Genomic DNA, 57,671 nt, shown 5'->3' on the forward strand with positions numbered 1-57,671 from the left:
CGACAAACTCATTGGCAACGGTCTTAAGGCCAATCAGGCGTCCGGCCACCATGCATTCTTCCGCAGGGATTCCTAACAACCACGCGATTGGCCAACCCAGATAGCCGAGGATGACCCCGAGGCTGATTGCCGCTTCACCGGACGACGATACCCATCCGATCCAATCACAGAACGTCGCCAGTAACGTATCCACCAAAGCGATCAATGCTAGGAACGCGATTAACATGGCGGCGACGTTGATAGCGAGCTTCATCCCTTCGCTCGCACCTTCGACTGCGGCGCCGATCAGGTTGACGTTGTCACGCTCGAGTTCAATGGTGAGTGAATCGGCCGTGGTGGATTTGGGGCTCGCTAGCGATGACTCTTTTACCTCATCCATGTCCGAGTCGTTTGATTCGTTGGCTGTATTTGTGATGTCATCGCGGTCAGTATTGGCGAGCGTTGTATCGCTTTCGGGAACCATGACTTTGGCGATTAAGAGTGCCGCTGGTGCACTGATAACCGAGGCGGTCAGCAGATGGCTGATCTCGATCCCCATGCCTGCGTATGCACCTAGCAGGCCTCCCGTGACGGTCGCGAATCCTCCTGTCATCATCGCACACAGTTCACTGCGGCTCATTTGATTGAGGTAGGGACGGACGACCAGCGGCGCCTCGGTGTGGCCTACGAAAACGTTCGCCGCCGCTGCGAGTGTTTCGGGGCCGCTCGTGCCGAGCGTGAACTTCATCACCCATGCCATGGCACCGACGAGTTTTTGCATGACTCCGAGATAGTACAAAACGCTCATCAAGGAGGAGAAAAAGATCACGGTAGGCAGGACGCCAAACGCGAATGTCCTGATGAGTAGTCCGTCAAAGGGGGCGTCGTGACCTCCGGCGGTGAATAAGAATCCGCTGCCGACGTCAACATTTCTCATCACGGATTCAAAGCCCAACCCGATCTTGCGAAACAACCATTCGCCCGGCGTGGTTTGCAGAATCAAATACGCGAGTACGAGTTGCAGCAACAGCCCGCCGCCGACGATTCGGATAGGAAATCGTTTTCGGTCCGTACTCACCGCCCAGGCGATCGCGATAAAGGCAACGATCCCGAACAAACAGGTGACGCGTGATTGGATGTCGCTCAAGTGTCTTGCCCTGTTGCAGTGATTGGGAAACCGCCCGGAGTTTATTCTTGCGGTTCGTTGTCTTTCAGTTCGGCGATGAATTCATTCACCACCGCTCGTTCAGTCAAACGCGGGTTGATATGCGGTCGTTTGCTCAACAGCAACGCCTGGGCATCGGCGGCACTCATTTGACGGTATTGAATCAACCAACAAATCGCGACCGTGGCACTGCGTGCTCGTCCCGCTTTGCAATGAATGTAGACAATCTTACCTTGGCTGACATGCTCCTGCACAAATTCCACCCCCTGGCGAACGTTCTCTATCGTAGGGTGCGTGAAATCGACCGTTGGGATATGCAACTGTACAATTCCGTGGCGTCCGTATTCTTCGACCGGCCCGCCGTATTCTTCACACGTGTTGACGACCGCGCGGACGCCGATCGCCGCCAACGCGTTGACGTCGCGAGCGAATGGACGGGCGCCCACGATCACGTGATCATCGATAAAGTCCCACCAGTTGCGAATTTTGAGGACGCGGCCGAGCATCATGTTCCAGGCCAACGTCGGGTAAAAGACCGTACCGGCGTAAACGCGATCGTAGAACGAACGTTTCTTCATAAAATTCGATTATCAATCAAACGGGTGGTGCCGACGTGAGCGGCTACTAATGCGACGGCTCGGCAATCGACAACCTCAATCGGTTCGAGCGTATCGGCGTCGACTACGACGGCGTAATCTAATTTCGTGCACGCCGTCAGTTCGCTGCGCATCGCCTGTTCGAGCATGGCGACACGGGTTTCGCCCGAATCGCACATTTCGGCGGCCGTTGCGAGAGATCGTGATAACGACAATGCGATCTTCCGCTCATCGTCGCTGAGATACCGGTTGCGACTGCTCATCGCCAGCCCGTCGTGTTCCCGAACGATGTCGCATGGCACGATTTCGGTTGCGATATTGAGATCGCGAACCATGTGTTCAACGACCCGCAATTGCTGATAGTCCTTTTGACCGAAGAACGCGGAATCCGCGGGAATGATCTGAAAAAATTTGTTGACGACGGTCGTCACGCCGCGAAAGTGTTCCGGTCTCGATGCACCTTCGAGGGACATGCCTACGGGCGGCACAGTCACGTAGGTCCCAAAGCCTTCGGGATACATGATTTCGTCGGTGGGTAAGAACACCGCGTCGATGCCTTCGCCGCGTAACATCTCGAGGTCGCGATCGAGCGGCCGAGGATAGCGACTCAGGTCTTCCCCAGGTGCGAACTGTGTCGGGTTCACGAAAATGGTCGCGACGCACAAATCGCATATTGATTTGCCGCGTCGTACCAACGACAGGTGGCCTTCGTGGAGAGCCCCCATCGTGGGAACGATTCCGACTGTTTGTCCCTCACTTTGCCGTGCGCGACACCAGTCCCGCATTGGTGATATTTCGGTAAACGTTTTCAAGGCAATTCTTAACCAACAGCGAGCGATTGGAGTGTTTGATCGGAAGCAAACGGTAGTGGGCACGCGTGCGAATGACGCCGAATCGCGATCGATCGGTAATCACGAACCTGTTCACAACGCCAAGGCCCGTCCTTGATGGTGACAAGCCCTCGGTGGTGACGAAACCTCGGTCGTGACAAGCCCTCGGTGAAAACAAAACACCGACAGCGGCGCCGTGTGTTGAGGTTGCTAGCGATGGGCATGATTCTGAAAGAACCACAACTCGCGTCGGAAGGAACGATTCCGCTTGATTCGACAGCAGTGGAATCTACCCCAAAACACACGAATTGTTGAGCGGGCGTGAATCGATCCGAAATGCCCGACCGCGTTGAGACGCCAGGGCCGATCCGATTACCGTTCGGCATCTCGCGTCAATTCTCAGGTCGAACTTCCGAGGTCAAATCGATTCGCCGCCATCAATCGATGTGCCCGTGGCATCCGAAAGAACTTCTTCGGAAACGAAGATCGGCAGCGGTGGATCGTACGTGACCGCGACCGCAATCGCGTCACTCGGGCGAGCGTCCACTTCGATCACTTCGCCAACCGCGGTGCGCAGATGCAACTGCGCAAAATACGTGTGCTCAGAAAGGTCGCTAATCACGACTCGTTCGACAACGGCATCGAGGGCCTCGGCGACCGAGACGATCAGGTCGTGTGTCAACGGACGTGGGGGGACGTAATCTTGTTTGACACGGCGGTCGATGTTGGTTGCTTCGAAAATTCCGATCATGATCGGAAACTGACGCTCGCCTTCGACTTCCTTCAGATAAATAACTTGATTATCGGTTAGCTCGGAGATGATGATCCGAGCAAGTTGCATTTCGACGCTCATTAAATAGTCCGTCAAAGGATAGCGGTCGGAAATAAAATTCTGCTCACTGACAGTATACTGCGTCAATCGCGAGAGGAGAGAGTTTGAGTGCCAACCTTTTAAGAGATTTGCTCACTCGTTCGGTTCACTAAGCAATTTCTGAACCAGCGGAATGACGTCGTGTTCATAATTGAAACTGCCGCCGGAAACGCCGTCGGTAAATCGAGCGGCCAGGTTACCCTGGGAATCGTAAACCAGTACCGCGGGTAGCGACGCAATCTCGACAGATTTAAACACGTCTTCACTCTGCGTTTGTGACAGGTAGTTTGGAAACGTCGCCCCGACCGCCGACAGAAATGATTCAGCCCGGTCTTCGTACGACTCAGCCGGATAGCTTTTTCGCCCGTCAAAATCCAGGTTCACGCCGATCGCACGTACGCGTTCGGGATACTGCTTCTGCAGCGAGACGAGCTGAGGGTATTCCCGCAAGCAAGGGATGCAGGCGAGTGACCAAAAATCGACAACCGTCACGGTACCCGTTTTCGCAATCTCGGCATGGATCTTTTCCCAGTCGCCATAACGAATGTCGGTCGATGGGGGTTCCGCTTCGGTGTTGACCAGTTGCACGGCATGAATTTGGCGAGGGGCCGACATCGCCGACGGTTGCAAATCATCGGGAAGCTGCATGCCTTTACCTCCATCGATGCCTCCCGCCGCGTCGTCTGATTGCTCCGGTTCCATCGACAATGGGACGTCGTCGGGCAGCATCATGCCCTCGGTTAGCGGTTTGGTGTTGCCCTCAGTGGCGGGGGCGGATGGCGCCGCGGCGGCCGGTGCGGTGGGAGCACTTTCTCGCTCCCCGCCGCCGCATCCGACCGACGCAATAAGAACGACTGCGGCGACCAACGTTTTCAGTGGAAACTGTTCTTCAGAACCAGGGTGCATTTTTTGCAATTTTCGATCCATCGCTTGACTCGGTTTTGAAAAGAGAGATGAGTAGGGGCATGGAACAGCGAATATAAACGATCCGCTGTCAATTTGCCTAATGGATCATGCCATTGATGGCCCTCCGACCGCACTACCGCTTTCTCAGAATGAAGACCGCGTCCGTCAGGTCTTCGTCGATTTCTCGCTGAATTTCGACGTCGCAATCGAAGTCGTGGATGCCCGCAATTTCGAAAACGTCGTCGACGCTCGCCAACAATGCCTTGGCTTGCGAGGGAGTATAGAGTCGGAGTGAAAATTCGCTTTGCATCCGTTCGATCTTTCCGCTCGGTTTTGTTGCTTTGATCGAAACACGCAGCCTCTCGAGCCGTTTGCGCCGTTGGAAGTCAACGACTCGCAACGTCACGCTGACGTTGGTGCCCGCGTGAGAGGCTTTCCATCGTTCGGTGCAGTCCGGATCGGCGTCTAACGGAATGCAGTGGAAACCCAAAATGTAAACGCCTCCTTTGCGGAGCGACGCGGCGACAGCCCGCAGATGTTGTTCAGCCGTTTCCGCGTCCGTCAAATGCCGAAACGTGTTGAAGGTGCACATCGCGGCATCGACGCGAGGCTTGCACACGTGAGTCGTCATGTCACCCAAAATCAAATCACTGGCGAGACCTCGCCTCGCCAAACGTTTGCGAAGGTATGCCAACATCGCCGAATTGTTATCGAGCGCGACGAGGTCATATCCCTTCGCCGCCATCGCCGCGACCAGTCGACCGCTGCCGCAACCGGGTTCATACAACCGTTTGGTTTTGCCGCCACAGTACTTCTCGAACACGTCGTCAAAGAACGCGACTTCGTTGGCGGTCTCATCGCGAAACACCATGTCGAAGTATTGCGGATGGTCGTACCAAGAGTTCGATTCGCTAGGTTTGGATTCGTTGACGAGCGCAGATTCCCTCTCCGCTTTCTTCGTCATTTTCTTCGTCGGTTTCTTAGCCGCAGCCTTTGCCGAACGTTTGGTGTCTTTTGCCTTCGCGGTCGTGGGACGTTCGCTACTCATGAGGAGGCCGCCGCACGCGCTTCGAGTTCTTCCCAACGCGTGAACGCCGTTTCAAGCTCTGATTCAGTTTGCCGTAACACTTTCGATGTCGCCGCGATCGTTTCGCCACCGGATTGGTAAAAGTCCGGTGCCGCCATCTCGGCATGCAATTGCTCGATCTTTTTCTCGAGCGATTCAATCTTCGTCGGCAACTGCTTGAGTTCGCGTTGTTCGTTGTAGCTCAGTCGCGCGGGTTTGGACTCGGTCGGCGTCTCTTGTGACGACGTCGGTGACTGAATCTTTGCTTTCGAGATTCGGTTGGGCGTTTCGTTCTTGGCACTGGTATCCACGCGGTTTGCACGTGCGGCCTCCCATTCGTCGTATCCGCCGCTGTATTCGTTGACCGTTCCGGGCGCCTCGTCGTGTTCGAAGACGATCGTGCTCGTAACAACGTTGTTAAGAAACGTCCGGTCGTGACTGACCATCAATAACGTGCCGTCGAAGTTGACCAGTTGTTCTTCGAGCATCTCCAACGTTTCGGCATCGAGATCGTTCGTCGGTTCGTCGAGCACGATCACGTTGGCCGGCTGGGTCATCAGTTTTGCGAGCAACGCACGGTTGCGCTCGCCGCCGGATAAGTACTTCACCGGCGTGCGTGCCCGTTCGGGCGTAAACAGATAATCCTGCAGGTAGCCGACGATGTGTTTCGTCTTATCTCCAACGATTACCTTGTCACTGCCGCCACCGACGTTCTCGGTCACGGTCAGTTCAGGGTCGAGCGTGTCACGGAGTTGATCGAAATAGGCGACCTTCAGGTTGGTCCCGAGTTTGATCGTACCTTCGGTCGGTTTGAGGCCACCGAGGATGAGTTTGAGCAGTGTCGTCTTTCCCGCACCGTTGGGGCCGATGATCCCAATCTTGTCACCACGCATGACCAACGTGCTGAAATCGTTCACGATGGTTCGATCGCCATAAGAGAACGACACGTTCTCGAGTTTTGCGACCAACGCACCACCCCGCGATGCTGTTTGCAGATTCAGCTTCGCGGTCGCTTCGGTCGTTCGTCGTTCGCTTCGCTGAACACGCAAGGCCTTCAACGCACGCACGCGACCTTCGTTACGGGTACGACGTGCCTTGATGCCTTGGCGGATCCACGCTTCTTCTTCGGCGAGCCTTTTGTCAAACAACGCGTTCTGTTTTTCTTCGGCTTCGAGTGCCGCGGCTTTGCGTTTGAGGAACGTCGGATAGTCGCACGTCCAATCGAATAACCGGCCACGGTCGACTTCCCAAATGCGATCAGCGAGCGTTTGCAGAAAGGAACGGTCGTGCGTGATGAACATCAACGTACCTGGCCAACTCTTCAAGAATTTTTCCAGCCACAAGATCGAATGAATGTCGAGGTGGTTGGTCGGTTCGTCGAGCAGCAGCAAGTCCGGTTTGGCTGCGATCGTTCGCGCCAACAGCACGCGGCGTTTCATTCCGCTCGAAAGCGAATCGAAGGCGGCGTCGCCGGGTAGATCCATCCGCGACAAGGTTTCTTCGACGAGTTGTTCGATCTCCCAGTCTTCTCGCGTCGCATGGTCCGCCGGGCCGATCGATCCGGCGAGTCCGGGGATCGCATCGCCTTTGGCCATCATGAGGTCGTGGACGTTGCAATGAATGTCAGCGGGAACATCCTGGGTCAATCGCGCCACACGCAGGTTCGCACCCGCGTCGGCGACAACGTTCCCATGGTCGGGCGTGATATCGCCGGCAAGAATCTTCAGCAACGTCGTCTTGCCCGCTCCGTTACGGCCGAGCAAACCGATGCGGTCGCCTCGCGAGATTCGGACGGTGACGTCGTCTAGTAGTTGCGGACCGCGAAATCCGATCGAGATGTTTTCGAGTGTGATCATAGAGAGGGGGAGGAGGTGGATTGGGATGCTTCGCTCTGCATGGACTCGCGGAACAATTCCGCAATCACGTCCTCGAGCGGTGGGTCTTCAACAACGATGTCCTCGATCGCATGATCACGAAGAGTTTCGGCGAGCAGTCGTGGCACGTCGCCACGTGGGACTCGGTATTGAATTTTGGGCCAATTTTCATTCACGATCGACCCGAGCGTCTTGGGCAACGTCAGGGACTCCGAAGCTGCAAATTGCAACGTGACCAATTTGTCACCGCTGAATTTATCGACGATGCCCGATAGCGAACCGTCGTACTGAACGGACCCTCGCGCGACCACGACGACGCGGCGGCAGAGTGCAGCGACGTCCTTCATGTAATGACTCGTTAACAGAATCGTGATTTGGCGTTTTTCTTGGTAGTACCGTAAAAACTTTTGAATGTTGTGTTGGGCGATGACATCGAGTCCGATCGTGGGTTCATCCAAAAACAACACCTCGGGACTGTGCAGCAACGCGGCGATCAACTCCATCTTCATTCGCTCGCCCAACGACAATTCGCGAACCGGCTGATCGAGCAACCGTGTCACGTCGAGCAGATCGCTTAACTCATCCAATCGCGAAACAAATTCTTTTGGGTCGACGCCGTAGATGTGTTGATGCAATCGATAGGATTCGCGTGCCGGCAAATCCCACCAAAGCTGATTCTTCTGTCCCATGACGAGTGCGAATCGACGGCGGTATTCGTTCTGCCGCAGCCAGGGGACGTAACCCATCACGGTCGCCGTGCCGCTGGTGGGTTGGATCACGCCGGACAACAATTTCAACGTCGTCGTTTTGCCGGCCCCGTTGGGGCCTAGAAAAGCAACGAATTCGCCCTGCTCGACGCTGAGGTTGATCCCTTCGACCGCTTTGACGTCACGATATTCGCGGTTGAACAGACCTCGGATGCTGCCACCGAGTCCTTCACGTTTTTGATAGACACGGTAATGCTTGGTCAGATCTTTGACTTCGATAATCGGCATCGCTTCCGGCCCGTCGGGAGAAAACGGAGCATTGTAGCGCCGCGGACCGTTTGTTCGCAGTGGGGGTGCCGCATTCGTGAACCAACCGACATGATTCTGTCTCCATCCGGCATGATTTCGCGGCCGAATACCGGTTCTGTTGATCGTGGACGTCGCGCGGCTAGATGCGTATGGCGGCGCTAGAGTGGCACAGACAGGGAGACGTTCGGGCCGGGAATCCGCTGAGCAGATTCTTGTCGCACGAGTGTCTGAGCTGAGCGCCGCCGGATTGACTACTGCGGGGCCGCCTGCGGCTTTGCTTTCAGCAGACCGGCTTTCACCGCTTTCTGGATCTCCGCTTCCATGTCGACATACACGGGGTCTGGCAATTCCGGACCACGGCGAATGATCTCCGCACTCAGGATTGCGTCGGGGGGCAACTGAATCTGGTTTTTCTCTTTCTTTTCCGTCGGATCGACGCGTCGAAGTCTCGATGCGACGTCCATGCCATCGATCACGCGACCGAACACCGTTTGGTTTTTCGCCATCGACACGATCGGCAGATACAAGATCGCGAACTGCGAGCTGCCCGAGTTTTCAACGAATTCGCCGTTACCCAGTGGTATCTTTGCCATCGCCAGCGAACCACGCAGGCCCGGTCGTGCTTGTTCACGGGTGTGTTCGTCGACCAGGAACTCGCCCGAGTTGCCTCGGCCGTCGCCGGAGACGTCGCCCGACAACGCGAGCACGTTTGGAGAGACGACCGAAAAATCCAATCCCTCATAAAAGCCATTTTCGACCAATTTGAGGAAATGACCGACCGCGGACGGTGCCGCATCGGGGAACAATTCGACGACGAAGTTTCCTTTGGTCGTTTCGAATCGGACCTGTGGCAGCGTTTCTGAATCGGTCTTCGCAATTGCTTCCTGTTCCCGTTTGTATTGCTGCTCGAGTTCCTCGAGTTGATATTTCAGGTTCTTGTCCGCTTTCTCGAGGTCTTCCTCGCTCAACGACTCATAAACACGTTTGGCAACGTCAAAATCGCCAACGGTGACCGCTGATCGACCGAGTGCGAGATACAGGAAGCGAAAGTTCTGGCCGATGTCCAGTAATCGAGCGGCCGCTTCGAAGGTTCTCGCGTCGTAGATATCGTTCTCGACGTGGTGCTGCACCATCGTGACGACGTAACTGACGGCCTCGACGCTGGGCAGATAACGCATCAATTCCAACGCCGCCTCGAACTGCTCCTCCATCAGGTCCCATGTCTTATTCCGTTGTTCACGAAAGCCAATGATCGCCGCAGGAGTTTGGTCGTAGCCGTTTCGATAATGAATCTGCAATCGTCGCAATTCCAGCATCTCGTCGGCGAGTTGCCGATCGAGTTCGTTGAATCGATCCCAGGCAACCTGAGCTTCTGGTTGAATCTCTTCAGGCAAGGTTTTCAGGACTTCTTTTAATTCTTCGGGATCGTCTTTCGCCGGGGCATTCTGCGGAGGTTCATCGCCGTGATCGTGCGCGTGGTCGTGATCATGGCCGGCGTGTGGGTCTGCGGCGGGCACTTTTGACGTCGTCGGAGCGGAGCCCGAGAACGTCATTTCCGCGGCGCCACCCTGCTCGTTGGCGTTGTTTTCAGTTTCTGAGGAAGGCTGGTACAGCGTCGGGCCGGCGGGTTCGTCGATCGTCTCGGACACGCCCGTCGGTCCCGCATCACCCGTGGTTTCGTCCTGAGCCGAGACCTGGGTCGCGATCATCACGCCTCCGATGACGAGCACTGCTGTTGCCAATCGGGGCATGAAAACACGGCAAACCCGTCGGGCCGGCATGCGTGAGAAGGGAAAAGCGTGGGCGGGCATCTCAACGGTCCATCAGCACGAATAAAAAAGAAAGATCGGCCCGCTGTTACGCACCGTCATGGAAAATGGTTTGGTCGATTTAGCTGAGCCGACGCAGCCCGTCTTCCGTCATCGGGTTCGGGATTTCGATCTCAACTTCATCAATTCTTGCCAGGGTTTCAGCGTCGAGGATTAAATCATCGGCGGCCAAGCATTCTCGCAGTTGCTCCACTGTCGTTGCCCCGATGATGGTCGACGCGACAAAATCATGCTGCTTGCTCCACGCGACCGACAGGGCCGTCACCGACACCCCGATCGATTCGGCGATCTTCATCAAACGGCGTGTCGTTTCAATGGTTCGGTCGTTGACGAACCGCTGAGCCATTCGCTTTTGACGCTCGCCACCGGAGACGAGGTAATCGGTAAAACGTGCCCCCGCCGGTGGGCCGTCGTTGTATTTGCCAGTCAAGACGCCGCCCCCGAGTGGTGAGTAGGGCAGCAGGCTGACATTCTCACGCCGGCAAACTTGCGCCAATTCGTTCTCGCAACGACGATTGATCAAGCTGAAATTGTTCTGCACGGTTTGGTATCGCTCCACGTCATGCAATTCAGCCGCCCACAGGCTCTTCATCAAACCCCAGCAGGTTTCGTTGCTGCAACCGATCACGCGAACCTTTCCGGATCGTTTCAGGTGAGTTAAACCCTCGAGCACCTCCTCGTAGGGCATGCCGTGATCGGGCCAGTGGATTTGATAGAGATCGATGTAGTCGGTCTGTAATCGCCGCAGCGATTCTTCGCACGATCGAATTAATTGATGACGGTCCAAGGTGGTGCGTCCGTGCCGGACCGGAGGCGTGAACCAGCCGTGGCCGGGACCGGTAATTTTGGTTGCCACGGTGATCGCGTCGCGTGCCTGATTGGACAACCACGACCCAAAGATTTCCTCGGTCACGCCGACGGTCTCTTTTTGCGGCGGCACCGGATAAATTTCCGCCGCGTCAAAGAAATTGATCCCGGATTCCAACGCGACGTCGCAAATTTCGTGCGACAGCGATTCGTCACACGAGCTGCCGAACGTCATCGTTCCCATGCAAATATCCGATACTGTCAGTCCGCTGCCGCCTAATCGTCGTTGTTGCATCGTCGTGTGTTCCCTGGGAACGAGTTGAATTGCGGTTACAATGGTGAGTTGCAGGTTTGTAGCGTCCTGACGCTCGGTATCAATCCCCACCCTGATTGGGCTGAACGAAACTCCACTGCCACGGTTAGGGATCGAGAGTGCTTCCGTCGTTGCGGGCGCCATTGATCGAACGACCTGGATCGAGCTCGCTCGCGACGTGAATCAACGCAGTCATGCAAACACCGTGGCATCGTTCCTCGCCTCCCTCCCGCCTTTCCCGCCTCATCCCACCTTTCCGCGATCCTTCACCCGCATGCCCAGCTTTCTAACAATTCGCCTTTTTACATTGTGGCACGATTCGCTGCGGCCCGATTTGCTGCGGTTTGATTCGCATCGTTCCCGCTCATTGCGGCCATCTCGATTCCGGTCAGTTTTCTCTCTGGTTCGTTGCTCTTGGGAAAACTCGACGTTGGCAGCATGTTTGTCGCTGCTCTATCACCGAATTGTTAACAACATGACGATGACGCTATTCGGTCAAGATCCCACCGAGCCCACGAGCGACTCGCTGTGAGTGATATTGATGTCCCCTTCGTCGTGTCGTTCACACACCGACTCCGACACACCGCCGATATCAGCGACGCGGATTTCTCGGTCCTGATCGATCTCTTGGCGACCGAGCCGCAACAACCCGCGAAGGTTTTGTTGTGGGCCGATTCGAACCTCAGCGTTGCCACGGGCAGCCAAAAAGATTTCGCGTCGAGATTGAGCGAGCGACTCTCGCAGAGCGACCGCGTCGAATTAGCGGCACCACCGCACATCATCCCTGGTGGCGAAGCGTGCAAGAATTCTGACGCCGTTTTGCAACAACTGTTGAAACTGATTCACGATCACAACATGGATCGGCGTAGCTACATCATCGTCGCCGGAGGTGGAGCGGTGCTCGATGTCGCCGGATACGCGGCTGCGATCGCTCACCGTGGCATTCGATTGATCCGGTTGCCTTCCACGACGCTCGCTCAATCGGACTCAGGCGTCGGCGTTAAAAACGCAATTAATTCATTCGGCAAAAAGAATTGGATCGGCACGTTCGCGGTTCCCTGGGCGGTGATCAACGACGCCGCCATTCTGCAGAGTCTTCCCGATCGCGACTTCTGCTCGGGGCTGACCGAGGCGATCAAGGTGGCGTTGTTGAAAGACCCATCCTTCTTCGAGTTCATCCAATCCAACGCGTCGGAAATTCGTCGACGTGATCCCGCGATCAGCACGGCGGTGATCGCGAGATCGTGCCGTTTACATTTGGATCATATCACTCTCGGCGGCGACCCCTTCGAATCGCTCGAAGCCCGACCGCTCGATTTCGGTCACTGGTCCGCCCACCGTCTCGAACCAATGACGGATTATCAGTTGCGACACGGCGAAGCCGTCGGGATCGGCGTCGCCCTCGACACGCTTTATTCAGCACGCATGTTTGGATTGAGCCACGAGACCGCGATCGATGTTTGTCAAACCATCGCCGCGATCGGATCTCCGATTTGGTGTGATGCGATCAACGACAGTGATGCGGTGTTGCGAGGACTCGAAGAGTTTCGCCAGCACCTCGGCGGACGTCTTACCGTCACGATGTTACGAGACATCGGTGACAGTATCAACGTTCACGAGATCGATCTCGATGTGATGAAATCGTGCATTGAGGAACTCAGCGAACTCAGCGTCGTGACGCATTAACCCAGTCGGGTTCAAAAACAGCGTCTCTGCGGCACGCGATGCTTCTTTAGCATCGTGCGGCGAGATGTTTAGAGCCTGTGTGTTCCCATTATCCCGAGAATCCGATGCGTATCGTCTCACTCCTACCTAGTGCCACGGAAGTCATTTGTGGGATCGGGTTGCGCGATCAGTTGGTCGGCGTCACTCACGAATGTGATTACCCGACCGACGTTGCGGATCTTCCCAAGGTCACCAAAACGCTGATCCCCACAGATGCGTCAAGTCGTGAGATTGATGATCTCGTCCGCGAACGGTTGAAGACAAAGGCGGCGTTGTACTCGCTCGATATTGAGGTGCTCGAACGATTGCAGCCCGATCTCATCGTCACCCAAGCGTTATGTGACGTTTGTGCGGTCGCGGAAGACGAGGTGCGTGACGCGGCGTGTTCGTTGCCAAGCTCTCCTCGCGTGATCAATTTGGAACCAACCTGTCTCGACGATGTGATGCAGTGCATCCGCCTCGTCGGCGAAGCGTCCGGATGCGAGGCGGAGGGAGCCGCATATGTCGATTCATTGCAACAACGAATTGCAGCGGTCGCGCGGCGTAGTGAATCAATACAATCGCGGCCCTCGGTGATGATGCTCGAATGGATTGACCCGCCCTTCAACGCAGGGCACTGGAGTCCGGAACTGGTCGCGATCGCGGGAGGTCGCGAAGCGATCGGCGTCGCCGGTCAACGGTCGGTCACAACGCCATGGCAAACAATTGTCGACGCCGACCCGGAGGTGATCGTCATCGCATGTTGCGGATTCAGTGTTGCTCGCACGTTGGAAGACATTCCGATCTTGCGTTCGTATCCCGGATGGGATTCGCTTGCATGCGTTCAGGCCGATCGCGTTTCGATCGTTGATGGTTCCGCCTACTTCAGTCGTCCAGGGCCTCGTTTGGTAGATAGCCTCGAGATTTTGGCTCACACCCTGCACCCGCACGTGCATCCTCTTCCCGACGGTTTATCCGCCGCAACGCGTGTGAAATCAACGTTGTGAAACGTTCTCGATCGCATGCCCATTCATCCGTAGCCGCCGTCACCAGACGGAGGGCAACGTCCATAGCGGCATGAAGGCTGCGAATGCGCACGTAGCGTTTCGGGGGCTATAGAGCTTCGGCGTGTTAGTAATTCCGCGAAAGTTAATCGCCTGATCGGTTGTGGGATCAATCACGTGCTTCGCAAAAGGGGCCAGGAATAGAGATCTTGGATGCGAAGCGTGGTTTTCTCTGGGATGCTGAGACCATCGTTATTGTTGTCGAGAGTACTTTTCTTGTTACGTGCGAGCACCTATCCTGACGATGCACACGCGTGTCAATCCTTGATGCGATCGGCGACGCGCCCCTCCTGCTTTCCCACCTCACGATGCATCTCGTCCGGTCGACTTCCAGTGTATAGAGAAGTTCGCTGAAGCGGTTGATGCCTCTCACCCGTTGTCTTCTATCTTTGACAGTTCCGCGGACACCTTTTCCGCACAAACCCTTTCGAAGAGTTTTATGCAGATGAATACCAATGCCTTCGGCATACGCACGTTGCAGATCTCGTGCATGATGTTGTTTTGCTCGCTCGGCGGTAATGCCGGCGCACAAGAGCTGTCAAAAGATGCATTGCTCGATTTCGTCAACACGCGGTATCAAGCCTACTTCCATTACAACATGTGCACGTTCAAAAACGTGAACGAGGAAAAACACTCTGGACGTGCGAGTGGCAGAGAGCCCGTTGAGTGGTGGAACCCCAGCGGTTTGGATTGCGAACAATGGGCACAGGTTTGCATCGACAGCAAAATGTCGGGCGGATGGCTCACCTCAAAACACCACGGCGGCTTCTGTCTCTGGGACAGCAAAGTGACCGATTACGACGTCGCGTCGTCACCCGTGAAGACCGACGTTGTCGGAGAGTTTGTGAAGCAGTTTCGCAAGCGAGGGTTGAAGGTCGGGATCTACTACTCGATTCTCGATTACCATCACGGTATCGACAACGGCACGGTGTCGAAGGAGAAGCTTGACTTCATCAAAGCCCAGCTCACCGAGCTGCTGACGAATTATGGACCGATCGACTACATGAACTTTGACGGTTGGTCGACATGGCCGACGCTTCCTGACTTCGACGACATTCACTACCGCGATCTGTACGAGACCGTCAAAGCGATTCAGCCGGATTGTCTGATTGTCAGCCACACGTATGAATCAAACCTTGCTCACGCGGACGTACCGTTTGCCGATGCGGCCGGTCGATCGTATCCGTATCACCCCGAATACCTACGCCCCACCGCGGCTTCGGATACGTCGCAAGGCGATTGGTGGTGGGATGACATCGAACGATATCGGAAACCCAAGACGAAGGAATATTTGCTGAAGCAACTCGAGAGCTACAACTCGCACAACTCCGTCTACGTTCTCAATATGTCGCCGGGGCCCAACGGACGCGTCGACGACAATGTTGCCACGCGGCTTAAGGAAGTCGCGGAGGCCTGGGACAAGGCCGACGATCGCATTGCTCCGGGCGACGATTGGGGATTCCAGTACGACGTGTCCGAGAACCTCGCGTTCATGAAACCAGCGATCCAGTCGAGCACGCAGGGCCCCGTGATCGATTTCCGTGCTCGCCCACGAGCCGAAATCGCAGTCGACGGAGTGACCGAGAGCCGAGGGGCGATGGAACAAGCGGCGATGACTCTCAAAGAGTTGAACCCGTGGTGGGAGGTCGACCTCGAAGCGGATCATCGGATCCATAAGATTGAAATCTACCTGCAAACCGATCAAGAGGAATATCTCGTGAAGGATCGCAGAGCGTTGTCGGTTTCCGTCCGCAACGCAGCCGGAGACGTGGTTTGGATCAAACGATTCAACGCCTCATCGGATTTCTATCAAAGCCCATCAACGATCACAGTGCCTGTGGATGATCATGGCAAACCCGTCGTTGGCAGAACGATGCGGCTGAAGTCGATCGGCGAGACTTCGTTAGGTGTCGGTGAAGTCATTGTTCGCGGCGGCGATCGATCGTAAGGTATTGGAAACACGCTCGAACGAGCGAAACCACCTAACGATAGCCGTGCGACGATAAGTGATCGACACCACCCAGATTCGAAACGCCTTTCTAAAACGCCTCGCCAATCCGTTGGCGAGCGAGGTGCTTTTCGATCAACTCGAGAATCTCACGTATTTTGTCAAAGACGACCGAGGACGCTACATCTCCGTCAATCAGACGCTGGTGGAACGGTGTGGCGAAACGGAAAAAGCCGCGTTGATCGGCCGTACTTCCGCGGAGGTTTTCCCGGATCCTCTCGGTGAGTACTTCATCCGCCAGGATCTCGAAGTCGTACGAACCAATCGGCCGCTGATCAACGAATTGGAACAGCACCCGTATCCGACCCACAAGACGGGGTGGTGTCTGACGACGAAGATGCCGCTGTGTGACGTTGGAGGGGAACCGATCGGATTGGTCGGCATGTCGCGTGACGTGCAATCGCCTGACCAGGACCCCGCCGACTTCGCATCGGTGGCCGACGTTGTCCAACAGATCAAACGCAATCTCAATCAACCGTTGAAGACAACCGACCTCGCCAAATCAGCGAAATTGTCGGCATGGCAGCTCGATCAACGAATGCGAGAGCTGTTCGGTGTGACAACGGCCCAGCTTGTATTGCAGTCGCGAATGGATATTGCGGCCAAACGATTGCGGGGCTCGCAGGAGTCAATCGTCTCGATCGCGCTGGCCATCGGTTATAGCGACCAGAGTGCTTTCTCGCGGCAGTTTCGCAAAACGTTTGGGATGCCACCGGGTGACTATCGGCGACATTCGTAGGTCGCGTGCTCGCTGGAGAATTCTCCACCGTCGGATGATTGCGTCGGACGATGGTGTGTCCGATCGATGAAGATGGGCTAGCCGCAGTCGAATTGTTTCGACGCGATTCTCAATTACGGTGCGGCGACCATTTTGGCATCGAACGTCCACATCGGCGGTGATTCGATCGTGATGTTTTGCTCGAGCACGATCGCCTGCAAAAGTGAAATCGGTAGACTGCCTTGTTGCATCACTTGGTCGTGGAATGACTTCGCCGTGCCGCCATTTTTGACGTAGCGATCACGCAGTTCCGATAGTTGCATCGCGCCGATCATGTAAGCGGCTTGATACAGTGGTGGATAGTCCGGCCCGACGCTTCGCCGTACTTCGGCTTCGGCATTGATGCGATCGAATCCGACGTTATCGACGAGAAAATCGACGCATTGATCAGGCGTCAATTGGCCGAGGTGAAACCGCAACGAAAACAGAATTCTCGCGTAACGGTGGGCTCGCCAAACCAAGAACCCCAACCGTTCCTCGGGCGTCCGTGCGAACCCGTCGTCATAGAGTAGGAACTCCCAGTAAACGGCCCAACCTTCCAACCAGAATGGCGTACCGAACTCGGCACGATGGGATTGATAGCGTGACGTTTGGAATGCCTGGAGATGATGCCCCGGAATCAACTCGTGGTGCACCGTCGCGCGTGCAAACGGTTTGTTGTTACCACGCAAGCTTTGGCGTTGTTGGTCCGCAGTCATTTGACGGGTGGGAAACGAAACGCTAATCACTTCGCCGCCGGTGAAAAATGGGTTCACCAACTGGCGTTGCGGAGTCATCATGATCATTCGCCAACTCTTTTCCGCAAAACGATCGACCGTCAGCATGTCGGCGTCTCGCAGCCATGCGATCGAGTCGTTTGCGGTTTGGCGGATCAGGTTGGGTTGTTGGCCGACCGGCACATGCATCGTTTTGATCTTCTCAACGGCCGTCTGCCAGTCATCGCCGAACCCCATTTCGCGGGCCGCGTTGACCATCTCTTTTCGGCATTCGACGTAGCCTTGTTCGGCCAACGCGATCAGCTCTTCGGGGGTGTGGTCGATGAATTCACGACGCAGCTCCAACATCAGTCGGTCGCGTCCGACAACGGTGCCTTCGATGCCGGAGCCGTCAGCCGATTTGGAAATTACCGCTGGCGTTTTTCGTTTCACGCTGGTTGCCAACCGATACTCGATGTCCTGATGCAATCGGTGATAGTCGACCTGGTCGCCTCGTGACCACTGCTCGAACGGTTTTGCGGCGAACGGAAGTGATTCCAACTCCATGAGCCATTCGTGTAGCCAGTTCGCACGATCGGATTTCGGCGTGTCCCTCATCTCGGATCGATAGCGACGCATCACGCCCGGCATGATCGATCCTTGTGACGAGAGATACGGATCGAGGTCAGGGTACGTGGTATCAAACATCGACGGCATCTCGCCATTCGCATGAGATGCCTTCGACGCCACCTCATGTTTGATCACCGGACGCCATTTTTCGAGCTTCTTTTCGATCGTCTTGGCAAGATCACCGGACCACCAATCGAATTGCGGATCGTAGTCGGAGTAAAAACGACGCCATGACGCAAACGCCGATTTGATCTCCTTGGCGATTTGTCGATCACTCGATTCGGGACTACTCGCGGAAGGTGTGATCGATTCAGACGGCTCTGCCAGCAGTTCATCGAGTTGTTGGTCGATCTGTTCGAGCGTCGACGCGACATCCGCGTAGGCGACGGGCGTGCCACGACGATCCGGTTCACACAGGTCGATGATCGTTTTGGCAAACGGCACGCTCGCGAACCATGTTTGTGACGATTGGACGTTTTTGGCTAAGCCCGCTCGATCGTCAGCGATCTTTTGCCGAAGTTCAGACGCGTCGTCGGCGTTGAGATCAGCGATCGCTTTTTGCCATGCTGATAGAAAGTTCTCCATCTGCGTCAGATGCGTTGGATCGATTCGTATTGGCAACTGACGTTTCAGTAGATCTCGATCAAACTCATAGAGCTTCGTTGCGTCCGAGGCGACCGACGAGGGCTCGATGTCACTGAGATCGACCGCGGTGATTCGCGTTGGCTCCGTGCTGGTCGGAATTTCTGGTTTGAGTTTCTCGACAAAGAAATCGCGAGTTCGTTGCTTTCCGTACCGCCCGCCATCGCTGTGCCCCATACCGGGGATCATCAAGAAATCAAATCGTTTGTCTTCTTTGATCAACGCATCGACCAAACGCAAGGTCGACTCCGGTGGGACGTTCGAATCCAATTCGCCAACGAGTAGCAGCAGATCGCCTTTTAGGTTGCCGGCGTTATCAATATTGCTTGATTGGGCATAGTGCGGGCCGACCGGATATCCCATCCATTGTTCGTTCCATGACGCTTTGTCCATCCGGTTGTCATGACATCCGCACGATGCGACCGCCGCGTTATAAAAATCGCCATGGAACAAGAGAGCGCCGCATGCGTTTTGACCGCCTGCTGACGTTCCATAGATGCCGACGCGTGTCAGGTCCATCGCCGGAAACTGTTTTGCGGCCGCCTTCATCCACGCGATCCGATCGGGAAAACCGGCGTCTTTGAGATTGTGCCAACACACGTCATGAAACGCTTTGGAACGGTTCGCGGTCCCCATGCCGTCGATGCGAACTACGATGAAACCCAGCGATGTCATGTCACTATACCACTGTGCCGATCGATAGCGTTTGGGGACGTGCGAGTCATGCGGGCCGGCGTAAATGGCTTCGACGACCGGATACTGAGTTTTCGAGTTCGGATCGTAGTTTTCAGGAAAACAAATGATGCCCCAAATGTCGGTCTCCCCGTCGCGTCCCTTAGCCGAAAAGCGTGTCGGCAGAAGAGTCGTCGCGGCATCGCCGATCCGTTCGGCGGTTGCCAGAGTCGCGACGAGAGAACCGTCATCGGTGCGCCGTAGTTCGTGCACGGGCGGCGCGTCGACGCGGCTGTAGTTCACAATCACGTAACGGCGATCCGGTGAGAACTGGTATTCGTGGTCACCGTCTCCGTCGGTCAGCGCGGTGACCTGTCCGTCATCCATGCCAACGCGAATCAAATGTTGGTGGTAGGGATCCTGATCGTCGTGGTATTCACCCACGACCAGATCGATCAGACGAGTTTTCTCGTCAACGTGGATCAATTCGCGGACCAGGTAGTCGCCTTTGGTGATCGGTTGCATTTCGTTCTGACCGGTGAGGTCGACGAGGTACAGATGGCGATAGCCGCTCATCTCGCTCGCGTATATCACTTCATCGCCGTCTTCGAGGTAAGTCACCAAAGGCACCTTGCCTGCGTGAGCGGACCAAATGAACGTGTCCGTCGTTTCGTCGATCCGTGTGTCGACGCGGTTCGCGATCGGGTCAACGTGGAACAAGCGAAAACGTTGGTGGCCACGATCGACTTTTTGAAACAGCATCTGATGATCGTGAGTCCATCGGATCCGTGGGCGTCCAAAATCGATGGTCGGAATCTCAAGTTCGATGACCGATTGCTCGTCAACGTTCCACGCGACTAAATCGTACCGATCCATTTCGTCGCCGGGTAACGCGTAAGCCCGTTCGTTGAGTTTTGCGCGACCACCTTCGGCGGGTGACGATTCGATCGTGTACACGGTTGGCTTCGCCGCAGGTGTCAATCTCCACGCGGCCAAGACCTTGCCATCGGGCGACATTCGTGGTGAAACCAATTCGTACGCACCGGAGGCCGCCTTGTCGGTTTCCTCGTCATCGGTTTCGTCTTCGCCCTGGTGTTCGATTTCACGCAGTGCGGTCGACAGCTTTGCGAATTCAGTCGCGACGCGGTCATCGATCGGTTCGCGTTGACGGTTCCTTCGAGACGGTCTGCGTTGTCGTCTCGTGAAGGTCTTTTCGATTTCGGCGCGAGTCTTCGATTTCTCCGCAACAATACTACCGAAGTAGGTCCCGTCATCGCCAACAACTTCCCACGCATGACTAATGTAGGTGTGCTGACGCTTGGTTTCGCCGGGAGCCAATTTTGCGAACGGGACGCGATCCCCTTTTCCGTCGACCCAGAACGTCTGCACCGTTTTGTCGGACTTGTTCACAAACTCGATCTCGGCGTCATCGTCGGATGATCCAGAACGCGGAACGATGCCTCCCCGAAAGCCGCTACCGGTCGATCGACGGGATCGAGGCCCGTTCGGTGAATCTTCCGCCTCCTCAGGCGATTGGACGGTTAGTTCGCCCCTCGCGGCGTCGACGGTTACGACTTCCGTTTCGCCCGAGCGAGTTTCGCGTTCGAACCAGAAATGATCGTCGTCGATCCAGTGTGGCGTTAAACGCAGGTTGGTGGTTCTCGATGCTGTGCCGGGGTTCGCCGCATCGGCTTGTGATGGTGATGTTGCCGTGATGACGGCACCGATCAAAACGAGCGCGAGACGAGCGTTTTGGGAAGACATCGCGAGGTGCATGGGCGATCCGAGTGAAGTGGAAAGAGACGGCTGCTCGATTATGAATGCCATCACCCCCAAATTGCAAAACCTGATGCGAGAATTTGTCCGAAACAAAGTGATCCACCGTGATTTCGGTCAAAGAATCACTCGCTGGAGATGCCCACGCCACGCGTTTCGAAAAATCGCCGCGAAACGCAACGAGGAAATGAGACCGCATCTCGTGCCCGTCATTCGCGTTCGTCGTGACCGCAGCCTTGGATCTCGGTCGTAACGGGCGACCGTGAGAAGCCGATCGTCCGCACGATCGCGAATGAGAATGGTTAAACGCGATCCTCGGCCGAGGCGGGATGTTTGGCGTCATATCGATCTAACGCATCGCGACAATCCGATCGATGTCCAAAGATGAGGAGCATCGTTATTAAGGCGGCGACGATTCCGAGCAGCACGAGTACGGGCATTTTGTCATCGATTTCCGTTTGCCAAAGAAAGCGATCATGAAAAATCACTGACGCATCCCCGTCGAGTGCGCCAAACAGGATGAGGTAACCGATCCAAATCACATATGGCGAAACCGACATAATCGGAACCACAACAATCGCTCTCAGTACACATTGAAATATTGTCGGTGGTTCGGGTGGTCGCGGTGGTTCCACCTCAGGAGGAATTTCGTAGGCGTTCGTCATTGATCGTGCCTCCAACGCATCCATCCTAGCACATCGAGCGTGCTACACTACGCGGTCGGGGCAGTTATCTCCGTGCAAAAGTTTGTATGCAGACGACCTCTGTGCGCATCCTGTGTTCACAGCCAGGCGTATCGATTGCGAGTAATTCGCCGCCGGTCGTCGCCTTGGTGGCGGAGCGGGATCTCGCGTCGATGCACTGCTCGTTGCGAACGCTACCAAATCGATCCGCCTTGCGACATTTTTTTTCGACCTTTCATTTATCCGAGTGATCATTCCATGTCTGACAACGGCTACTCTCTAGAAGCATTCTTGGAAAAGACCGTCGACCGTGACCGCAATCAAGGGCTCTTTGAGTTGGAGTCCGACCGCATGCTCGACATCAATCTGAACGGTGAGGTTTGGACCAAACTCGGATCAATGGTCGCGTACACGGGCAATATCAGATTTGAACGCGAGGGCATCCTTTCACGCGGGATCGGTAACCTGCTCAAAAAAGCCGTTTCGGGAGAAGGTTCTTCGCTTACCAAAGCGAGCGGTCAGGGATCGGTGTTCTGCGCCGACTCGGGTAAGAAGATTACGATTTTGAAATTGAACGACGAAGCAATCTGCGTTAACGGCAACGATCTTCTCGCCTTCGAAACCAGCCTTACCTATAACATCAAGATGATGAAACGGATGACCGCGATGCTGGCCGGCGGCCTCTTCAACGTCCGTCTCGAGGGCACCGGCATGGCCGCGATCACCAGCCACTACGACCCGGTGACGTTGCCCGTCACTCCTGACCATCCCGTTGTCACGGACCCGAACGCGACGGTGTTGTGGTCAGGAAACCTCGAGCCCGAACTCAAAACGGATCTGCAGTTCAAAACGTTCCTGGGTCGCGGTTCGGGCGAATCGGTGCAGCTCCTCTTCCGAGGACACGGTTTCGTCGTCATCCAGCCGTACGAAGAAGTCTACTTTCAGCACCCCCAGTGATTCCTGATGTGCTGGGACGCATGATGCACGGTGATGCACGAGTTACCCGATGCTCGATGCAGGCTGTTGCAGGTTTACGATAGAGGTGATTGGCTCGCCAGTCCTGTCGAATTTGCCGCCGCTTCGTTGGTGACCGCTTCTCGCGATTCGCTCCATGCCAATCACGCGGCCCGGAAAAGGACGCGGTTTTGAGGAGGTTTTTTCAAAATGGGAGCGCCGTGTCGAATCATCGTGGCGTCCGCGACTTCGTACCCGTGGCGAAACAGCAGGCTGAATTCCGCGTGGCTCAGACGCCGCAACGTCGTCTCCATTTGCGAGACTTTCTTGACTTCGCTCTCGGTTAAAACAGGTTTGCCGCCGATCTCACTACGAGCGTAGACGCCTTTGGTTTTCAACCCCAGTCTCAGATACGCACCGCTGCCTGGATTCTGTTTGAAGTAGTCGATCAGCATTCTCGCTCGCAGACTGCGGACTTGGTCAGTTGCCACGTCAACCAAACGCATCGACGCTTCGAGATACCCAGGTTTCCAACTCGACTTTCCGTTTCCGGCAGCCAACGGGCGGGAGGCGTCACAAACGATTAAGAAGTCCGTACCCTCGCGCAAACCGTCGCCCGGTTTGAAGAGCGATTCAACACCGAGGTTATCATAGACACCGCCATCCCAAAGATTCAGGCGTTTGTAGCGAGGCGTGATTGACTTCCATTCGTTATCATCAAATTCGCTCCACTGGTGATCGCCGGTTTTGACGATCAACGGCCCGATCAATCCGGGGACGGCCGCCGACGCTGCGAGAGCATGCGACAATCGGAATTGCGGGGCGGTCACGTACTTGGTCTGGTAATCGCCCATCACATCGCGCTGAAAACGCCAGTTCTTTCCTGTCTGGTAACACGTTGCATTGATGATCAACCGAGGCGACACGGGCAGGTCCGACAAGTTGCCACCGATTTGCCACTGTTGTGTGAGGGCATCGCCCAAGACCGCCGCTCGCCCGCGTACCAATCGCCATGGAAACATCAGCGACTTCAGGACGTACGACCGCTGTAGGTTTCGAGTCGTCAGCAACCAGTGAATGTGCGGAACCACATCGTGCAGATATTCCTCGCTCGTCGGCCAACGAAATCCAGATCGCGCCACCACCAGTCCAGTTGCGAGGCTACCGCCCGAAACGCTCGATACGATTTTCACGTCGCCGAGCAAGTCTTGGCGAGCCAACCGTGCTAAGACTCCAAGGTGAAAAACCGTGGCTCGCACACCACCACCGGAAAAGGCCAACGCGATCTTCATAAGTTCCGAGGTAGTCTGAACGAAACGGATGGGAAACAAAAATGGGCAGGAAATTGACAGCGAAGCCGATCGCGACGGGATACCAGAACGCGTGAAAACGAGTCCTACATCGCCGCGTCATTCAAGGCGGCGCGACTCGTCGAGAGTTGGGGCTGATCTCGTTTATCGACGAACGTTATCACGGCACTCAGTACGGCCCGAAACTTGGTTTCCAGCCGTGAGGAAACACTAGCCATTTTCGACCCTTCGAATCCACGCCAAATTTCACCACAAAAAACTGTGATTCCTGTGCAAATCGCGGTCAAACGGGCGTTGTAGCCGCCACCTCGGAAAAACAGGAAAAAACACGAAACAAACAATCGCCGATTCCGCTGGGAAAGATCTCCAACGCGTGCGATTGCCAATCGTCCGATCGCACCGGAATTCTCATCCCCCTTGCCCACTCGAATTGCGGAAACCCAATGTGCATCGCTTGCCAAATCAGCGTTAACGACCTTGATAACGCCACCGAGGACTTCGCCGGTGAACTGATAGAAACACTGAATCGATCCACTCTCGCCCTCGGGATCTCGCTCGGGCATCGCACCGGGCTGTTCGACACGATGAGTCATATGAATCGTTGGGCGACGTCCGCCGAAATTGCCGAGACTGCTCAGTGTCATGAACGCTATGTCCGTGAATGGCTCGGCATCATGGTGACCGGCGGGATCGTGGCGCTCGATTCAACCGCGCAAACGTTCTTCCTTCCCGTGCATCATGCGGCGCTGCTGACGCGGAGTTCGGTTGCTAACAATTTTGCGAAAACGTTTCAGTTTCTCGCCGTCCTCGCGGAAGTCGAAACGCCAATCGTGGAGTGTTTTCAAAACGGCGGAGGTGTTCCGTATGAAATGTTCACTCGCTTTCACGACGTGATGGCCGAGGATTCCGACGGAAACGTTGTCGCCGCGTTGTTCGACACCGTCCTGCCGCTCGCTCCGGGAATCGTCGAAAAATTGGAACGTGGCATCGATGTGCTCGATATCGGTTGTGGGCGTGGCCGCGCTTTGACCGCGATGGCAGAACGGTTTCCTAACAGCCGTTTTGTCGGACGAGACCTGTGCCGCGAACCGATCGAGTCGGCACAAGCGGAGATCGAACGTCGTGGGCTGAGGAACATCCGGTTCGAAGTTGCCGATGTGTCGAACGAGTGCATCTCGAACTCGTTTGATTTCGTGACCGCGTTTGACGTCATCCACGATCAACGAGACCCGGCCGCCGTTCTCGCTCGCGTCCGAGAAATGCTGCGTCCCGGTGGAACGTTTTTGATGCAAGACCTACAGGCGTCTTCGGAAATGCACGAGAACGTCGGACATCCGCTCGGACCGTTTCTTTACACGGTTTCAACTATGCACTGCATGACGGTGTCGCTCGCGCAAGGTGGCATGGGACTCGGCACGGTGTGGGGAGAGCAGTTGGCGGTTCAGATGCTCGGCGAAGCCGGTTTCGAAAACGTTGCCGTTCAACGACTCGATCGCGACATCCAAAACAATTGGTACGTCTCACAAATCGCCGGCTGAGAGACTCGTCGGGGCGTAGGAAACCTCGTTGCAGTGAGTTCGTTCCGAATGATAGCGTGCCCGTTCACTGTAGATGGATGTTGCCATGACTCCGGCTCTCGAGTTCTGGCGACATCTTTTGCGATACGCATCGTAACGATCAATCGGCACGAAACTGTTCGGTCAGCAATTTTGGCCGCAAAAGTACCGTTGCCATCGGGGTTAGGTATCTTGGGATCGTGTGGTCCCTCTTGAAGTCTCGCCCTCCGATGTCACGTAAACCTCATGCAACCATTGAAACTTGGTTCTCTGCTCCCTGTTGTCGCGTCGATTGGTTGGTTCGCAACCTGCATCGCATATGGACCTGTTGCGTATGCTGATCAGTCAGAGGGCACGCGTCCCAACATCATCGTGATCATGGCGGACGATTTGGGATACGGAGACGTGGGGTGTTACGGCGGGACGGGAGTTGCCACGCCAGCGATCGATGGTTTAGCGAGTCGCGGTTTACGTTTTACGCAGGCTTATTGCTCGGCGGGAACGTGCACCCCCTCTCGCTACTCGTTGCTCACGGGCGTGTATGCCTTCCGCGTTCCAGGATCGGGCATCGCGCCGCCGGATTCACCGGCATTGATCCCTGCGGGGACGCCTTCGATCGCATCGGTCCTCAAAGATGCCGGATATCACACCGGTATCATCGGGAAATGGCATCTCGGTCTAGGTGTCAAACCCGACGGGCCGGATTGGAACGGAACTTTGGCACCTGGTCCCCTGGAAATCGGATTCGACGATGCGTTGATTCTTCCGACGACAAATGATCGCGTGCCACCTGTTCTCGTGCGTAATCATCGCGTCGAAAATCTCGATCCGAGCGATCCTCTTTGGGTTGGAATCAAACCTCCGTCAACGCCGCACCGTGACGCCCGTTCGCACCCGGGAGCGTTGCGAATGACGACCACTGGTGGTCATCTCGGCACCATCCACAATGGCATCGGGCGGATCGGATATTTCACCGGCGGGGAAGCAGCACTCTTTCGCGATGAAGAGCTCGCCGGACGTTGGGTGTCGGAATCGAGGCAATGGTTGAACGATAACGCGAGCGATCCGTTCTTCCTGCTCGTGACCCCTCACTCGCTGCATGCACCGCGAATTGTTGACGAACGCTTTCAAGGTGTGACAAAAATGGGGCCGCGTGGCGACGCGATCGCCGAACTGGATTGGACCGTCGGAGAAATCGTGAAGACGCTCGAGGACCTCGACCTCATCGAACGTACCCTAATCGTTTTTTGCAGCGACAACGGACCGGTTCTGATTGACGACTATCGCGATCGCGCCGATCAACTGCTCGGCGATCATGACCCCAATGGAGCCTTTCGCGGCGGAAAATACAACGTCTACGAAGGCGCGACTCGAACGCCGTTTATTGTGTCGATGCCCAGGACCGTTCCCGCCGGTGAAAGCGACCAGATGGTCTGCACGATCGATCTGTCCGCGAGTTTCGCCGCATGGGTTGGCGCCCCCGTTCCTGCCGGTGCCCTCCGAGACAGCGTCAATGTGATGCCCGCATTGTTGGGAAAGGCGGATGCGCAAGGACGGTCGGAGTTGGTTCAACAAGACAACGGATGGGGCAGTTTCGGATTTCGCAAAGGCGAGTGGAAATTGGTGCGATGTGATGCTGCCGCGATGTTCAATAGCAATCTTGAAATGAAGAGAACGCCTGCGCCCAAGTTTGCGTTGTATCACCTCAAGAGCGATCCGGGAGAAACGAAGAACGTTCTGCGTGAGAACCAAGAACGCGCGAATCAGATGAAAGAGGAGCTCCAGCGGATCATCGATTCCGACCAGCAGTAGAGTTGGGCTCACTCACGAGAAGGCGGCTTAACAGCGGCGATAACGTTTTCGAAAATTTATCGGCGTGAGACCCGTTTGTCGTCGAAACGCGGTGATCAAATGAGGTGCTTTGCTGTAAGCAGTCATCGAGGCAATGCGGTCGAGCCCGTAGTCCGTTTGCAGCAGCAGTGTTTTCACGTGCTCCAAACGAATACGTTCAATCTCCTCCCGAGGAGTTCGGTCCAATGCGACACGGAATCGCCGTTCCAACGTCGCACGAGAAATCGCGACGTGTTTGGCAATATCGGCCACGCCAATGCCGCGACACGCATGCAGACGGATGAACTTAATCGCCGAAGATAAGTCGGGGTCGTCCACGGCGAGAACGTCCGTTGAAAAACGTGTCACGACACGTCGGGGAGGAATCGTGAGTCGTTGACACGCCGCATCCTTCTGTTGGTCCACTTTGTCGCTGGCGGAGGTTTTACTGTCTCGATCCGTACTGCCATGCTCGACGCCTTCGCTTGCGAGCAGTTCCGCGAGCAACGCGGCACCTTCGAAACCGATTCGGTAGGAGTCCGGTTCGATGCTCGACAGTGGTGGGTTCGTCAGGTCGCAAATCACTTCGTCATTGTCGACGCCAAGCACCGCGATCTGTTCGGGGACACGCAATCCCGCCTTCACAGCCGCCCGTACGACTTGGCGTCCACAGACATCGTTGCACGCAAACACAGCCGTGGGCAACGGTTGTTGCTGCAGCCAATCGACGAGTTCGGTCTCCAAGACTTCAGCGTGTGCTTCGTGACGGAGCACACCTTCGATCGGAATCGCGGTGTTTTCCGTCTCGCCCAGCGTCATTTCAAAACGGTCGGTATCGAGTTTCTCCTCTTCGCAGTACCTCGTGAACTCATCGCCCCGTGCTTCCGAGAAATCCACCCCGCGATAGCCGCAAAATACGATCCGCCGAAAACCACGTTCGACGAAATGGTCAATCGCCAATCGTGCACAAGCTGCGGCATCCGTGTCGATTAGGGCCCCACGCTTCGGCGGAAAACTCCCGCGTAAATCAACGACCCAGCGTGCGATTTGTTGAATCCCGTTGGCGATGGATTCGTTTTCCGAGCGTGCGATGACGCCGTCGAATTTTCGGCCGATCAGGTCGCTCGGCACTGCTTCGCTCAACCCGCGTTCGAGGTGGATCACGTCCCATGATTCGTGTGCGCGAAGGTACCCCGCCACGCCCTGCAAGCACCCACGACCGTAGGCACGGGACGACTCGATGAATAAAAGTACCTGCGGTTTTTTCGAAACTGGCTGCATCTGTCGCTTGCACGAACAACGGGGGTATACGGTATAGATTAGATGCTAGCCGGTATTCTAGACCATGAAACGCGAGGTTGTTCCTCTATCGAGTTGTTTTTTTACGACAGCGTTTCCTCTCTCATGTATGACGCAAAATGAAAATAAAGTGACGCAAGCCCGGATTGTGTTTGTGGCGTGTTCGACGAAAGTAGAGGCGGGCGATGATGGACCGATCGTTCTGAGAGCTTTCATTGGAAGCGGCGGTTCGCCCCTCGGGACGAATCGGACGCGGTCCTTCTCTGGCTACTTCAACTGTGACCTCGGTAAGGTGAGTTTTTTCATGCGAGTCTCGATTTCCAATCCGATGGCAAGTCTGGTTCGCGGGTTCCGGTTCGGGACACTGTTTCTATTCCTTTGTTGCCTCGTTCCACCACCCGCATGTGACGCTCAGTCACCGACACGCGACGTGATTGACTTGTCGGGGACATGGCGCGTGCGTCTCACCGACTCGCCCCAACTGCACGATGTGCGAATGCCTGGTGCGCTGCGTGATTCGGGTGTGGGGATGGAACCAGGGCCGACGACGAAGTGGATCGCGTCGAGTCGCGACGACATTTGGGATCGACCCGAATATCAACCCTATCGTACGGCCGATAACTTTAAGTTTCCGTTCTGGCTACAACCCAACCTGCATTACGTGGGGAAGGCAACTTACGTACGCGAGATCCGCGTTCCTGACGATTGGGCGGGGCGTCGTGTTGTACTCACGTTGGAGCGTCCGCACTGGTTGACCAAGGTGATCGTGGACGGCGAGCAGGTCGGCCAAGGTGAATCGCTCGGTGTGGCCCATCGCTTCGACTTAACAGAACACCTACATCCCGGTACCCATCAGCTCGCGATCGAAGTTGACAACTCGATCGACGTGATTGATGTCGGTATCAATTCGCACAGCGTTTCCGAACACACACAATCGGCATGGCACGGCATCGTGGGAGCGATCGAACTGACATCGCATCCGTTGGTGTGCGTTGAGCGTGTTGACGTCCGTCCAGATATCAAAGAGTCGATCGTTCGCGCCGAGATCGTGCTCTTCAATAGCCTACCCAACGCAGAGACGCGAAAGATCGTTGTGCGTGTTTCGCAAGACGGCCGCATGCTCGCGACGCATCAGACCACCGTTGAAGTTGCTCCTGGTCAATCGACGGTTCGGGCGGACGTACATGTCGGCTCGGGCGTTTCGTTGTGGGATGAGTTTGATCCGAACCTCTGTGAACTATCGGTAACGCTGCAGCAGGCAACGCGTTCGACGGCAACGCGGTCGTCACAATTCGAATCATCTACTTCGGATACGTCTAGCGAATGGGAAGGGCGTTTCGGTTTCCGCGAAATTGTGTCACGGGACGGCCGGTTGTTGCTGAACGATCATCCGATCTTTTTGCGAGGCACATTGGAGTGCTGCATCTTTCCGCTCACGGGATACCCGCCGACGGATGAGCCCGCGTGGCGTCGGATCATTGGCATTTGCAAGGAACATGGGCTCAACCACATGCGGTTTCACTCGTGGTGTCCGCCGGAGGCTGCGTTCGTCGCCGCAGACGAGTTGGGGTTCTATTTCCAGGTCGAATGCTCGACATGGCCCAACCAAAGCGTCGCCTTGGGGCGTGGATATCCGATCGACAAATGGATCTACCGTGAGGCTGATCGTATGTTGGCTCAATACGGAAACCATCCCTCCTTCATCTTGCTCTGTGCCGGCAATGAGCCAGCCGGGGAAGCCAACGGCGGGAAGTTCTTAAGTCCATGGGTGGAACGCTACAAGGAACTCGAGGATCGTGTCTTGGTAACGTCGGGTGGCGGTTGGCCGATGATTGCCGCCAACGAATATCACGTCACGCCACGACCGCGAATCCAACAATGGGGACAACAATTATCCAGCCGTATCAACGCACATGCTCCGGAAACCGTCACCGATTACGACGACTTTGTTCAGCAGCAGAACGTTCCTTTCGTCGCTCATGAAATTGGTCAGTGGTGTGCTTACCCAAACTTCGACGAGATCGCGAAGTACACGGGGGCTTTGAAGCCGAAGAACTTCGACGTCTTCCGCGACTTTCTTGAGAACGCGGGAATGCTCGGCCAAGCTCGCGATTTTCTGATGGCATCGGGCCGATGGCAAGTGTTGACGTACAAAGAGGAAGTTGAATCGGCGCTTCGCACACGTCATTTTGGTGGTTTTCAACTTCTCGATATGCGTGACTTCCCCGGGCAGGGTACCGCATTGGTGGGCGTATTGGATCCGTTTTGGGATCCGAAGCCTTACCTGAATCCTGGCGAGTTCCGGAAGTTCTGCGGGCCGGTGATTCCGCTCGCCCGGATGCCTAAGAGGGTTTGGAAACCGAGTGAAACGTTTACCGCCGATGTGGACGTTTCGCATTTCGGAAACGCACCGCTAAATGGCAACGTCGCATGGCGAATTCGAGACGTCTCGGCGAGTGGTGACGATGTCATCGCGAGCGGTCAATGGACGCTCGCTGGACAGACGCCCGGTGATCTCTATTCGATCGGAAAGATATCACTGCCCCTGAAGAAAATTGCCTCGGCGTGTAAATGGGTGTTGGAGATCACTGTTCCCGATGGCGATCAATTGGTGACGAACGATTGGGATCTTTGGGTTTATCCGTCCGACGCGGAAACGGTGCGAAATCACGAGACTGCCGGCAACGACTCACGAGTGACGATTACCGAAAACGTGCCCGATGCGGTCGCGGCCGCAGAGCGAGGAGAGCGAGTTCTTCTCACAGTCGCACCTGACATGATTGATACCGATGCACAAATCGGGATGTCGCCTATCTTTTGGAACTGGGCTTGGACGAGCGGGCAGGCACCGCACACGATGGGCATTCTGTGTGACCCTGATCACGGGTGCTTGGAAGGTTTTCCGACTGAGTTTCATTCCAACTGGCAGTGGTGGGATGTGATTTCGAAATCAGCAGCCATGCCGCTCGACAACTTCCCGGCTGGCTTTCAGCCGCTGATCCAGGTCGTTCCCAATTGGTTCATTCCTCAAAAACTCGCCCTCGCGTGGGAAGCGAAAATGGGCGAAGGTCGAATCCTGGTTACCTCGATCGATTTCTCGAGTGACATCGATGAACGTCCCGCCGCGCAGCAACTGTTCGCTTCGCTGCAACGCTATCTCTCTAGCGACGAATTTGATCCGGTCCACCGTGTTACCGAGGAGCAGATCGAGTTACTGATGCGTGAGTTGTCCGAAACACAACTCGCCGTCGAAAGCATCCAAGCGAGCAGCATGCAGAGCGGATATGAAGCATCCTTGGTCGTTGATGGCGACCTGGGAACGATGTGGCACACGCAGTGGGACCCCCGTGTAAAACCTCCGCACTGGTTGGAGTTGACGCTGCACGAACCTTGTCTGATCGAAGGCGTCATCGTTACGCCTCGTCAGGATCGTCAGCCAACGAGAATCCGCGGATATGAGGTACTCGTTTGCGACGAATCGGGCATGTGGCAATCGGTTGTCTCAGGAGAGTTCGATCGGAGCGAGAAACCGAAAGAGGTCAGGTTTTCAAATCCGGTTAACGCGAAACGGATTCGGTTGCGGGCGATTCTTCCCACGAGTAACGGCCAAGACGATCGTGATCAGCAATCACCTTATCTCGTGAGCGTCGCAGAGTTGGAATTGATGTTTCCGGCGCAGGTGACCGCACAATCTCAGTAGAACCTGTTCACCACTTAGTGCTCGATGAATGCAAAGGAACAACGCATGTGTGTCCCCAAAAACAGCATCAGTGCATTGATTGATTATCAAGCAAACGGCCTGAAAGTGAGACGAAACATCGAAGTCGATTGCCGCAATAGTGAAGCAAAATATTGATTTTCGAAGATATGATTCAAGCTCTGTGAAAAATGCCGTGTGTTACGGCAATCGGACTTCAATCGAGTTCGACGTCAGATCGTTATTTTCTCTTTCGTTAAGGTGAACTTACTATGAAATCAGGTGAAAAACCAAGCCGTGGCGGCTTCACTCTTGTCGAGTTGCTGGTGGTGATTGCAATCATTGGGGTGCTCGTGGGTCTCTTGCTTCCCGCCGTGCAGGCGGCACGCGAAGCCGCACGTCGAATGAGTTGCAGTAACAATTTCAAACAACTTGGATTAGCACTTCATAACTACCATTCGGCCTACAACCGTCTCCCAATGCAGGGTGTTGGAACGAAGTCAGGGACTGTTGATGGTCCTCTCGCGGGCGGCGCAAATGTCTTTGGTTCGTTTTTCGATCACAACGTGATGCAGCTCAGTGCTCTCGTTGGACTCACGCCTTTCATGGAACAGCAAGCCCTTTGGGAACAGATCTCGAATCCCTTGTTTGTCGATCACAATCAGAACGGAACCGTCGACACGGGTGAATTGTACCCCGCAATGGGGCCAACGCCTCAAGAGATCGACGGCGAGTTGTACACACCGTATCTCACGGAAATGCAAACACTCCGTTGCCCGAGCGATCCCGGAAGAGGTTTGCCCGCACAGGGGCGTACTAATTACGCGTTATGCCAAGGCGATTCGCCGTTGTTGAGTCTTTATGGCAACCGAGGGACGACGCTGGCTGTGGACGTTGCAGGTGCCGGATGGTTCACCTGGGGTGGCGCTCGGGCCTCACAGGCAGGTCAACGTGGTGTCTTCAAGACTCACGAATTTACAGGGTTTCGCGATGTCCTCGATGGCTTGTCGAACACGATCGCTATGGGGGAAATCGCTACCTATCTCGGTGACCGCGATGTCCGCACGAGTGCTCGGACGGGACAAGGTGCCGAGGGGTATATCACGCGATGTGACGGTTTCACCGATCCGCAACGTCCGCGATTTTGGCTTTCAACCGCCACGGTTGATGTTGCAGACAACCCGGCCTTCGCTGGAAAAGCGCGAGGATATCGCTGGGCATCGCATATCCCTTGTCAGTCGAGTTGCTTCACGATCAAACCGCCGAATAGCCTGATTTGTGCAAACAACTCGGACGACGCAGGCGTCTTCGGCATGAGCAGCAATCACCAAGGTGGCGCCCATGTTTTGATGACGGATGGTGCGGTCAAATTCATCACGGATTCGATCGAGGCAGGAAACCAGGATTCGCCGACCCCGACACGTGCTGGCCCCGACACCAACATCGGCGGCAAAAGCCTCTATGGACTCTGGGGGGCGCTGGGGACTCGCGCGTCACGAGAGACCATCGACGCCGAATTCTAGTGTGCGATTTTCTAGGTTGCGATTGTTCTCAGCCGCACATCACGGCTTGCCTCAATCGTGACGCTTCATCCGTTTCATCGGGCTCGACAAGGCTATCTCGTTGGGCCCTACGCTAACACCCAAAAATACTATGAAACTGAATCTCCTAGCTGCAATGGCTGTGTGTTTGCTCTTCGCGGCGTGTGTGGGAATGACAGGTTGTTCAGGCGACGGCAATACGCAAATCGAGCCGAATCCTGACGCGAAGGTTCTGACCCAAGAAGAACGAGATGAATACAACGAGAAGCAAACTGAAATGATGAAACCGCAGGGCTGAAACGCAGGTGTATCGCTTGGATGGCGGTTCGCTCAAACGTGATCGGCGGGGATTTGCTTCGTCGTTCGGATTGCCTTGGGCCCGTCGACCTCGTCGGTGCCGATCGCGTTAGCTCTGCAGTCGAACGTTGATGCTCCCATGCAAACCTCGCTGCGGGTTACTAATTCATAGGGCAGCGTTTTTTGTCGTTAATTCGATGACGTTTGGCTTCAATGTCGTCTGCTCGCAGTCGATTTCGGACATGCCTAGAGAATAAAGAATACCATGATTCAAAAATTACTATTCTGTCTTGCTGCTCTCGCGGCAGTGTCCGCATCGTCGGCCGATCTGCCATCTCAGGCTCCGCCGAAACGGCCTAGTGTGCTGTTCATCTTGGTCGATGATCTTGGGAAGCACGATATCTCGATCGAAGGAAGTACGTTCTACCAGACGCCCAGTATTGATGCGTTGGCAGAGGGCGGTGTTCGGTTTACCAACGGGTACGCGAATTGCCAGGTTTGCAGTCCATCGCGGGCCAGTATCCAGACGGGGCAGTTCACTGCTCGGCACGGGGTCACGGACTGGATCGGTGCCGCGGCGGGTGACGGCGTCTCGTTAGGGCAACGATTGTTCTCGCCACAGTATGCGAGAGCCCTTCCGGGCGAAGACATCACGATCGCGGAGGCGATGAAGGCGTCCGGATACCGCACTTTCTTCGCCGGGAAATGGCATCTAGGCGGTGAAGGTTCGCTGCCGACGAACCACGGTTACGAGATCAACGTCGGTGGAATCGATCGCGGCACTCCTCCAGGTGGCTATTTTTCGCCATACAACAATCCACTGCTTGATGACGGTCCCGCGGGTGAATCACTGCCTTTGCGTTTGGCGAATGAAACCTCTGCGTTCATCCGCAGCCATCAGGACCAACCGTTCTTCGCCATGCTGTCGTTCTATTCCGTTCACGGGCCGATTCAGTCGACGAAAGCACTTTGGGAGAAGTATCGCGAGAAGGCGTCATCGAATCCGCCGGTTGAGTGCCGGTTCAAGGTGGATCGAACGATGCCCGTGCGGCAGGTTCAGGATCACCCCGTCTATGCGGGAATGATGGAAACACTCGACACCGCCGTCGCCAATGTCCTTGCGACGTTGGACGAATGCGGATTGAGTCGCTCGACCATCGTGGTCTTCACCGGTGACAACGGTGGTGTCTCGTCAGGCGATGGTTTTTCCACCAGCAACCTGCCGCTCCGTGGCGGTAAAGGACGACAATGGGAGGGCGGTATCCGAGAACCCTTTTACATTCGATACCCAGCGCGAGTGATCGCCGGCGGTGTCAGTGACGTTCCCGTGACGGGCGCCGACTTGTACCCAACGATTCTCGATCTATGCGGATTGAGTATGTTGCCCGATCAACACGTCGATGGTGTCAGTCTTGTTCCCGCAATGGAAGGAAAGGCTATGAAACAACGGCCTTTGATTTGGCATTATCCTCACTACGGAAACCAAGGCGGTGAACCGGTTTCGATCATCCGCAAAGGTCAGTGGAAGCTGATCCACTATTACGAAGACGATCACAACGAGCTCTATGATCTTTCAAGCGACCTGGGTGAAACGAGTGATTTGGCATTTCAAATGCCCGTGCTGAGTCAGCAATTAGCTGGCGAATTACGGGCATGGTTGGAGAACGTTGGGGCCGGCTTTCCGACGCACGATCCGAGTTTCGACCCGGCCGCCGCGGAAGCGAGAGCCGTTCGATACCAGACCACGTTCAAAAATGCCCTGGAACGCTCGCACGCCGCCATGTTGGACCCCGGTTGGAAACCCAACGCTGATTGGTGGGGGAGTTTGCGTTCGAAAGACTGAAACACGATCGATCGGATCTCGATAGCGGACGGTCAAAGCAGAGGGACGGCGATTCTCCGGCGATGAGGCGATTCGTTTTACTTGCATCGACTGAAGGGCGTACCAGCGAACGTTTTCAACGTGAACTCTCCAGTTTTTTGATTAGGCCTGTCATATCCTTCTTCGATGGTTGTTTTGCATCAGATTTTGTTGAACTGAAACGGCGCACTCATCGCGTAGTGAATTGCGTTTGCTCGCTCGTACGCGTGATTCGAAAAGTTGGAAGAGACGTCATTGTCTCAAGGCCATCGGCGTAAGAACGCTAGGCCGAAAGCTTCTCTGAAAGTTGAAAGTAATGAATACGAACTATAACGCCCGGGTATGGCAAGAACCCGTTACGATCCCCACCTACGGCGTCGGTTCACCCGATCCGAATCCAATGTTCCTCGACAAACGTGTCTATCAAGGCAGCAGTGGAGCGGTCTACCCGTTTCCAGTTGTCGATCGGATCGAAGACGAGAAACACGACAAAGAATGGCAAGCCGTTTTCCTTGAGAACGAGTATCTCAAAGTGATGGTGCTGCCGGAATTGGGCGGGCGGATTCAAATGGCGCTAGACAAGACCAACGACTACCACTTCGTCTACTACAACCGTGTGATCAAACCTGCATTGGTCGGGCTCGCCGGCCCGTGGATCAGTGGCGGCATTGAATTTAACTGGCCTCAACACCACCGTCCTAACACGTATGGGCCGGTCGACTTCCATTTGGAAACCGGCGATGACGGATCCGCGACCGTTTGGTGCCATGAAATCGATCGAATGCATCGCACGGAATGTCGGTACGGAATCAGGCTTTACCCTGACCGTGCCTATATCGAAATCAATGCACACGTTGCCAACCGAACCTCGCTGCCACAGACTTTCCTTTGGTGGGCGAACCCCGCGGTCGCTGTCGACGAAAATCACCAATCGGTCTTTCCACCGGACGTCAGCGCTGTACTCGATCACGGCAAACGCGATGTGTCGACGTTCCCGATCGCGACAGGGACGTATTACAAAGTTGATTATTCGACCGGTGAGGATCAAATCGGCGATCAACGGGGGACCGATATCTCGCGTTACCGCAACATTCCCGTCCCGACGTCCTACATGGCGCACAAGAGCGATTATGACTTTGTCGGCACGTACGACCATGGTCGGCAAGCCGGTTTGTTGCATGTCTGCGATCATCACGTGAGCCCCGGCAAGAAACAGTGGACGTGGGGCAATGGTGAGTTCGGCCAAGCCTGGGATCGACATCTGACGGACAAAGACGGGCCGTATATCGAATTGATGTGTGGCGTGTATACGGACAACCAACCCGACTTCACGTGGTTGATGCCAGGTGAGCAAAAGTCCTTTACCCAGTATTTCATGCCCTATAAGGGTGTCGGGTTAATCGGCAACGCGACCACGGATGCGGCCGTCGGTATGGACGTTGTCGACTCTCGTGCGGATGTTCGCATCTACACGACGAGCCGAAACGAGAACGTCCGAGTCTCGTTGACGTCCGGCGGAACACTTATTGGTGAAGTGAAGTTTAATGCCGACCCACATCAACACTTTGAAACCTCCTTTGATCTATCTCGGCCGTTCGCGGCGAGTGAACTGACCGTTACGGTCGAAGATTGCGAGGGTCGAAAATTGGTCTCGTGGACACCGCCTGATGGTGCAGTGCACGAAGTACCCGATGCGGCAACCGCGATCGACTCGCCTGACGAACTCGATTCCGTCGAATCGTTATTCCTAGCAGGACAACACATCGAACAGTATCGGCACGCCACACGTCGCGCGATGCAGTACTACGACGAAGGTCTACGTCGAGACAGCGGCGACATTCGACTCAACAACGCCAAAGGAAAGTTGCTTTTCCGCCAGGGACAGTTCGCTAAGTCGATTCGCTATTTCGAGCGAGCGATTGAGCGGATGACCCGGCACAATCTCAATCCGTACGACGGCGAACCGCTCTACAATCTTGGCTTGGCCAAGACGATGTTGTCCGAACATGACGCGGCCTATGACGCGTTCTACAAAGCGACATGGAACGCCGCGTGGGCGTCACCGGCCTACTTCGAGTTGGCTCGTTTGGCGACGAGGCAAGGCAAACGCGACGAGGCGGAGCAGTTCTGTAAGCGGTGTCTCGCCAGCAACGTCAACCACAGTCAAGCGTCCCATTTGCTCGTCTATCTGTCGCGTGGGACGCAAAACCAATCCGAGTTGGTCGATCGCGAAGTGACGCGAAACCCTTTCAACTTTGGTGTTCTCTTTGAACAGGCAATCGTTCGCAACGACTACACCGAGTACGAAGCGGTCTTGCGAGACGATCCTAACACGGTCATCGAGATCGCGATCGATTACGCGGCGTTCGGTGATTTTGATACCGCATCCAAGGTGTTGGCTCATCTAATCGCAAACGTCGATCGCGTGCCCGCGATGATTCATTATTACCTCGCCTATTACCAGCAAATGCTGGGGCTAGATGATGAAGCCGGGATGCAGCGAAAGTCGGCGCGTCTCGCTGGTGAGAAGGACGTCTATTTTGCGAACAAGCTCGAGGACATTGCGGTCCTGCGATCGGCGATGGCGTGCTCCGAAGGAGATTTCGTCGCAGCCTATCAGCTCGGCAATTTGTGGTACGACCGTCGGCAATACGACGAGGCAATCGAGTGCTGGGAAGAATCCATCAAATTGAATCCCAATTTTCCGACGGTATGGCGTAACCTGTCCTTGGCGTACTTCAACCAAAGGTCCGACGGCAATCGTGCTTGGTCTGCGATGGAAAAGGCCTTCGAGCTGAATCGTAAGGACCCGAGGGTACTGTTCGAACTCGATCAGCTCGCTCTCTCATTGGTGCATCATCCGAATCGTCGTCTGCAACGTCTGCAGGAAAATCGCGATCTCGTCGACGCCCGCGATGATCTCTACTTGCAGTTATGCACGTTGCACAATCTGTTGGGCGAACACGCCATCGCTCTCGATCTTCTGCTGGCGAGAGAATTTCGGCCTTGGGAAGGCGGCGAAGGTAAAGTGCCCGCGCAGTACGTCGTTGCACGTGTGCAACTCGCACAGCAGGCATTGGAAAAAGGTGATCCCGCCGAAGCGATCGAGCATCTCGAACTAGCTTTGCAGTGGCCTCGCAATTTGGGCGAAGGCAAATTGGTCGGCGCTCAAGAGAACGAGATTCACTACCACCTCGGGTGCGTTTATGAATCGCTCGGTGATACCGCGAACGCGACACGCTATTTCGAAGCCGCTAGCGAGGGACTCGGCGAACCGACGTCGGCGATGTACTACAATGACCAACCTCCCGAAACGATCTATTACCAAGGATTGGCGCAGGCCAAACTGAACAATCACGCGCAGGCGGTCGATCGTTTTCAACGGCTCGTCGACTATGGGAAACAGCACTTCGATGACGACGTGACGATTGACTATTTCGCGGTGTCATTGCCGCTGTTTCTCGTCTTTGAAGCTGACCTCATTCAGAACAACCAGATACACTGTCGCTACATGATGGCGTTGGGGGCTCTGGGGCTGGGCCGGATCGAAGAAGCGATCGAGCAGTTCGTTGCAATCCTCGAACGAGATCCCGCACACATGGGCGTCGCATTGCATCGACATCGCGAAAGCGATCGATCGAACAAAGTTCAGTCTTCGGTCGTGAGTCATAACTGAGCGGCGAAGCCGTGCAAGAAAATACGCGGTCCCCCACACCTGTATACAAGGCGATTCATTGGGAAACGATAATTCCTTTAACCTCGGTTACCTCTTTCGGATCTCGTTAGTCGCTGCGCTCGGAGGTTTGCTCTTCGGTTACGACTGGGTCGTCATCGGTGGTGCGAAGCCGTTCTACGAACCGTACTTCGATCTCGTAGGCCCCGATAAGGCTTGGCTGTCGGGCTGGGCGATGAGTTCCGCGCTGGCCGGTTGCCTCGCCGGGGCCTTGTTGTCGGGCGCTCTCACCGATTCGTTGGGGCGGAAAAAGATGTTGATCTTCGCCGCGGTGCTGTTCACCGCCTCGGCCGCTTGGACGGCGCTCGCGCAATCATTCAATGCCTTCATCGCCGCACGCATTCTCGGAGGAATCGGTATCGGTTTGGCATCGAATGTGTCTCCGATCTACATCGCCGAAGTCTCTCCGACATCAATGCGAGGCAAATTTGTCTCGTTGAACCAACTGACAATCGTGATCGGAGTGTTGGCTGCCCAAGTCGTCAACCTGCTCATTTACAACTACTCCCCCATCGATCGCGAGGCGACCGCCGCGGTGATCCTGGATTCGTGGAGCGGTCAGTATGGATGGCGTTGGATGTTTGCCGCCGAGACAATTCCTGCCGGTTTGTTTTTCCTGCTGGCTTTGGTCATACCCGAATCTCCTCGTTGGCTGTTGCAGCGAGATCGAGTCGAACAGGCGGAGCAGATTCTGACAAAAATCGGCGGTTCGGAATACGCAGCGTTAGAAGCCTCCGGCATCAGGCAAACGCTCAAGATCGGAACCGAGACGGCAAACTACCGCGAACTCCTCAACCCGAAACTGCTGAAAATTGTCGGGCTAGGCGTCTTCATCGCAATATTTCAACAGTGGTGCGGTATCAACGTGATCTTCAACTACGCACAAGAGATCTTTTCCGCTGTCGGGTATGACGTCAGTGGCATGATGTTCAACATCGTGATCACGGGCATTGTGAACTTGGTCTTTACCCTCGTAGCCATCAATACGGTCGATCGATGGGGGCGGCGCCCGCTGATGCTGCTCGGATCGGGCGGTTTAATGGTGACATATGCGATCTTGGGTGCTTGTTACTACTACGAAGTCAAAGGGGGCGTCGTGCTGGTCGTGGTTCTTACCGCGATCGCTTGTTACGCAATGACGCTCGCCCCGATCACCTGGGTTTTGCTGTCGGAGATTTTCCCTAACCGAGTTCGAGGTGCCGCGATGAGCCTTTGCGTTTCCGCACTTTGGATAGCCTGCTTTGCACTCACCGCAACCTTCAAACCGATCAACGTCGCCTTGGGAGCCTCGGGCACCTTTTGGCTCTACGGCTTGATCTGTTTGATCGGCTTCGTTGTCCTTTATTTCAACGTGCCCGAGACAAAGAACAAGTCACTCGAAGAGATTGAACGAGATTGGAAATAGAGCATTTTGAATGATGCCGTAGCCACCGTCGCCAGACGGTGGACCACGTTCTGCCGAACGGAACTGCTTTTGAAAACCCATGTCATTCGCAGAAACGCTCCACAAGTATTCGCACTGTAAAACGCGTTGATCTTCGCGTGCCTCGCCGCAACGCCATCCGCCGCCATCGACCTCTCCGGAAAATGGCACGTTCGTCTCGACCCAAACGACGTCGGCGAAAGGGAGCAGTGGTTCAGTCGTGTCGAGGGTACTGAGATCGGGCTGCCCGGTTCGACAATGGAAGCCCAACTCGGCACGCCACTGAATCTCGAACCGGCGTTGACCAAAGAGGTCTTTCGCCATCTGCATCCGCGTTTTCGCTACGTCGGTGCTGTTTGGTACACACGCACCGTCACGTTAGAGGAAGGATGGAAAGACTCCAACGCGACTCTCTTTCTTGAGCGACTCATTTGGGAGTCGATGGTTTGGGGTAATGGGGAAATAGTCGGTTCGAGGGATTCACTGTCGACGCCTCATCGATACTCGGTTGGCCAACACCTGCAGACGGGCAAAAACACTCTTTGCGTTCGCGTCGACAATCGGCCCAAAGTCGACATCGGCGTGTTGGGTCACGCTTACACCGACGAAAAACAAACGATCTGGAACGGAATCGTCGGCAGGATCGAACTCACTCGAGTCGCTGAACCAACACTCTCCATTCGCACACATACGCTGCGAGTTGATGTTCCTGGTTCCGGACGACTCGTTGTTAGCGTTGAGCCGTTGACGTCGGATCTACCCGAGGTGAAAACATGGTCCACGGAAACGGCCCATTCAGGCGAAGTCAATGTGGATATTGATTGCGAAAAGCTAACACGCTGGTCCGAATTCGAGTCTGCTTTGTACCGGGTATCAGACTCGAACTGGTACGCAAAACCAACGTTCCAAGATCGACCAATTGCCTGAGGGAATTCGGCCGATCACTTCCCTTTTGCAAGACGCTGGTTACTGCACCGCACTCGGCTGTGGCTATTCAGGCAAGACCGACATGATGTTTCCGGCGACCAACTTGTTCGACGGCAATGATTGGAGTCAACGAGCTGCAGGGCAGCCGTTCTTCGCACAAGTCACCCTCTACCATTCCCACCGGCAACCCGATGGAGTCTGGGAGAAAATTCGAAGCGAGTCCAAGCATCCCGTTGACCCTAGCAAAGTTGAACTGCCTCCATATTTTCCCGACGATCCGGTCTGCCGCATGGATTGGGCGTTGTACTTGGATTCAATCGAACGCGACGATTTGCAGCTCGGGCAGATTATGGACCGCGTTCGCGCCGAAGGCATCGAACATAACACGATTGTTATCTTCATTGGTGATAACGGACGCTGCCATCTGCGAGGTAAGTGTTGGTTGTACGATCCCGGACTTCTGGTACCGCTGATCATTCGCGACCCTCGTCTAGATAGCGAAAAGCCTGGCAAAGCCGGCACTGTCATCAATGACCTTGTCAGCACCTTGGATATCTCGGCGACTGTTCTCGATCTCGCTGAGGTGGAACTTCCCGGTTATCTCGACGGGAAGACGCTGTGGTCGACAAAGCCGCAAAAGCGGAGTCATGTTTTCGCCGCTCGTGATCTGATCGACGAGGTCTTGGATCCGATCCGCTGCGTGCGAACGCATCGGTACAAGTACATCCGAAACTACCATCCAGAAAACGGATGTCGGGAAGGTGAATACGTCCAGGCTCATCGTCCGATGTTGCCGGTGATTGAGCGTCTCGGCGGACTTGGCCGTCTGACGCACACGCAACAACTGATCCTAAAGACTCGAAAGCCTATGGAAGAATTGTACGATGTTGAGACGGACCCACATGAAATCCCAAACCTTGCCGAGTCGCCTGCACATCAAGAAACGCTGATCGAATTACGTGCGTTACTCAATGATTGGATTGAAACGACTCAGGACAATGGCCTAACGCCGCTGCAGCGATCGCAGCGGATTGATTGATGACTGGATGTCGATCGAACGAACGCCGTTAAAGAAACAGACGACCGATTAACTCGGCGACAATCTCGTTGCCTGCTTTGTTGGGGTGATTGGGTTGTGAAAGAAAGTCATCGAGTTTCTCACCGCGACGTACGCGATCACCGAACGCGGCGTACGAATCAACCAATGGCACGCCGTATTCCTTCGCCAACTCGCGAACCTGATTGGCATGCTGGGCGAGTACGGTCGTGTCGTCGAGGATGTCCTCATGCGAGTCAGGCGTTGGGGTGAGCAAGATGACTGGCACATTCACCGCTTGGCACTGCTCGATCATGGATCGCCAAGCAGTGGAGGATTTTTCCAGCCCAAACGAACGATCGTTGAGCGAGTAGTCAATAAACACAACGTCCGGATTCAACGCGAGGACATCATCTGCAAACCGTGCCTCGCCACGAATCGCATTCTCGCCCCCGATGGCGGTGATCGCCAGATCGATGGTTGCATAATTGTATCTTTCGCAGAGGCTACGGTGAAACTGCATGGGGTACGAATCGTATCGGTGCACCTCTCCAGCACGCCCATATCCTGCCGGCACGGAATGCCCGTGAAAGACAAACCTGATCAATCGATTCTTCGGCCAGTGAATTTGCATCTCTCGTTTGAGCGACGCGAACGTGTCTTCTACCGTAGCATCTTGAGCAAGACTTTCGCTTGCGATAAACGACAGCGTGACCAGAAGCAGTGTAAACGTTTTCATGTTCGGCAATGGATCGATCGAGGGGGCTGTGGACATGGATTGGCGTCGGCAGACATTTTAGAGAACGCAAATTACGCTTCCCCGTCAAAGCCAAACCGTTTTGCGTCACGGCGTGCCGCAACCGTCGCCAGGAATGATCAGACGCCACTCGAAGCCCAGTCGCAAATGGAAGCGAAACCAAGAACACAAAAACAATCCCCACCAATCCACACCATCCTCCAGCACCCGTGTAGCTGACCGAGGCCCTCGGTCAGTCCCCAAGCAACACGGACTGAGGTCATCAGTCCTCTACAACCCAACCGATTACCAGCTCCCACACCACCCAAAAACAACCCCGCCAATCCACACCATCCTCCAGCACCCGTGTAGCTGACCGAGGCCCTCGGTCAGTTCCCCAGCAACGCGGACTGAGGTCCTCAGTCCGCTACAACCCAACCGATCACCAACTCCCACACCACCCAAAAACAACCCCGCTAGCCCACACCATCCACCAGCACCCCCGTAGCTGACCGAGGCCCTCTGAGGTGGCCCCCAAAACCCAGGCCACCTCATCCTGCGTTCGCTCTTGGTAAGCACCACTACGCAATGACATTACGCACGTCACACATTCATTCATCACTCTTGTGGCTCGAGACTAGCGAGAGTCGATTCAATCTCACTGGCGACCTGCTCGGCCAGATAGGCATAGCCTGGTTTTGTGAAATGGACGTCGCCTTTCTCAATCTGGATTACCGGCAGTCTCTGCAGCGCATAAGTAGGCAGGTCATTGATGGCGATGTCGTTCTTCTTCATGATCGATTCAGCGGTCCGATTGTATTTGATTTCATCCCCCACATTCCGACCAACCTCGAACTCTGGATCCGGCGTCGTTGCGCACCAAATCAGCTTTGCATCGGTTTCCCTCAATCGCGCGCCGATCTTCTCAAGGTTTTGTTGGGACTCGCCGTCGGCGTTCCGTTGAAGGCTCACGCCCGTACCATTTCACCTGAAGTGCTTACCCCAAACGAATCCATGCAAAACGAATTCTGGCTGCGATTCGCATTGAGAGAATTTCGCACCAAGCGAATGATGGCAATGGAATTTCATTTCGCTCGAAAACAGGAATTGAACCGAAAACGGACGAGACTTTTCTGATTCTTGCGCCCCGAACCTCAGTCGATGCGGCCCATGAAGGTTGCCGGACACCCGATCACCAGCCTTCAGATCGTCGGTGTAGCCTAGACTCGTCGACTTTCGATACTCCGGCTCTTGATTCTGTGGCGACGATTCTGGAGTGGTGACATTTCCAGCTCCGTCGATTGACACAACAATGCCACTGCTAGGACTGCAGTATTCCCTCCCGGTTGCCCCCTTTCTCTCAACGGAACGATTCTATCATGAGCGTCGCGTACGAAATTCAACGATTAACTGAACTCCGAAACCGCGGCGAGTTGTCAGAAGCCGAATTCCAAGCGGCCAAGGCACGTGTGCTGGCAGGCGAACCACACCAATTTCAAATTCCGTCCGCATCGGCGAACCAAATGGCCATGTTGCTGCATCTATCTCAGTACGCGGGTTTCGTCATCCCGTTGCTCGGGTTCATTGCCCCGATTCTGTTGTGGCAGTTAAAGAAAGACGAAATCCCCGAAATCGATATCCACGGTCGGATTGTCGCGAACTGGATCCTTTCGTCGTTTATCTATTCGATGATCTGCGGAGTACTGATGATTGTCTTTGTAGGAATCTTCGGATTCATCATTCTCGGTTTGCTCTCGCTGATTTATCCGATCATTGGTGGTATCAAAGCGAATGACGGCGTGCCGTGGGACTACCCGGGCAGCATTCGTTTTTTCTGAACACCAACGGCAGGCGGCCGTACGCGAAACGGACAACTCGCCGATAACCGTATTTTGTCGTTCCGCGATTGTTTGCACGGCATCTCGTTGCACGGCGTAACGTTGTTCTGTGCCGGATCGGTTCTGTGCCGGATCGAAAAGTTTCCGATTCTCGGCTAGGATTCCGTTTTCCCGCCCCGCTTCCCTTTGAAATCAAACCAACATGATTCGCGTTGCTCTGATCGGCTCGACCGGATACACGGCCCTCGAGGTCGCACGTTTGCTCTTGGCGCACGAGGAGGCGGAACTGACCGTCGCGACGAGCCGCGCGGACGAGGGCAAACCGTTATCCGAAATTCATCCGTCGTTGGCGGGGCGTTGCGACATTGCGCTGCAGCCGTTCGATCCCGCGGCGATTGCCGAACAAGCAGACGTGGCGATGTGTTGCCTGCCTCATGGTGCGTCGGCTGAGAGCGTTCGCGATCTCGCGACCGCCGGTGTTCGCGTAATCGATTTCAGCGCTGACTTTCGACTCTCGTCCGTCCCACTTTACGAACAATGGTACGGCGTCACGCACCCGTGGCCGGAACGAGTCGGCAACGTCGTCTATGGGATGCCAGAATTCTTTGGCGACGAAATCGCGAAGGCCGACGTCGTCGCAAACCCAGGTTGCTACCCCACGTCGGCGATCATGCCATTGGCACCACTCGTTCGCGCGGGAATGATCCAAACCGACGACATTATCATCGATTCCAAAAGTGGAGTCAGCGGTGCGGGGCGTTCGCCGAAACTCGGAACGCTGTACTGCGAAACCAATGAATCGATCTCGGCCTACGCGATCGCGTCACACCGTCACGGTCCGGAAATGCAAGATCTGATTCACCGAATCGCGGGCAAGCCGGTTGACGTTCTGTTCACACCCCACCTGACGCCGATGGACCGAGGCATCCTCTCGACCATGTACGCGCGGCCCGTCTTGCAAGACAACGACACCGTGCAGAGCGTCACGTCGCGATTGATGGACGAACTGCGAAAGACGTATCGCGATCAACCGTTCATCCATGTTGTCGATCATTTGCCCGCAACCAAGCACGTGGTAATGACCAACCATGTTCAAATGACGGTTCGTGTTTCTGGACCGAACGATCAACCGGGACGAGTGATCATCGTTTGCGCGATCGACAACCTGTCCAAGGGCGCCAGCGGCGCTGCGATTCAGAACATGAACGTGATGTTCGGTATCGACCAAATGATGGGTCTGTGAGCGGATGAACCCGTGAGCGATCATCACTCCTACGCGCTACCGAGATGCCGCGACGGCTGGCCGATTTGGCCACCGCGAGATCCCGCGATCATCGAATCGATTGAGCGAGTGTGGGCCGATGGCGATTGGGGCCGCTATCACTCGGCGATTCACGAAAAGTGCGCCGCCCAGGTTGCTGATCTGGCTACGTGTTCCATCACCTCGGAATCACAACTCGGGTCGCCCTGGTCTGAGTATCACGAGCGTCTCTCAATCAGCCCCGACGTGCGATTGTGTTCGAGCGGTTCGGCAGCAATCGAATTGGCTCTGCGTGCCTCCGGCGTTACCGCGGGTGACGAAGTCATCGTCGCCGCGTACGACTATCCTGGAAACTTCCGTACGATTGAGTTGCTCGGCGCCACTCCCGTGCTCGCGGACGTGCGATCCGGAGGCGTTACGATGGATCCCGCCTCGTTGCAATGGATCACCGGCGAAGCCATCCGGGCGGTCGTCGTGTCGCACCTTTACGGTGAACTCGCCGATATCGCGGAGATTCGCAAAATCTGCGACGAACGAAACTGGATCCTGATCGAGGACGCATGCCAAACGCCGGGCGCCGGTTGGCGTCCCCGTCAAACCACGGCGGCTTCCGACGACAACGACTCGCTGATTCCTATCGGTGCCCTCGCCGATGTCGCGACGTTAAGTTTTGGAGGCAGCAAGTTATTGTCTGCGGGCAACGGTGGTGCGATCATCACTCGAAACGATCGAGTGGCGGCTCGACTGCGAACGTACGCGGATCGGCCGAGCGACGTGTTCGCGTTCTCGCCTTTGCAATGTGCGGCGTTGATACCGCAACTCGGCACACTCAACACGTACAACCGCACGCGCCGAGAATCCGTGAATCGGTTGGGGAATTGGGATTGGCATCAATGGAACGCCACACCTCTGAGCGAAACCACCAACCATCAAACGCAAGCGTTCTATAAGTTCGCGATCCGAGTGGACGCCGACACGGAACGCGCATCAGTATTTGATCGTTTGAGCCGCATCGGATTGCCGGCCGGCGAAGGATTCCGGAGCATGCACGCAACGAGCGACCGCCGAAGCCGCAAACCCGTGTCGCTCGATCATTCCCGCGCACTTGGCGAGCGTTGCGTGGTGATCGATCACCGCGTGCTCTTGGCCGACGACTTGATCGAGCGATTAGACTCGATCGCGGAGTGACTCGTCGGCTCGTGGTGCCGACTCAACCCTGGCGACTAGCCCGACGGAGTCGATCCATGATCGCGACGCCCAAACCAGACTCGGTGCAAGGAACGATTTCGATCAGATCGAATTGCCCCGCGTCTGCCTTCCGAAGGGTCGCATAAAGTTCTGACGCGGCGGTCTCGAGGCGTCCATCCGGTGAAAATGACCACACGTCACCAACGCCGTCTGGTATCGCGTTTTCGACCGGTCCGAATACGATTCGCAACACGCGAGAGAGGCGTCGAGGCGCGGGCGACTCGGCGCAGGGGAATTCTCGCTCTTCCGAATCCGGTTTCGCTAAAAGAATCACCGGCGTCCGCGGCGAGTAATGCTTGGCGAACTGCCCCGGTGAGGCGACGACAGACGGATCGTGTTGTGAATGCTCGGAGACGGGTTTTGGGTCGGGTCCCAACACAGGTTCACCGAGCGTTTCGGATAATTGCTCGACCGAGATGCCACCACTGCGAAGGACTCGGGCGGGCGTCGTTTCGGTCCCCAAAAACAAAATGGTCGATTCCAAGCCGACCCGGCATGGGCCCCCGTCGAGAATCATTGCGACGTGAGCCCCGAGACCTTCGGCGACATGAGACGCGGTCGTTGGACTGACGTAGTTTGACGGATTCGCACTGGGAGCGGCGACCGGAATCGGTTTTCCCGCGACGGTTGCGAGTTGACGCAGCAGCGCGAGAGCGACGGGGTGATCGGGCACACGAACGGCCACGGTATCGCCGCCGGCGGTGACGTGGTCAAGGATCGAATGATGACGTGGCCCGATCAGGGTCAACGGGCCCGGCCAATACGGATCGAGCCGTTTGATGCGGTCACGCACGACGGGCGAAAGATCGTCGGCGAACAAGGATATCGCGTCGGCCGTGCATGCCACATGCAAGATCAACGGGTTGGTCCGAGGGCGGTTCTTTGCCGCGAAAATCTTGTCCACCGCGGATTCCACGTCGCCAGTTGCGGCCAGCCCGTAAACGGTCTCGGTAGGCAAGCCGACGAGTTCACCAGCGAGGAGATATTCGGCAGCGCGGGCGATCGATTCGCTCGACGGGTTCACGGTGACTGGTCTTAGGAGTGGATTTGAGGGCATCATTGCCGCTCAGCTTACCAAGGACTCCGTCGAAATGTGAGGGATCCCAGGCGTGATCGGATCGATACCGCCTTCGCCCTGCAACAGCACCGACGGCAATTCGACAATGAAGGTCGAGCCTTCGCCAGGAACGCTGTCGACACGAACGCTTCCGCCCATCGCGATCGAGAGATTCTTGACGATCGCCAGACCGAGCCCCGTGCTCGACGTCGCCATCTCAGCACTGCGAGATCCGCGATAGAACCGCTCGAAGATTTTGGTCTGATCCTTTTCCGCGATTCCGACGCCCGTGTCCGCAACGACGAGTCGCCATCGATCGGAATCTTGCTCTAACCGAACGTCAATGCGGCCGCCGCGGGGAGTGTATCGGATCGCATTGCCGATCAGGTTATTGGCGATCGTCAGCGCGGCCTCCGTGTCAGCGAGCACTTTGGCCGAGTTGCCGTCATCGTGGAACGTCAATTCTAAACCGCTGGCTTGAGCGACCGGACCGTACGTCCGAACCGACTCGACCACCGAATCACGCAGCGAGATGCTGGCGATGTTCATTTGAGCCCGACCGGACTGAGCGCGAGCGAGCTGCATCATGTCAGCGACGAGCCGTTCGAGTCGCAAGCACTGCGCCGTGATCGAATTCATGAAGTGAATCGCCATGTCGGGATCATCGGCCGCCGCCAACTGAACCGTCTCCGCGTATCCCTTGATCGCAGCCAGCGGCGTTTTCAATTCGTGAGAAACATTGGCGATGAATTCACGCCGCATGCCCTCGAGCTTTCTCGCTTCGGTTTCATCTCGCAACGACAACTGCACTTTGACCGATTCGCCGTCATCGATCACGTCGGCTCGAATACGAAGTGGCAAGATCCCGTTGCCCCGATGAAACTCCAGCACCGATTCCTGAGGTTGTCGCTCGCTGATTGCTAAACTGATCAATCGAGTCAATTTGGGCTGACGAACCCAATCAGAGATCGATCGGCCGAGCAGATTTTCGCGGCCTTCGAGTCCTAGCAAACGAACCGCGGATGGGTTGATCAGCAAAATCGACAATTCGTTCGACAACACCACGACGCCGTCGATCAGTTGCAGGAGAGCCGAGGCACCGAGACGAGATTCGGCCTCGAGCAATTTCAGTTCGCGGCGAGCCTTGGCAGAAGCGTCGCGTGAATCCGATTCGACGGACTGGATTTTTCGCACCGCGACACCGTCTCGTGACGCGCCACGCCGAGCGATAATCACGATCGCGAGAGAGGCAACCAGGGCGATCACCCAACCGGACACCGAGGCCAAGGCTAGCACGACTAAAACCCCGATACTCAGCCATGAGCACGGGTCTGTGGCGACGGTAGGTCGCATTGCGTCGAGCCTTGAGGCGGATCCGGACATGTCGTCGCCGTAGATCTAGTAGGATGGGTGTGGCGGTCGCGATCGGTTAATCTAAAACCATGTCATTGTAGCCGCCCCCGGTTAGCTTGACGAACGCGTAACGTTGCAATGTAGATTAAAAACGTGTGAATATATGAATCCTGACGACGCTCAATCGCCACTCGATCATGCCTTTCCGCCTCACCACGAATCGGAGGAATGGATCGGCGCGAAGAAGATCGATGTCACTGACCTCGCGGGCGGATGCCTCGCCACGTTTGTCTCGGCGGCGATCACGAGCTGCCTGCTCATTCTCAACGGCGCGCTCGTGATGGCCATGTTGTCGACCGCGGCGGCAGCGGGCGTCGAATGGGTGGAGGGGCCGAGGATGAGTCAGTTCATCTTGTTCTCCGCACCGATCCTGCTAGTGATTCTGCAATGGATGATGATCGATACCCTGCGACGCATCTTACACAAACGCCGATGGCGTCAAACGTCCGACTTCTGACCATGGGCGTGTCCTCCAAACGCATGCGGCCGAGAGACGAATCGGCGACGTGTGCCTCGAGCGCGCGTTCAATTGATGACGGTGAAGCCCCGATCGCTGATGGAGCCTGAGGCCAACGCCGATGAAAATGTCACGTCACCCCGAACTGCATCGCAACAATCGCATCGGATGGTTGCGCGCCGCTGTGTTGGGCGCAAACGATGGAATCGTCTCCGTTGCGGGACTCTTGGTCGGGATGACATCCGCCCACGCCGACCAACAGACTGTGCTGCTGGCGGGTGTCGCGGGTCTGAGCGCCGGTGCGATGTCGATGGCCGCCGGAGAATATGTCTCGGTCAGCTCGCAGGCAGACACCGAACGAGCCGACCGGCTTCGAGAAGAACAGGAACTCGTTGAGTTCCCCAAAGAGGAGCTCGACGAATTAACGCGGATCTATGTCGCCCGAGGTCTCGCCCCCGAGCTCGCTCGGCAATGTGCGGTTGCCCTGACAGGGCACGACGCCCTGGGGGCTCACCTGCGTGACGAGCTGGGGATCACCGATGAACTCACCGCTCAACCGCTGCAGGCCGCCGTCGTCTCCGCGTTCGCCTTTGGGGTCGGGGCGTTGATACCGGTGCTCGTCGCCGCATTCACTCCAGTGGGCTGGTCGCTGATCGCGATTGTGTTCTCGACGATCGCGAGCCTTGTGTTCCTGGGCGGTCTTTCGGCCTCCGTCGGGGGAGCCCCCATCCTCACCGGTTCATTCCGCGTCGCTTTTTGGGGCGTGGTCGCGATGGCGGTGACCTACGCGATCGGGCTGTTATTCGGCATTTCAGTTGCATAAGTGTTGCGAAACGCTTGTCGAATACGCCATTTCGGCAGTCGCGGTTGCCGAGTCCTGCCCTCCCAAAAAAGACGAGAACTTCGCCTTTTAGGACCGATCAACACGACTCTCGAGGGCGTATGACAGTGGTCCATCACCTCTCGACGGAGTTTTCGTATGAACGGTTCCTGGCATTTGGGTCGATTCGCTGGCATTGACGTGCGTCTGCACTGGACGTTTCTGTTGCTGCCGCTGTGGATCTATTTCTCCAGTCTCGCGTCCGGAAGCGGTGCTCTCGCGGCGACGGGGTCGGTGTTGATGATCCTCGCCGTGTTCGCATGCGTTCTCCTGCACGAATTCGGCCACGCGTTGACCGCGCGGCGATTTGGAATCCCCACCCGCGACATCACCCTGCTGCCAATCGGCGGTGTCGCCAGCCTCGAACGCATGCCTCGCGAACCGTGGAAAGAGCTGGCGATCGCCGTTGCCGGTCCCGCCGTGAACGTTGTCATCGCGGCATCGCTGTTCGCAGCACTTTGGATCGTCAAGCCAGTCGTCGGATCCGTGAGTTCATTCGTCAGCCAACTGGCGATCATCAATGTCGCGTTGGTCGTGTTCAACATGCTGCCCGCATTTCCGATGGACGGCGGTCGCGTGTTGCGATCGCTACTCGCGATGAGGTTGCCATATTTACGAGCGACCGTGATTGCGGCACGCGTCGGGCAATGCACGGCCGCCGGATTTGGTCTTCTCGGTTTGATCGGCGGTAACTTGCTGCTGGTCTTCGTCGCTGGGTTCATCATCCTCGCCGCACAAGGCGAATCAATCCGTGCCCGCATGGAGGGCCTAGCATCAAAAGCGACTCCGGCATCGCGTGAGGACTTCACGTGGGACAATGATCTCACCACACCGTATCCGGAAGACTCCAGCGATATCGTCAAAGCGCGTTTGCTTCGAGAAGCCGCCGCACAACGTGCCCCTTCGCGTTCGATGCCCGTTATCAGCGCCCAGTGGAACTCACGAAGTGCGTTGGGGTGGCTGGGAAAAGACTCAATCGATGAGTTCCTCGTTTCCCGTGGCGGATCGGTGATCGGGCGTCTCGATAAGAACGATCTTCGTCACGCCGTTCGAAACGGTCGCGGTGCGATGACGATTGACCGATTGCTCGCAACGGGCACGTTCCGTTTGCGACCACTCGCCTGATGCATCTGTTCGGATGAATCCGATCTACAGGATCAAATTCATTCCCAACACGATGCTGTCTTGAACCACGTCACGATCGCTCACCGTCGTGATGTCGATCAGCGGAGCGAATCCACTGCTGCGGACGTACTCGATCGAACCGCGGCAGTGATCGCCGAATCGCTTTCCGTAGCCGATGACGAGCTGGCTATTGAATTCAAATTCGCTTCCGGACGGGCCTTGCTCACCGGAACTCCAACTCACGCTCATGTGCGAACCCGACGGACCGCGGTCAAACCAATACGCCGCTTCGGTCCGGTACGCCAATACCGGGGAATCGGTTACCGGCCAATCGTCAGTCGTCGTGACATACTCTCCCGCCAAAGTAATGCGGTCAATATCGAGTCGCGCATTAACCGACCAGGCGCTGTTGTAGTCCTCGCCGAATTGATTCGCGTCGAGATGCTCAGCCGTGAATCCGTCATAAATCGTGCCCAATAGAAATCCGCTGCCCAGACGCAATTGTCGGTCGGCATGATCGCCGAGCGTGTAAGTGAGATTCGCGGCAAGATTATTCAGTTTTCCGCGTTCGGGTGAATCCGACAAACGAATCCCACGGCCGCCATTAATCCCGGCGAGCGTGATGTCCCAAGTATCGTCATGGTAGCCACCGCCGATTCCCTCGCCCAAGGCTGCAAAGTAATGCCACGTGACACTCTGAGTAAAAGGACTCAACGTGCTGAAATCGCCGAACCCGATCGTCTTTTTGCCGAGGTAGAGATAGAACGGCGACACGTTCAAGTCGCCGATCACCGCGTACGCCTGACGAACTTGAAGACTGCCTTGTTTGAAATCAGCAAACGAAAACACATCCGAAAATAACAGCTCGGTGTACACGCTCGCATAGGGAGTCACATGGGCGGTCGCGTGCGCATTGGCGTGCAACATCCTTGCATCGGTCGCGGTGCTGCCGCTGAAGTCCGTCGGAAAACGCCCTAGATAGGGAAACTTGTTTTCGCTGTTTGTGGTCGCTGCCAAGAACGACAACCGGGCTTGTCCGCCGACGATGACGACGGGGCCACGATTGCTTCGCCGAGCATGATCCTCGAGGATCAACGTTTCTTTATCGGTTTGCCGGTTCTGAAAGTCAAGCAGCGCGTCACTGAGCCGGACGTCGAGCTGCAACCAATTCCCCGATGCGGCACGACACGAATAACAACTTCCGTCGCCACATCTGATTCCGTCGCACCCCGCGTTCTCGTAGAAAATCGAACCGCAACCGGGATCGTCGCAGCCTACGTCATCGCAGCCCAGATCGGCGCAAACAGGATCGACGTAGCTGGCGGGCGAAACGGCATCGAGTGGCGGGTAGTACGAATCATCCGTCACCGGTGGCGTTTGAGCGTGGACACATTCGCCGCCGATCGCGACGAGGATTGCAAGCGTCGCGAGAAACAGTAGGAATCGACGGCGTCGCATCATTTCGTTTGCTCGCTCAATTTAACGACGTGAATTCGAAGGCTTTGCGGCCGACTTCACCGTATCCGCGTCAACGAGCTCTTCCGTCATGCGAGCACGGTATTCCATCATGCTGCCGGGGCCTTGAAAGCCAACGACCGTTTCGTCCCAATCGAGTTCCTTGCCGAGCAAGAACCCGTTGTCGACGTCGAACCGCACGCTGCCATTACTCAATTGCTGCACGACTTGCGCCCGCAACGACTCTTGGTCGATCGGGGTCAACGTTTGGCTCTTTATTGCGATCGTGGCGACGCCCGCTTTGACTTTCTTCAGCGTGTAGACCTGGCGAATCTTGATCGTCTTGACTTGACCGTCATCCGTACGAGCTTGGATTTCCGAAGGCACGCTCCAACTCTCGCCTACCACAACCGGCTCGGCGGGCAAGGTAAGTGTGAGTGATCCCATTCCGAGGGATGATTTCGATCCCGCATGAGTCTCGCGTTTCAGTTCGGAACCTTTCCCATCGATCGTCACGGTCGCTAAAGGAGTGCCGATCTGTTCGGCCACCACGCTAAAGATCGCGGGAGGCTGTTCGCCCTTGAGGCTGTCCCAGCGGACTTCCGGTTTGTCGCCGTTTTGTTGTGTCATCTCGACCGAGTCGATTTGGTGATCGAAGGTCATCTCTGTGTCCGTCGCGTTACGAACCTTCCACGATCGGACGCTGGTCGTGTGGACGTTGGCGATCTCTTCGGTGCCATTCATCCGAGTCTTCGTTTTGGCAACATGCGTCACCTTGTAACGAACCGTTTGGTTGGGCGCCAGTTGATGACGTAGCAGGAATTTTTCCTCTGACGCATCGACGAGCACGCTAGCACCGGTGTCAGCATCCACAGGACGTTCAGCGTGTGAATACGTCGCAATTCCAAGGCTCAATGCCGCTACGGACAAGCGGCAGCATGTGCGGGCGAGAATCGATGTGCGCGGTCGATGAGACATGGCGTCGTGGACTCCTGAAGGATCAAACGAGTGTTTTACCGCTCGGATTTAGCAGAACCCCACCCACGACCGCTAGACATATCAGGTTTTCCGGGATCGCTCGATCACGCGTCTCATTGACGCAATCACTCTTCCGGTCGGTGCGTGCAGGTGGTGTTTGTTCAGTAGTCACAGCCGAGCAGACAGCCGATCTGACCACCGCGGCAGCACACGCCTCATGCTGTCGCGTTGCGCTGCAAATCGCTACCTTGACGGGTCCTGATGATAGGGTGCCGCTAGCCTGTTGGGGTTCGCTAGCGGTTTCATGATTCCCTGCTCCCTTTCCTCCGATGAGTGACGTCCTGATGATCCTGATTCGCCCCGGATGCCTCGCACTGCTTCTATGTTCCATGCTCGCAGTGGACGGATCGCTCGCATTCGGCGAAACGACCTGGAACCAATGGCGTGGGCCGGATCGCGACGGCGGCGTGAAATCGGAACCCTGGCCGGCGGAACTGCAGGGAAAACTGACCAAGGTTTGGGAGCGAGAACTCGCGCCGAGTTACAGCGGCCCAGTGATCCAAGACGGCATGGTTTTCACCACCGAAACGATCGACAAAAAGATCGAGCGGGTCACCGCCTGCGACATCGCCACGGGTGAAACTGCGTGGACGCAGGAGTGGCCAGGGTCCCTCGCGGTTCCATTCTTCGCCGCCGCCAATGGGGACTGGATCCGGTCGACTCCCGTTACGGTGCCGGGATCGTTGGTCGTCCTGGGCATGCGAGACGTCTTGGTCCGGTTGGACACGCAAACGGGCGAAGTGCTTTGGCGAATCGACTTTCCCGAAAAATTCAAAACGCCTTTGCAACCGTTTGGTGCGGCGTGCTCACCACTGATTCATCAAAACGCCGTCTACGTGCAACTCGGCGGCGGACTCACCAAAGTCGATTTGCAAACGGGCGAGGTCCTTTGGAACGTCCTCGGCGGTGGCGGTGACATGTCGAGCACGGGCGCCTTCTCGAGTCCCACCGTAGCGACAATCGCCGGCGTGGAACAATTGCTCGTCCAAACCCGAAACGAGTTGTGTGGCGTTTCGCTCGATAGCGGAGAGGTGTATTGGCAGGAACCGATCGAAGCGTTTCGCGGAATGAACATCTTGACCCCGCTCGTGATCGGCGACGCGGTCTTCACGGCGGCACACAGCGGCGTGAGTCAGTTGTTCGACATCAGTCGCGACGGCGATGCGTGGAAGGTGTCCGAGCGGTGGCGTCAAAAGACGCAAGGATACATGTCGTCGCCCGTCGTGGTCGGCGAGTTCATTTACATGCACATGAAGAACGAACGTGCCGTTTGCCTGTCTGTCGCCGATGGACAAATCGCGTGGACGAGCCCGCCGGCAGGCAAGTACTGGAGCATGGCACGCAACGGCAACCAAATCCTGGCACTCGCCGACGACGGGAACCTGCGTCTGATGGATGCCACACCGGAACGGTTTACTGTGACGGACGAAACGAAGGTCGCCGAAGACAGTTGGGCGCACATCGCCGTGCAGGGCGACTTGGTATTCGTTCGTGCCCTGGATCGCTTGACCGCGCTGCGTTGGGGCGACTGACCTCGTGACAACGTCAAACACAGCATCCCCTTCGCGCATACTCGGCATCGATATCGGCGGTGCGAACCTGAAGTACGCGACCGAAGACGGCCGCTCGTTCGAACGTTCGTTCCCGATGTGGACGCGTCACGAGGAACTCGGCCGCCAACTCACCGAGGACATTCAACGCTTCGGCGACGTTCGCGCACTCGCGGTCACCATGACCGGCGAACTCGCCGACTGCTTTGCCGGCCGCGCCGACGGCGTCAGACGGATTGTGGCTC

Annotated in this window: 44 protein-coding genes (2 of these 44 only partly in view); 23 read left to right on the forward strand and 21 right to left on the reverse strand. The window is 56.0% G+C overall.

The window, feature by feature from the left end; genetic code table 11:
- The 10 genes from FHS27_RS16110 to FHS27_RS16155 all read right to left on the reverse strand — a co-directional run.
- Positions 1–1,126 carry the 5' portion of a NupC/NupG family nucleoside CNT transporter gene (locus FHS27_RS16110; RefSeq protein WP_184305925.1) on the reverse strand. It extends 248 nt beyond the left edge of the window, so only the first 1,126 of its 1,374 coding nucleotides appear in the window; it begins with the start codon at positions 1,124–1,126; its stop codon lies beyond the left edge, outside the window.
- Between the two features lie 41 nt (positions 1,127–1,167).
- Positions 1,168–1,722: a phosphatidylglycerophosphatase and protein-tyrosine phosphatase 1 family protein gene (locus FHS27_RS16115; RefSeq protein ID WP_184305926.1), complete on the reverse strand. Its 555-nt coding sequence runs from the start codon at positions 1,720–1,722 to the stop codon at positions 1,168–1,170.
- Entirely contained in the window at positions 1,719–2,552 is an 834-nt protein-coding gene (gene panC, locus FHS27_RS16120) for a pantoate--beta-alanine ligase (RefSeq protein ID WP_184305927.1), read from the reverse strand. The genes FHS27_RS16115 and panC overlap by 4 nt, the downstream gene beginning before the upstream one ends.
- A gap of 436 nt (positions 2,553–2,988) precedes the next feature.
- Positions 2,989–3,423, reverse strand: coding sequence for a bifunctional nuclease family protein (locus tag FHS27_RS16125; RefSeq protein WP_184305928.1), 435 nt, complete (start codon positions 3,421–3,423; stop codon positions 2,989–2,991).
- Positions 3,424–3,534: 111 nt separating this feature from the next.
- Positions 3,535–4,368, reverse strand: a complete 834-nt coding sequence (locus FHS27_RS16130; protein WP_184305929.1) for a TlpA family protein disulfide reductase — start codon at positions 4,366–4,368, stop codon at positions 3,535–3,537.
- A gap of 112 nt (positions 4,369–4,480) precedes the next feature.
- Positions 4,481–5,395: a class I SAM-dependent methyltransferase gene (locus tag FHS27_RS16135; RefSeq protein ID WP_246419901.1), complete on the reverse strand. Its 915-nt coding sequence runs from the start codon at positions 5,393–5,395 to the stop codon at positions 4,481–4,483.
- Entirely contained in the window at positions 5,392–7,269 is a 1,878-nt protein-coding gene (locus tag FHS27_RS16140; RefSeq protein WP_184305930.1) for an ATP-binding cassette domain-containing protein, read from the reverse strand. Before FHS27_RS16140 ends, FHS27_RS16135 begins: the two co-directional genes overlap by 4 nt.
- On the reverse strand, positions 7,266–8,282 hold the full coding sequence (locus FHS27_RS16145) for an ABC transporter ATP-binding protein (RefSeq protein ID WP_184305931.1): 1,017 nt from the start codon (positions 8,280–8,282) through the stop codon (positions 7,266–7,268). Before FHS27_RS16145 ends, FHS27_RS16140 begins: the two co-directional genes overlap by 4 nt.
- A gap of 272 nt (positions 8,283–8,554) precedes the next feature.
- Entirely contained in the window at positions 8,555–10,114 is a 1,560-nt protein-coding gene (locus FHS27_RS16150; protein ID WP_246419902.1) for a peptidylprolyl isomerase, read from the reverse strand.
- 79 nt (positions 10,115–10,193) lie between these two features.
- Complete coding sequence (locus FHS27_RS16155) at positions 10,194–11,234, reverse strand: aldo/keto reductase (RefSeq protein ID WP_184305932.1); 1,041 nt, start codon at positions 11,232–11,234, stop codon at positions 10,194–10,196.
- A 546-nt stretch (positions 11,235–11,780) separates the two neighbouring features.
- Between FHS27_RS16155 and FHS27_RS16160 the strand changes: the two genes are divergently transcribed.
- The 4 genes from FHS27_RS16160 (at position 11,781) to FHS27_RS16175 (ending at position 16,767) form a co-directional block, all read left to right on the forward strand.
- Positions 11,781–12,938, forward strand: coding sequence for a 3-dehydroquinate synthase (locus FHS27_RS16160; RefSeq protein ID WP_184305933.1), 1,158 nt, complete (start codon positions 11,781–11,783; stop codon positions 12,936–12,938).
- 104 nt (positions 12,939–13,042) lie between these two features.
- Positions 13,043–13,963, forward strand: a complete 921-nt coding sequence (locus FHS27_RS16165; protein ID WP_184305934.1) for a cobalamin-binding protein — start codon at positions 13,043–13,045, stop codon at positions 13,961–13,963.
- A 502-nt stretch (positions 13,964–14,465) separates the two neighbouring features.
- Positions 14,466–15,968 (forward strand): alpha-L-fucosidase, encoded by a 1,503-nt coding sequence (locus FHS27_RS16170; protein WP_246419903.1) that lies wholly within the window; start codon positions 14,466–14,468, stop codon positions 15,966–15,968.
- 58 nt (positions 15,969–16,026) lie between these two features.
- On the forward strand, positions 16,027–16,767 hold the full coding sequence (locus FHS27_RS16175) for an AraC family transcriptional regulator (RefSeq protein WP_184305936.1): 741 nt from the start codon (positions 16,027–16,029) through the stop codon (positions 16,765–16,767).
- A 113-nt stretch (positions 16,768–16,880) separates the two neighbouring features.
- Here FHS27_RS16175 and FHS27_RS16180 read toward each other — a convergent pair whose 3' ends face one another.
- Both FHS27_RS16180 and FHS27_RS16185 read right to left on the reverse strand, forming a co-directional pair.
- Positions 16,881–21,209: a DUF885 family protein gene (locus FHS27_RS16180; protein WP_246419904.1), complete on the reverse strand. Its 4,329-nt coding sequence runs from the start codon at positions 21,207–21,209 to the stop codon at positions 16,881–16,883.
- Between the two features lie 314 nt (positions 21,210–21,523).
- Positions 21,524–21,886, reverse strand: a complete 363-nt coding sequence (locus FHS27_RS16185; protein WP_184305937.1) for a hypothetical protein — start codon at positions 21,884–21,886, stop codon at positions 21,524–21,526.
- Between the two features lie 276 nt (positions 21,887–22,162).
- Between FHS27_RS16185 and FHS27_RS16190 the strand changes: the two genes are divergently transcribed.
- Positions 22,163–22,861 (forward strand): AIM24 family protein, encoded by a 699-nt coding sequence (locus tag FHS27_RS16190; protein ID WP_184305938.1) that lies wholly within the window; start codon positions 22,163–22,165, stop codon positions 22,859–22,861.
- A gap of 161 nt (positions 22,862–23,022) precedes the next feature.
- Here FHS27_RS16190 and FHS27_RS16195 read toward each other — a convergent pair whose 3' ends face one another.
- On the reverse strand, positions 23,023–24,150 hold the full coding sequence (locus FHS27_RS16195; protein ID WP_184305939.1) for a patatin-like phospholipase family protein: 1,128 nt from the start codon (positions 24,148–24,150) through the stop codon (positions 23,023–23,025).
- Between the two features lie 104 nt (positions 24,151–24,254).
- Positions 24,255–24,761 carry a hypothetical protein gene (locus FHS27_RS16200; protein WP_184305940.1) on the reverse strand — a complete coding sequence of 169 codons (507 nt, stop codon included), beginning with the start codon at positions 24,759–24,761 and terminating at the stop codon, positions 24,255–24,257.
- Here FHS27_RS16200 and FHS27_RS16205 point away from each other — a divergent pair.
- Entirely contained in the window at positions 24,753–25,706 is a 954-nt protein-coding gene (locus tag FHS27_RS16205; protein WP_184305941.1) for a class I SAM-dependent methyltransferase, read from the forward strand. The two genes, FHS27_RS16200 and FHS27_RS16205, sit on opposite strands and share 9 nt — an antisense overlap.
- 273 nt (positions 25,707–25,979) lie before the next feature.
- A complete protein-coding gene (locus tag FHS27_RS16210; RefSeq protein ID WP_246419906.1) occupies positions 25,980–27,536 on the forward strand; it encodes a sulfatase family protein in 1,557 nt (518 codons plus the stop codon).
- A 27-nt stretch (positions 27,537–27,563) separates the two neighbouring features.
- Here FHS27_RS16210 and FHS27_RS16215 read toward each other — a convergent pair whose 3' ends face one another.
- On the reverse strand, positions 27,564–28,835 hold the full coding sequence (locus tag FHS27_RS16215; RefSeq protein WP_184305943.1) for an AraC family transcriptional regulator: 1,272 nt from the start codon (positions 28,833–28,835) through the stop codon (positions 27,564–27,566).
- A gap of 346 nt (positions 28,836–29,181) precedes the next feature.
- Here FHS27_RS16215 and FHS27_RS16220 point away from each other — a divergent pair, with 346 nt between their 5' ends.
- From FHS27_RS16220 to FHS27_RS16255, 8 genes are all read left to right on the forward strand, one after another.
- Positions 29,182–32,553: a discoidin domain-containing protein gene (locus tag FHS27_RS16220; RefSeq protein ID WP_246419908.1), complete on the forward strand. Its 3,372-nt coding sequence runs from the start codon at positions 29,182–29,184 to the stop codon at positions 32,551–32,553.
- Between the two features lie 269 nt (positions 32,554–32,822).
- Positions 32,823–34,073 carry a DUF1559 domain-containing protein gene (locus tag FHS27_RS16225; protein ID WP_184305945.1) on the forward strand — a complete coding sequence of 417 codons (1,251 nt, stop codon included), beginning with the start codon at positions 32,823–32,825 and terminating at the stop codon, positions 34,071–34,073.
- Between the two features lie 130 nt (positions 34,074–34,203).
- The gene (locus FHS27_RS16230) at positions 34,204–34,389 is read left to right on the forward strand and encodes a hypothetical protein (RefSeq protein ID WP_184305946.1); all 186 of its coding nucleotides are present in this window, start codon (positions 34,204–34,206) and stop codon (positions 34,387–34,389) included.
- Between the two features lie 264 nt (positions 34,390–34,653).
- On the forward strand, positions 34,654–36,231 hold the full coding sequence (locus FHS27_RS16235; RefSeq protein ID WP_184305947.1) for a sulfatase: 1,578 nt from the start codon (positions 34,654–34,656) through the stop codon (positions 36,229–36,231).
- Between the two features lie 334 nt (positions 36,232–36,565).
- Positions 36,566–39,925 carry a DUF5107 domain-containing protein gene (locus FHS27_RS16240; protein ID WP_184305948.1) on the forward strand — a complete coding sequence of 1,120 codons (3,360 nt, stop codon included), beginning with the start codon at positions 36,566–36,568 and terminating at the stop codon, positions 39,923–39,925.
- A 58-nt stretch (positions 39,926–39,983) separates the two neighbouring features.
- Positions 39,984–41,387: a sugar porter family MFS transporter gene (locus FHS27_RS16245; RefSeq protein ID WP_184305949.1), complete on the forward strand. Its 1,404-nt coding sequence runs from the start codon at positions 39,984–39,986 to the stop codon at positions 41,385–41,387.
- Positions 41,388–41,513: 126 nt separating this feature from the next.
- Positions 41,514–42,332 carry a sugar-binding domain-containing protein gene (locus tag FHS27_RS16250; RefSeq protein WP_184305950.1) on the forward strand — a complete coding sequence of 273 codons (819 nt, stop codon included), beginning with the start codon at positions 41,514–41,516 and terminating at the stop codon, positions 42,330–42,332.
- Entirely contained in the window at positions 42,325–43,371 is a 1,047-nt protein-coding gene (locus tag FHS27_RS16255) for a sulfatase-like hydrolase/transferase (protein ID WP_246419909.1), read from the forward strand. Before FHS27_RS16250 ends, FHS27_RS16255 begins: the two co-directional genes overlap by 8 nt.
- A gap of 28 nt (positions 43,372–43,399) precedes the next feature.
- Here the strand turns inward: FHS27_RS16255 and FHS27_RS16260 are convergent, their stop codons facing one another.
- Both FHS27_RS16260 and FHS27_RS16265 read right to left on the reverse strand, forming a co-directional pair.
- Entirely contained in the window at positions 43,400–44,143 is a 744-nt protein-coding gene (locus FHS27_RS16260) for an SGNH/GDSL hydrolase family protein (protein ID WP_184305951.1), read from the reverse strand.
- A 579-nt stretch (positions 44,144–44,722) separates the two neighbouring features.
- Entirely contained in the window at positions 44,723–45,076 is a 354-nt protein-coding gene (locus tag FHS27_RS16265; RefSeq protein ID WP_184305952.1) for an SGNH/GDSL hydrolase family protein, read from the reverse strand.
- 407 nt (positions 45,077–45,483) lie between these two features.
- Here FHS27_RS16265 and FHS27_RS16270 point away from each other — a divergent pair, with 407 nt between their 5' ends.
- The 3 genes from FHS27_RS16270 (at position 45,484) to FHS27_RS16280 (ending at position 48,391) form a co-directional block, all read left to right on the forward strand.
- A complete protein-coding gene (locus tag FHS27_RS16270; protein ID WP_184305953.1) occupies positions 45,484–45,942 on the forward strand; it encodes a DUF4870 domain-containing protein in 459 nt (152 codons plus the stop codon).
- Positions 45,943–46,144: 202 nt separating this feature from the next.
- Positions 46,145–47,185 carry an N-acetyl-gamma-glutamyl-phosphate reductase gene (argC, locus tag FHS27_RS16275; protein WP_184305954.1) on the forward strand — a complete coding sequence of 347 codons (1,041 nt, stop codon included), beginning with the start codon at positions 46,145–46,147 and terminating at the stop codon, positions 47,183–47,185.
- Between the two features lie 12 nt (positions 47,186–47,197).
- On the forward strand, positions 47,198–48,391 hold the full coding sequence (locus FHS27_RS16280) for a DegT/DnrJ/EryC1/StrS family aminotransferase (RefSeq protein ID WP_184305955.1): 1,194 nt from the start codon (positions 47,198–47,200) through the stop codon (positions 48,389–48,391).
- 22 nt (positions 48,392–48,413) lie between these two features.
- Here the strand turns inward: FHS27_RS16280 and FHS27_RS16285 are convergent, their stop codons facing one another.
- Both FHS27_RS16285 and FHS27_RS16290 read right to left on the reverse strand, forming a co-directional pair.
- Positions 48,414–49,475, reverse strand: a complete 1,062-nt coding sequence (locus FHS27_RS16285) for an L-threonylcarbamoyladenylate synthase (RefSeq protein WP_315854583.1) — start codon at positions 49,473–49,475, stop codon at positions 48,414–48,416.
- 42 nt (positions 49,476–49,517) lie between these two features.
- Complete coding sequence (locus FHS27_RS16290) at positions 49,518–50,861, reverse strand: sensor histidine kinase (RefSeq protein ID WP_246419911.1); 1,344 nt, start codon at positions 50,859–50,861, stop codon at positions 49,518–49,520.
- A gap of 163 nt (positions 50,862–51,024) precedes the next feature.
- On the opposite strand from FHS27_RS16290, the gene FHS27_RS16295 reads away from it, so the two are divergent.
- The 3 genes from FHS27_RS16295 to FHS27_RS16305 all read left to right on the forward strand — a co-directional run bounded on the left by FHS27_RS16295 (position 51,025) and on the right by FHS27_RS16305 (position 53,383).
- On the forward strand, positions 51,025–51,378 hold the full coding sequence (locus FHS27_RS16295) for a hypothetical protein (RefSeq protein WP_184305957.1): 354 nt from the start codon (positions 51,025–51,027) through the stop codon (positions 51,376–51,378).
- Between the two features lie 121 nt (positions 51,379–51,499).
- Positions 51,500–52,201 (forward strand): VIT1/CCC1 transporter family protein, encoded by a 702-nt coding sequence (locus tag FHS27_RS16300; RefSeq protein WP_184305958.1) that lies wholly within the window; start codon positions 51,500–51,502, stop codon positions 52,199–52,201.
- A gap of 156 nt (positions 52,202–52,357) precedes the next feature.
- On the forward strand, positions 52,358–53,383 hold the full coding sequence (locus FHS27_RS16305; protein ID WP_184305959.1) for a site-2 protease family protein: 1,026 nt from the start codon (positions 52,358–52,360) through the stop codon (positions 53,381–53,383).
- 24 nt (positions 53,384–53,407) lie between these two features.
- Here the strand turns inward: FHS27_RS16305 and FHS27_RS16310 are convergent, their stop codons facing one another.
- Positions 53,408–54,844 carry a hypothetical protein gene (locus tag FHS27_RS16310; RefSeq protein WP_184305960.1) on the reverse strand — a complete coding sequence of 479 codons (1,437 nt, stop codon included), beginning with the start codon at positions 54,842–54,844 and terminating at the stop codon, positions 53,408–53,410.
- A gap of 18 nt (positions 54,845–54,862) precedes the next feature.
- Positions 54,863–55,816: a DUF6263 family protein gene (locus FHS27_RS16315; RefSeq protein ID WP_246419913.1), complete on the reverse strand. Its 954-nt coding sequence runs from the start codon at positions 55,814–55,816 to the stop codon at positions 54,863–54,865.
- Positions 55,817–56,205: 389 nt separating this feature from the next.
- Here FHS27_RS16315 and FHS27_RS16320 point away from each other — a divergent pair, with 389 nt between their 5' ends.
- Both FHS27_RS16320 and FHS27_RS16325 read left to right on the forward strand, forming a co-directional pair.
- Entirely contained in the window at positions 56,206–57,408 is a 1,203-nt protein-coding gene (locus FHS27_RS16320) for a PQQ-binding-like beta-propeller repeat protein (RefSeq protein ID WP_246419938.1), read from the forward strand.
- A gap of 4 nt (positions 57,409–57,412) precedes the next feature.
- On the forward strand, positions 57,413–57,671 hold the 5' portion of the coding sequence (locus FHS27_RS16325) for a hydantoinase/oxoprolinase family protein (RefSeq protein WP_184305962.1). It continues 818 nt past the right edge of the window; the window shows 259 of its 1,077 coding nt (coding positions 1–259); it begins with the start codon at positions 57,413–57,415; the stop codon falls past the right edge of the window.

The organism is Aporhodopirellula rubra (assembly GCF_014192335.1).
GTDB lineage: Bacteria > Planctomycetota > Planctomycetia > Pirellulales > Pirellulaceae > Rhodopirellula > Rhodopirellula rubra.

What these genes read in the sequence shown, in the direction of transcription:
- FHS27_RS16115 (WP_184305926.1), bottom strand. Translation starts at nt 1,722, where the DNA reads ATGAAGAAACGTTCGTTCTACGATCGCGTTTACGCCGGTACGGTCTTT.
- FHS27_RS16125 (WP_184305928.1), bottom strand. Translation starts at nt 3,423, where the DNA reads ATGAGCGTCGAAATGCAACTTGCTCGGATCATCATCTCCGAGCTAACC.
- FHS27_RS16130 (WP_184305929.1), bottom strand. Translation starts at nt 4,368, where the DNA reads ATGGATCGAAAATTGCAAAAAATGCACCCTGGTTCTGAAGAACAGTTT.
- FHS27_RS16135 (WP_246419901.1), bottom strand. Translation starts at nt 5,395, where the DNA reads ATGAGTAGCGAACGTCCCACGACCGCGAAGGCAAAAGACACCAAACGT.
- FHS27_RS16140 (WP_184305930.1), bottom strand. Translation starts at nt 7,269, where the DNA reads ATGATCACACTCGAAAACATCTCGATCGGATTTCGCGGTCCGCAACTA.
- FHS27_RS16145 (WP_184305931.1), bottom strand. Translation starts at nt 8,282, where the DNA reads ATGCCGATTATCGAAGTCAAAGATCTGACCAAGCATTACCGTGTCTAT.
- FHS27_RS16150 (WP_246419902.1), bottom strand. Translation starts at nt 10,114, where the DNA reads ATGCCCGCCCACGCTTTTCCCTTCTCACGCATGCCGGCCCGACGGGTT.
- FHS27_RS16155 (WP_184305932.1), bottom strand. Translation starts at nt 11,234, where the DNA reads ATGCAACAACGACGATTAGGCGGCAGCGGACTGACAGTATCGGATATT.
- FHS27_RS16165 (WP_184305934.1), top strand. Translation starts at nt 13,043, where the DNA reads ATGCGTATCGTCTCACTCCTACCTAGTGCCACGGAAGTCATTTGTGGG.
- FHS27_RS16170 (WP_246419903.1), top strand. Translation starts at nt 14,466, where the DNA reads ATGAATACCAATGCCTTCGGCATACGCACGTTGCAGATCTCGTGCATG.
- FHS27_RS16180 (WP_246419904.1), bottom strand. Translation starts at nt 21,209, where the DNA reads ATGTCTTCCCAAAACGCTCGTCTCGCGCTCGTTTTGATCGGTGCCGTC.
- FHS27_RS16185 (WP_184305937.1), bottom strand. Translation starts at nt 21,886, where the DNA reads ATGACGAACGCCTACGAAATTCCTCCTGAGGTGGAACCACCGCGACCA.
- FHS27_RS16190 (WP_184305938.1), top strand. Translation starts at nt 22,163, where the DNA reads ATGTCTGACAACGGCTACTCTCTAGAAGCATTCTTGGAAAAGACCGTC.
- FHS27_RS16195 (WP_184305939.1), bottom strand. Translation starts at nt 24,150, where the DNA reads ATGAAGATCGCGTTGGCCTTTTCCGGTGGTGGTGTGCGAGCCACGGTT.
- FHS27_RS16205 (WP_184305941.1), top strand. Translation starts at nt 24,753, where the DNA reads ATGAGTCATATGAATCGTTGGGCGACGTCCGCCGAAATTGCCGAGACT.
- FHS27_RS16200 (WP_184305940.1), bottom strand. Translation starts at nt 24,761, where the DNA reads ATGACTCATCGTGTCGAACAGCCCGGTGCGATGCCCGAGCGAGATCCC.
- FHS27_RS16215 (WP_184305943.1), bottom strand. Translation starts at nt 28,835, where the DNA reads ATGCAGCCAGTTTCGAAAAAACCGCAGGTACTTTTATTCATCGAGTCG.
- FHS27_RS16220 (WP_246419908.1), top strand. Translation starts at nt 29,182, where the DNA reads ATGGCAAGTCTGGTTCGCGGGTTCCGGTTCGGGACACTGTTTCTATTC.
- FHS27_RS16225 (WP_184305945.1), top strand. Translation starts at nt 32,823, where the DNA reads ATGAAATCAGGTGAAAAACCAAGCCGTGGCGGCTTCACTCTTGTCGAG.
- FHS27_RS16230 (WP_184305946.1), top strand. Translation starts at nt 34,204, where the DNA reads ATGAAACTGAATCTCCTAGCTGCAATGGCTGTGTGTTTGCTCTTCGCG.
- FHS27_RS16235 (WP_184305947.1), top strand. Translation starts at nt 34,654, where the DNA reads ATGATTCAAAAATTACTATTCTGTCTTGCTGCTCTCGCGGCAGTGTCC.
- FHS27_RS16240 (WP_184305948.1), top strand. Translation starts at nt 36,566, where the DNA reads ATGAATACGAACTATAACGCCCGGGTATGGCAAGAACCCGTTACGATC.
- FHS27_RS16260 (WP_184305951.1), bottom strand. Translation starts at nt 44,143, where the DNA reads ATGTCCACAGCCCCCTCGATCGATCCATTGCCGAACATGAAAACGTTT.
- FHS27_RS16270 (WP_184305953.1), top strand. Translation starts at nt 45,484, where the DNA reads ATGAGCGTCGCGTACGAAATTCAACGATTAACTGAACTCCGAAACCGC.
- argC (WP_184305954.1), top strand. Translation starts at nt 46,145, where the DNA reads ATGATTCGCGTTGCTCTGATCGGCTCGACCGGATACACGGCCCTCGAG.
- FHS27_RS16290 (WP_246419911.1), bottom strand. Translation starts at nt 50,861, where the DNA reads ATGCGACCTACCGTCGCCACAGACCCGTGCTCATGGCTGAGTATCGGG.
- FHS27_RS16295 (WP_184305957.1), top strand. Translation starts at nt 51,025, where the DNA reads ATGAATCCTGACGACGCTCAATCGCCACTCGATCATGCCTTTCCGCCT.
- FHS27_RS16300 (WP_184305958.1), top strand. Translation starts at nt 51,500, where the DNA reads ATGAAAATGTCACGTCACCCCGAACTGCATCGCAACAATCGCATCGGA.
- FHS27_RS16305 (WP_184305959.1), top strand. Translation starts at nt 52,358, where the DNA reads ATGAACGGTTCCTGGCATTTGGGTCGATTCGCTGGCATTGACGTGCGT.
- FHS27_RS16310 (WP_184305960.1), bottom strand. Translation starts at nt 54,844, where the DNA reads ATGATGCGACGCCGTCGATTCCTACTGTTTCTCGCGACGCTTGCAATC.
- FHS27_RS16315 (WP_246419913.1), bottom strand. Translation starts at nt 55,816, where the DNA reads ATGTCTCATCGACCGCGCACATCGATTCTCGCCCGCACATGCTGCCGC.
- FHS27_RS16320 (WP_246419938.1), top strand. Translation starts at nt 56,206, where the DNA reads ATGCTCGCAGTGGACGGATCGCTCGCATTCGGCGAAACGACCTGGAAC.